The organism is Kribbella sp. NPDC104740 (genome assembly GCF_055583505.1).
In genome coordinates, this window is record NZ_JBVJNV010000007.1 from 406,144 (window position 1) to 449,347 (window position 43,204).

At 69.3% G+C, this 43,204-nt stretch carries 40 protein-coding genes, 1 rRNA gene and 1 pseudogene; 29 read left to right on the plus strand and 13 right to left on the minus strand.

Features of this window, described 5'->3' with window-relative positions; all coding sequences use genetic code 11:
* Positions 1-454: 454 nt before the first annotated feature.
* Positions 455-856 carry a hypothetical protein gene (locus ACZ6Z4_RS32400; protein ID WP_465573278.1) on the minus strand — a complete coding sequence of 134 codons (402 nt, stop codon included), beginning with the start codon at positions 854-856 and terminating at the stop codon, positions 455-457.
* Positions 857-1,122: 266 nt separating this feature from the next.
* Between ACZ6Z4_RS32400 and ACZ6Z4_RS32405 the strand changes: the two genes are divergently transcribed.
* Both ACZ6Z4_RS32405 and ACZ6Z4_RS32410 read left to right on the plus strand, forming a co-directional pair.
* Positions 1,123-1,668 (plus strand): SigE family RNA polymerase sigma factor, encoded by a 546-nt coding sequence (locus ACZ6Z4_RS32405; RefSeq protein WP_465573281.1) that lies wholly within the window; start codon positions 1,123-1,125, stop codon positions 1,666-1,668.
* Positions 1,665-2,282: a hypothetical protein gene (locus ACZ6Z4_RS32410; RefSeq protein WP_465573284.1), complete on the plus strand. Its 618-nt coding sequence runs from the start codon at positions 1,665-1,667 to the stop codon at positions 2,280-2,282. Before ACZ6Z4_RS32405 ends, ACZ6Z4_RS32410 begins: the two co-directional genes overlap by 4 nt.
* Positions 2,283-2,337: 55 nt before the next feature.
* Here ACZ6Z4_RS32410 and ACZ6Z4_RS32415 read toward each other — a convergent pair whose 3' ends face one another.
* Together ACZ6Z4_RS32415 and ACZ6Z4_RS32420 are read right to left on the minus strand one after the other, a co-directional pair.
* Positions 2,338-3,615, minus strand: a complete 1,278-nt coding sequence (locus ACZ6Z4_RS32415) for a hypothetical protein (RefSeq protein WP_465573287.1) — start codon at positions 3,613-3,615, stop codon at positions 2,338-2,340.
* Between the two features lie 133 nt (positions 3,616-3,748).
* Positions 3,749-8,116, minus strand: coding sequence for a S8 family serine peptidase (locus tag ACZ6Z4_RS32420; RefSeq protein ID WP_465573289.1), 4,368 nt, complete (start codon positions 8,114-8,116; stop codon positions 3,749-3,751).
* A 331-nt stretch (positions 8,117-8,447) separates the two neighbouring features.
* Here ACZ6Z4_RS32420 and ACZ6Z4_RS32425 point away from each other — a divergent pair, with 331 nt between their 5' ends.
* The 3 genes from ACZ6Z4_RS32425 to ACZ6Z4_RS32435 all read left to right on the plus strand — a co-directional run bounded on the left by ACZ6Z4_RS32425 (position 8,448) and on the right by ACZ6Z4_RS32435 (position 10,823).
* Positions 8,448-9,032: a winged helix-turn-helix domain-containing protein gene (locus tag ACZ6Z4_RS32425; protein ID WP_465573292.1), complete on the plus strand. Its 585-nt coding sequence runs from the start codon at positions 8,448-8,450 to the stop codon at positions 9,030-9,032.
* Between the two features lie 106 nt (positions 9,033-9,138).
* Positions 9,139-9,594, plus strand: a complete 456-nt coding sequence (locus ACZ6Z4_RS32430; protein WP_465573295.1) for a hypothetical protein — start codon at positions 9,139-9,141, stop codon at positions 9,592-9,594.
* A 53-nt stretch (positions 9,595-9,647) separates the two neighbouring features.
* Positions 9,648-10,823, plus strand: a complete 1,176-nt coding sequence (locus ACZ6Z4_RS32435) for a threonine synthase (protein WP_465573300.1) — start codon at positions 9,648-9,650, stop codon at positions 10,821-10,823.
* Here ACZ6Z4_RS32435 and ACZ6Z4_RS32440 read toward each other — a convergent pair whose 3' ends face one another.
* Positions 10,824-11,243, minus strand: a complete 420-nt coding sequence (locus tag ACZ6Z4_RS32440; protein ID WP_465573303.1) for a DUF1761 domain-containing protein — start codon at positions 11,241-11,243, stop codon at positions 10,824-10,826. It lies immediately after the preceding gene.
* 37 nt (positions 11,244-11,280) lie between these two features.
* Between ACZ6Z4_RS32440 and ACZ6Z4_RS32445 the strand changes: the two genes are divergently transcribed.
* On the plus strand, positions 11,281-11,946 hold the full coding sequence (locus ACZ6Z4_RS32445; RefSeq protein WP_465573306.1) for a winged helix-turn-helix transcriptional regulator: 666 nt from the start codon (positions 11,281-11,283) through the stop codon (positions 11,944-11,946).
* 5 nt (positions 11,947-11,951) lie between these two features.
* On the opposite strand, the gene ACZ6Z4_RS32450 is transcribed toward ACZ6Z4_RS32445, so the two are convergent.
* Positions 11,952-13,940 carry an alpha-1,4-glucan--maltose-1-phosphate maltosyltransferase gene (locus tag ACZ6Z4_RS32450; RefSeq protein WP_465573309.1) on the minus strand — a complete coding sequence of 663 codons (1,989 nt, stop codon included), beginning with the start codon at positions 13,938-13,940 and terminating at the stop codon, positions 11,952-11,954.
* A gap of 244 nt (positions 13,941-14,184) precedes the next feature.
* Here ACZ6Z4_RS32450 and glgP point away from each other — a divergent pair, with 244 nt between their 5' ends.
* From glgP to ACZ6Z4_RS32465, 3 genes are all read left to right on the plus strand, one after another.
* Complete coding sequence (gene glgP, locus ACZ6Z4_RS32455) at positions 14,185-16,782, plus strand: alpha-glucan family phosphorylase (protein ID WP_465573315.1); 2,598 nt, start codon at positions 14,185-14,187, stop codon at positions 16,780-16,782.
* Between the two features lie 225 nt (positions 16,783-17,007).
* A complete protein-coding gene (locus ACZ6Z4_RS32460) occupies positions 17,008-17,526 on the plus strand; it encodes an RNA polymerase sigma factor (protein WP_465573318.1) in 519 nt (172 codons plus the stop codon).
* Positions 17,519-17,764 (plus strand): hypothetical protein, encoded by a 246-nt coding sequence (locus ACZ6Z4_RS32465; RefSeq protein ID WP_465573321.1) that lies wholly within the window; start codon positions 17,519-17,521, stop codon positions 17,762-17,764. The genes ACZ6Z4_RS32460 and ACZ6Z4_RS32465 overlap by 8 nt, the downstream gene beginning before the upstream one ends.
* Here ACZ6Z4_RS32465 and ACZ6Z4_RS32470 read toward each other — a convergent pair.
* Positions 17,754-18,632, minus strand: a complete 879-nt coding sequence (locus ACZ6Z4_RS32470; protein ID WP_465573324.1) for a transglutaminase-like domain-containing protein — start codon at positions 18,630-18,632, stop codon at positions 17,754-17,756. The two genes, ACZ6Z4_RS32465 and ACZ6Z4_RS32470, sit on opposite strands and share 11 nt — an antisense overlap.
* Positions 18,629-19,099 (minus strand): GyrI-like domain-containing protein, encoded by a 471-nt coding sequence (locus ACZ6Z4_RS32475; protein ID WP_465573419.1) that lies wholly within the window; start codon positions 19,097-19,099, stop codon positions 18,629-18,631. The genes ACZ6Z4_RS32470 and ACZ6Z4_RS32475 overlap by 4 nt, the downstream gene beginning before the upstream one ends.
* A gap of 21 nt (positions 19,100-19,120) precedes the next feature.
* Here ACZ6Z4_RS32475 and ACZ6Z4_RS32480 point away from each other — a divergent pair, with 21 nt between their 5' ends.
* Complete coding sequence (locus ACZ6Z4_RS32480) at positions 19,121-19,300, plus strand: hypothetical protein (protein WP_465573422.1); 180 nt, start codon at positions 19,121-19,123, stop codon at positions 19,298-19,300.
* Here the strand turns inward: ACZ6Z4_RS32480 and ACZ6Z4_RS32485 are convergent.
* Positions 19,261-19,407: pseudogene (locus ACZ6Z4_RS32485) on the minus strand (MerR family DNA-binding transcriptional regulator); the annotation flags it as partial. The gene ACZ6Z4_RS32480 and the pseudogene ACZ6Z4_RS32485 overlap by 40 nt on opposite strands.
* Before the next feature lie 76 nt (positions 19,408-19,483).
* Here ACZ6Z4_RS32485 and ACZ6Z4_RS32490 point away from each other — a divergent pair.
* Positions 19,484-20,443: a DUF3800 domain-containing protein gene (locus ACZ6Z4_RS32490; protein ID WP_465573326.1), complete on the plus strand. Its 960-nt coding sequence runs from the start codon at positions 19,484-19,486 to the stop codon at positions 20,441-20,443.
* On the opposite strand, the gene ACZ6Z4_RS32495 is transcribed toward ACZ6Z4_RS32490, so the two are convergent.
* Both ACZ6Z4_RS32495 and glgX read right to left on the minus strand, forming a co-directional pair.
* Positions 20,429-21,202 (minus strand): SGNH/GDSL hydrolase family protein, encoded by a 774-nt coding sequence (locus tag ACZ6Z4_RS32495; RefSeq protein WP_465573329.1) that lies wholly within the window; start codon positions 21,200-21,202, stop codon positions 20,429-20,431. The two genes, ACZ6Z4_RS32490 and ACZ6Z4_RS32495, sit on opposite strands and share 15 nt — an antisense overlap.
* 63 nt (positions 21,203-21,265) lie before the next feature.
* Positions 21,266-23,362: a glycogen debranching protein GlgX gene (glgX, locus tag ACZ6Z4_RS32500; RefSeq protein WP_465573334.1), complete on the minus strand. Its 2,097-nt coding sequence runs from the start codon at positions 23,360-23,362 to the stop codon at positions 21,266-21,268.
* 154 nt (positions 23,363-23,516) lie between these two features.
* Here glgX and ACZ6Z4_RS32505 point away from each other — a divergent pair, with 154 nt between their 5' ends.
* Genes ACZ6Z4_RS32505 through ACZ6Z4_RS32525 form a run of 5 tightly spaced genes read left to right on the plus strand, consistent with a single transcriptional unit; the run spans position 23,517 to position 28,585 of the window.
* A complete protein-coding gene (locus ACZ6Z4_RS32505) occupies positions 23,517-24,806 on the plus strand; it encodes an ABC transporter substrate-binding protein (protein ID WP_465573337.1) in 1,290 nt (429 codons plus the stop codon).
* A complete protein-coding gene (locus ACZ6Z4_RS32510) occupies positions 24,803-25,684 on the plus strand; it encodes a carbohydrate ABC transporter permease (protein ID WP_465573340.1) in 882 nt (293 codons plus the stop codon). The genes ACZ6Z4_RS32505 and ACZ6Z4_RS32510 overlap by 4 nt, the downstream gene beginning before the upstream one ends.
* Positions 25,677-26,516 (plus strand): carbohydrate ABC transporter permease, encoded by an 840-nt coding sequence (locus ACZ6Z4_RS32515; protein WP_465573343.1) that lies wholly within the window; start codon positions 25,677-25,679, stop codon positions 26,514-26,516. Before ACZ6Z4_RS32510 ends, ACZ6Z4_RS32515 begins: the two co-directional genes overlap by 8 nt.
* A 9-nt stretch (positions 26,517-26,525) precedes the next feature.
* Positions 26,526-27,545, plus strand: a complete 1,020-nt coding sequence (locus tag ACZ6Z4_RS32520; RefSeq protein WP_465573346.1) for a Gfo/Idh/MocA family protein — start codon at positions 26,526-26,528, stop codon at positions 27,543-27,545.
* Positions 27,542-28,585, plus strand: a complete 1,044-nt coding sequence (locus ACZ6Z4_RS32525) for a Gfo/Idh/MocA family protein (RefSeq protein WP_465573351.1) — start codon at positions 27,542-27,544, stop codon at positions 28,583-28,585. The genes ACZ6Z4_RS32520 and ACZ6Z4_RS32525 overlap by 4 nt, the downstream gene beginning before the upstream one ends.
* A 97-nt stretch (positions 28,586-28,682) precedes the next feature.
* On the opposite strand, the gene ACZ6Z4_RS32530 is transcribed toward ACZ6Z4_RS32525, so the two are convergent.
* Complete coding sequence (locus ACZ6Z4_RS32530; RefSeq protein ID WP_465573355.1) at positions 28,683-29,318, minus strand: GntR family transcriptional regulator; 636 nt, start codon at positions 29,316-29,318, stop codon at positions 28,683-28,685.
* Positions 29,319-29,530: 212 nt separating this feature from the next.
* Between ACZ6Z4_RS32530 and ACZ6Z4_RS32535 the strand changes: the two genes are divergently transcribed.
* From ACZ6Z4_RS32535 to ACZ6Z4_RS32580, 10 genes are all read left to right on the plus strand, one after another.
* Positions 29,531-30,559: an ABC transporter substrate-binding protein gene (locus tag ACZ6Z4_RS32535; protein WP_465573360.1), complete on the plus strand. Its 1,029-nt coding sequence runs from the start codon at positions 29,531-29,533 to the stop codon at positions 30,557-30,559.
* Positions 30,556-31,509 (plus strand): ABC transporter substrate-binding protein, encoded by a 954-nt coding sequence (locus tag ACZ6Z4_RS32540; protein WP_465573365.1) that lies wholly within the window; start codon positions 30,556-30,558, stop codon positions 31,507-31,509. Before ACZ6Z4_RS32535 ends, ACZ6Z4_RS32540 begins: the two co-directional genes overlap by 4 nt.
* Entirely contained in the window at positions 31,499-32,341 is an 843-nt protein-coding gene (locus tag ACZ6Z4_RS32545) for an amidohydrolase family protein (RefSeq protein ID WP_465573367.1), read from the plus strand. Before ACZ6Z4_RS32540 ends, ACZ6Z4_RS32545 begins: the two co-directional genes overlap by 11 nt.
* Positions 32,338-33,183 carry a hypothetical protein gene (locus ACZ6Z4_RS32550; protein ID WP_465573369.1) on the plus strand — a complete coding sequence of 282 codons (846 nt, stop codon included), beginning with the start codon at positions 32,338-32,340 and terminating at the stop codon, positions 33,181-33,183. Before ACZ6Z4_RS32545 ends, ACZ6Z4_RS32550 begins: the two co-directional genes overlap by 4 nt.
* Complete coding sequence (locus ACZ6Z4_RS32555; RefSeq protein WP_465573371.1) at positions 33,180-33,983, plus strand: ABC transporter ATP-binding protein; 804 nt, start codon at positions 33,180-33,182, stop codon at positions 33,981-33,983. The genes ACZ6Z4_RS32550 and ACZ6Z4_RS32555 overlap by 4 nt, the downstream gene beginning before the upstream one ends.
* A complete protein-coding gene (locus tag ACZ6Z4_RS32560) occupies positions 33,970-34,803 on the plus strand; it encodes an ABC transporter permease (RefSeq protein ID WP_465573373.1) in 834 nt (277 codons plus the stop codon). The genes ACZ6Z4_RS32555 and ACZ6Z4_RS32560 overlap by 14 nt, the downstream gene beginning before the upstream one ends.
* Before the next feature lie 87 nt (positions 34,804-34,890).
* Positions 34,891-35,670 carry an enoyl-CoA hydratase-related protein gene (locus ACZ6Z4_RS32565; RefSeq protein ID WP_465573376.1) on the plus strand — a complete coding sequence of 260 codons (780 nt, stop codon included), beginning with the start codon at positions 34,891-34,893 and terminating at the stop codon, positions 35,668-35,670.
* Position 35,671: 1 nt separating this feature from the next.
* Positions 35,672-36,619, plus strand: a complete 948-nt coding sequence (locus ACZ6Z4_RS32570) for a class I SAM-dependent methyltransferase (RefSeq protein ID WP_465573380.1) — start codon at positions 35,672-35,674, stop codon at positions 36,617-36,619.
* Positions 36,620-36,630: 11 nt separating this feature from the next.
* Positions 36,631-37,500 (plus strand): acyltransferase, encoded by an 870-nt coding sequence (locus ACZ6Z4_RS32575; RefSeq protein WP_465573384.1) that lies wholly within the window; start codon positions 36,631-36,633, stop codon positions 37,498-37,500.
* Entirely contained in the window at positions 37,493-38,500 is a 1,008-nt protein-coding gene (locus ACZ6Z4_RS32580; protein ID WP_465573388.1) for a hypothetical protein, read from the plus strand. Before ACZ6Z4_RS32575 ends, ACZ6Z4_RS32580 begins: the two co-directional genes overlap by 8 nt.
* A gap of 123 nt (positions 38,501-38,623) precedes the next feature.
* Here the strand turns inward: ACZ6Z4_RS32580 and ACZ6Z4_RS32585 are convergent, their stop codons facing one another.
* Positions 38,624-39,886, minus strand: a complete 1,263-nt coding sequence (locus ACZ6Z4_RS32585; protein WP_465573391.1) for a delta-60 repeat domain-containing protein — start codon at positions 39,884-39,886, stop codon at positions 38,624-38,626.
* Between the two features lie 137 nt (positions 39,887-40,023).
* The gene (locus ACZ6Z4_RS32590; RefSeq protein ID WP_465573394.1) at positions 40,024-40,761 is read right to left on the minus strand and encodes a class I SAM-dependent methyltransferase; all 738 of its coding nucleotides are present in this window, start codon (positions 40,759-40,761) and stop codon (positions 40,024-40,026) included.
* A 106-nt stretch (positions 40,762-40,867) separates the two neighbouring features.
* Here ACZ6Z4_RS32590 and ACZ6Z4_RS32595 point away from each other — a divergent pair, with 106 nt between their 5' ends.
* From ACZ6Z4_RS32595 to ACZ6Z4_RS32605, 3 genes are all read left to right on the plus strand, one after another.
* On the plus strand, positions 40,868-41,650 hold the full coding sequence (locus tag ACZ6Z4_RS32595) for an electron transfer flavoprotein subunit beta/FixA family protein (RefSeq protein WP_465573397.1): 783 nt from the start codon (positions 40,868-40,870) through the stop codon (positions 41,648-41,650).
* 14 nt (positions 41,651-41,664) lie between these two features.
* Positions 41,665-42,612, plus strand: a complete 948-nt coding sequence (locus ACZ6Z4_RS32600) for an electron transfer flavoprotein subunit alpha/FixB family protein (protein ID WP_363664497.1) — start codon at positions 41,665-41,667, stop codon at positions 42,610-42,612.
* A 506-nt stretch (positions 42,613-43,118) separates the two neighbouring features.
* A 16S ribosomal RNA gene (locus ACZ6Z4_RS32605) occupies positions 43,119-43,204 on the plus strand; the annotation flags it as partial.

Genomic DNA, 43,204 nt, shown 5'->3' on the forward strand with positions numbered 1-43,204 from the left:
ACAAAGACATAGTGGGGCGGCAGGTGGCTGGCGCCGTGCCGACAGCGCGGTGCGCTGGGGCTGGGGGAAGGTGCTCTATAGACCTGGTGCGCTGGACTTCGCCGTGACTTCGGGCGTGCGTTGGGTGTTCTTCGAGGACGCTCGGACGAGGTCTACATGGCCGCCCGCGACCAGGCCGGTGAGGAGGTGTAGACCTTGAAGGGCCCGATGCCGCTCTCTGGGCCGACTGGCAACTTCGCGGCCTGTGCGAGCTCGTGAGCCCGGATATCGAGAACCGGTCCGCCACCTGCGACGACGGTACGGAGATCCTGTGGCTATCGATCTCTGAGTCACTTGGGCCGAATTCACGGCCTCAGCCGAACTCTTCGTGCCGTTGTACTTTTAATGTTGTTCGAAATGCACGTGGTCCCCGACCCAAGCTTCTGGGACGGCGACCAGGTTTGCCAGGCCGTGGTCAGTCGACCGACATCTCCCCGCTGCAGCTGCCGACCTCGCGCGGGGTCGGCCAGACGATCCAGGCGTAGACGCAGATCTTGAAGCGGGTCACCGCGCGGGGGAGGTCTCCCTCGTCGATGCTGTTGCCGCCCCAGGCGGTCAGGAGCCAGTCGCCCTGTTCACCGTTGACGTGGACCTGGGCTTCGGTCTTGGTGTAGCCGGCGCCGCTGTTGATCCGGTAGTGCGCCCGGCCGCCGCTCAGGCAGTTGTCGAGGACGAACGACGAGTTGAGGTAGTTCGTCTGGGTCACGGCGCAGTCGTTCGTGGCGGCCGGGCTCGCCTGGGCCGCTTGGGTCATGCCGGCCGTCACCATCGCGGCCGCGGCCCCGACCATCGCCAGCCGACGTACACCATTACGCATTTTCAGCACGGTGGAACTCTTTCTCTTCGGAATGTGAGGCGGACTCGAAGAGCCCCCGAGAACAATTCCGAAACTAGCAACGAATTCATCGGCCGATGGCCTCGGTGACAAATTCCTGTCACCCTCCGGTAATCGATGAAAACCCACTCGGCCACACCTGGAAGGTTCACATCACCTCGGGATCAGATCACCGGCGGTTCCGGCCGGCGCGAGAAACTTCTGTGGCCGAGCCAACCTCGGAGGGGTCGGCCTGAGTCCTGTCAGGTGTGACCGAGAACTTCGCCGTGCCCGCGACGCCGTACGAGGAGCCTGCCCGGCTGGCGACCGACGCGGACTTCGAGGGTTTCGTGACGGCGTTCTACCCGCAGCTGGTGCGGACCGCTTTCCTGCTGACCCAGGACCGGCAGTTGGCCGAGGATCACGTCCAGACGGCGCTCCTCAGGTGCTGGCGGACGTGGGGAGGGATTCGATCGGCGGACCCCTACCCTTACGTCCGCCGCACGCTGCTCAACGTCTACTTCGCCTGGTGGCGACGCGCGAAGAACAGGCCCGAACACCTCACGGACAGCGTCCTGGAGTCCGTCGTCCACCACGGGAACCCGCTGGTCGACAACGCCGACCTGCTGGAGGCACTCCGTCGGCTCCCGAAGAAGATGCGCGCGATCGTCGTACTGCGGTACTTCGAGGACCTCAGCGAGGTCGACACCGCATCCGCACTCGGCTGCTCGGTCGGCACGGTGAAGAGTCAGTCGAACCGTGCCCTCGCCAAGCTCCGGCTCGACCCCGATCTGGCTCCGGCGGTCCGGCCGTGAACGAACAGGATCTCCGGGATCGGCTCCAAGACATCTCCGCCGGGGTCTCACCGGCCGCGGACCCGATGACCACGCTCCGGCGACGCCGGCGCAACCGGCGTACCTCGACCGCCCTCGTCGTCGGGATGTTCGCCGCGATCGCTGTGGTGAGCGGTCGCGACGGGCTGCTCAACGCCCTCCTGGGCAGCCCGGAGGTGGATCCGGTCGCGGCCACCGCGCCGCTGAGGTCGGACGAACTGCTCCCGGCGGCGTTCGACGGAGGCGAGCTGATCGATCAGGAGGTCAGCGGTCCGGGAGCGGGTCGTGAGCTCACCTTCGCGTACGAGGCCAGACAGCACGACGTGGTGAGGATCGTCGTCCGGTGCAACGCAGCCCGCTCGTACGCGGTGCTGAGGCTCCTCGCCGAGGGCTTCCACAGCCAACGCTCCACGATCGCGTGCTCGCGCACCGGCGACGTCCTCGACCTGCACCCCGCCTGGCTGTGGAACTTCCCGTGGGAGACGCGGACCGACTTCCCCATCACCATCGCCGTCGATCTCGTCTCACCCGGCGACTCGGCCACCTCCCTGCCGGAGGCAGCGATCGGCCTGTACAGGTGGGGCTGGAGAAATTGACCCTCCGCCTGTCCGATTGCTCGCGACCAGGCAAGACCAAGCCACGCATCCAAGGTCACGGAGTGCGCCACCGTACGACGACCTGTCCGTTGCACTGGCCGTCCGCTGTGCCGGTGAACCAACTGGCGTACGCGCCCGCGAGGACGACCTCGCTGCAGCCGCGTGCCGCGCCGACTCGCCAGATCTTCGTGCTGGCCAGGTCCATGACGTACTCCCCGGAGTCGCCGGCCGAGCTGGATCCGCCCCAGGCGAGCAGGGTGGGTGAGAGGACCGGAATCGCCAGGTAGGTGTGCAGCTTGATCCGGGTCGCCTGGTTGGTGCCGTGTTCCATCAGGTAGAGCGAGCAGCCGTGGTCCTTGGTGTCCCGGCAGCCTTCGTCGGGGTCGTCGCCCGGTGGTGCCTGGCGGTCGGTGTCGCTGATCATCCAGGCCAGGTGCGTGGGGCTCGCGGCGAGCCGCAGGATCTGTTGGTCCTTGACCAGCGGGGCGTCGACCACGACGCGGTCCGTGCCGTCGGGAGTGCGCGCGTGGATCTCGAGCTTGCGCTGCGGGGTCTCGGGCGACACGTCGTCCAGGTGGCTGTAGTAGAGGGTCGAGCCGACCACCGCGGGTGTGCTCGCGTTCCGCGCGACCGTGCGGACCGGTCCTTTCGCCTGGGCGTCGCGGGCCATGATGGCGCCGGTGTAGCCGAGGTGGGCCTTGGGATCCGGTACGGCGGCCTCCCAGTAGATGGTGCCGTCAGCGGCCATGATCGGGGTGGTGTCGCCCGGCGGCGGCCGAAGGTTCTGTACGCCGGGGAACAGCACCGCCGAGTCGGCGATCAGCCGGGTGCTCCGAGCGGCCGCGTCGTAGTACCGGATCTGCCAGTCCTGGTGGAAGAGGTCGGTGCTGGTGGTGTCGACCCATGTTGCGTTCGGGCCGTGCGCCTGCCCGTTGATCGGCTGCCGCACCGGTTTCGGCCGCCCGGTGGCGTCGTCGAGAAGTCGCTGCCGACCGTCGGGCGACCACAAGCTCATCTTCGCCGGCTGGAGGATCGGCTCGCCGTCCTTGCTGACCTGCTCGGACTGGGAGATCAGCAGGCCACCGGTGTCGGTGAGGTCGTGCACCACCGCGCCCTTGGGCAGCTTGCTGTTCCGGGTCGTGTCCAGCACCAGGTCACCGGCCCAGGTCTTCGGATCCACTGGTGTCGCGGTCGCCCACGGATCGATGGTGTGAGTGACCACGAAGCTGTGCCCTGGCGCGGGTTTCTCCTCGACCGGCGCCGGATCTGTCGCTGCCGGCGAGCAGCCGGCCAGCACCGAGGCAGCCAGCGCCGTACCGAGAATCCTCCGCATGACCACTCCGTTTCGGTGGGGACACTGCTCGTTCGACCGCTCCGGTCCTTGTTTTGTTCGCTTTTCTTCCCTGAGAACGAGACCGGCCCCCGCCCAGAGTCTCTGGGCGGGGGCCGGTACTGCTAGGTCGTTGCTACTTGATGGCCTTCAGCGCGAAGTCCTCGACGACCGGGGTGCCTGCGGTCAGGCGCGTCGTGCGGGTTTGGGGCTTGTAGCCGTCCTTGGCGGCGATCAGGGTGAGGGGGTTGTTGCGGCGGTCCAGCCAGTAGGCGTAGTTGCCGCTGGTGTCCGTGGTGAACGTGTAGGACTGGGCCCACGAGTCGACCTGGACGATGGCACCGGACAGGGGAGCGGTGTTGCCGTTGGTCGCGACGCCGGTGACGGTGCCGGACAGCTTGCTCCACGTGGTGGGCGGGGTGACGTTCATCTTCACGCCGACCGCGTCCACGCTGTACGGCGTGTTCTCGGCGATGGTGACCGACCCGGAGTACGTACCGGGCTGGTCGACGCTCGCGGTGAGCGTCACCTTGACCGTGGTGCTGGCGCCCGGGGCCAGGGTGGCCTCGGTCTTGTCGATGCTCAGCCAGCTGACGTCGGCCGACGACTCGGCGCAGTCCTCGAGACCCGGCAGGGCCTCGCTGTCGACGGTCGCGGTGAAGCCGCCGGACGAGCCGCCGACCTTGTAGAAGCCGCACGCCGCCCCACCGCGGTACCGCGGCTGGTTGGCGTTCGGGAGCGCGCCCCAGGTGCCGGCGGCGGCGTCGAACGCGAAGCCCGCGTTGGTGACCGCACCGGCCTGGACACCGCCGACGACCAGCAGCTTGCCACCGGCGACGGCGAACGAAGCGGCCCAGTGGTCGGCCGGGGAGTCGGCGATCGCGGACCAGGCGTTGGTGGCCGGGTCGTAGACGTAGCCGCTCTTCTGCGCGTTGACGCCGTCGTTACCGCCGGAGCAGTACACCTTGCCGTCGATCGCGCCGCAGGAGGCGAACGCCACCGACTTCGGGTAGTCGGCGATCGGGGCCCAGGTGTTGGCGCCCGCGTCGTAGACGACCGCGGTGCTGGACATCGGGGTGCAACCGGCCGTGGTGCAGCCACCGATCGCGTACAGCTTGCCGTCCAGGACGGCCTGGCCGGCGGCCGCACGCGGCGCCGGGTTGTTCGCGACGGCGGTCCAGGCGTTCGCGGCCGGGTCGTAGGACCAGGTCGCGGCGTCCGGGCCGGCCTCTCCCCAGCCGGAGCTGGCGATGATCTTGCCGCCGACGGCGCCGACGGTGATCGCGTTGCGGGCGCCCGGCAGCGGGGCGATCGCGGTCCAGGCCAGCGAGGCCGGGTCGTACACGTAGCTGTTCGCGCTGGACGCGGAGCCGTTGCCGCCGGCGATCGAGTAGATCTTGCCGTCGACGTTGACCACGCGGTTGTCCATCACGGTCGCCGGGTAGTCGGCGATGTCGGTCCACGGAGCCGCGAGCGGCTTCGGGACGGCCGGGGCGACCGGCATCTTGCCGGCCATCTTGCTGCCGAACGACGTCGGGACGTTCAGCCGCTGCAGCGGGGCACCCTGGCCGGTGAGGACCTGGGCCTTGGTGGTGGTGCTGCCGTTGGCGTTGGCGATCTCGAAGCCGCCGTCGCGCTCACCGAACTTCACGTCGACCGGTGCGCCACCGGTGTTCTTGACCGTGAAGGACTTGGTGACCTTGCCGGTGGGCAGCCGCAGGTTGCCCTCGATCGAGCCGGGGGTGACGGTCAGCTTGCCGGCCGCCAGCGTGTAGTCGGCCGGGGTGACCCAGTCGGCTTCCACGTCGACGTTCTGGGTCGCGGTGACGTAGCCGCCGGCCTTGGCCGAGTAGCTGTGCGAGCCCGAGTCGGCGGAGTACAGCCAGTAGAAGCCGTCGTTGAGGCCGGTGTCCTCCGGCGTGGCGACGGTGGTGGCGGTCTCCGAGGCCTTGTCGTCACGGGTGACGACGGCGCCGTTGACGAAGGAACCGGTGTTGGCGTCCTTCACGTTGCCGACGACGAGGCCGCCGCCGGTCGGCTCACAGGTGATCTGGCTGCCGATCAGCACGCTGTCGACCTGCCACCACCAGTCGTACGAGGCGTCGTAGTAGTGGAAGCGAACCTGTACGGCGGACTGTCCGGCCGCCTGCGGGATCGCGATCTCCTGGACACCACGGACGTCCGCGGTGGCCTGGGTGAGCACGTTCGCCCAGGTGCTGCCGCCGTCGAGGGACAGGTCGACGTCGGCCTTCTCGCCGCCCAGCCAGTTGAAGTCCTGGTTGAAGCGGATCACCGGCGCCGCGACGTCGGTCAGGTCGACGGTCGGGCTGACCAGCGAGGTGTCCTGCGACTGGCCGGAGCCGAACTTGTCGCTGTCGGCGATCGCGAAGCCGCCGCCACCACCGGTCAGGTTGCCGCGGTTGCCCGGGTCGTTGAAGGCCCAGACCTGGCCGTTGCCCTTGCCGTCGACGACGGTCCAGCCGCTCGGCGCCGCGGTGGCGTCGAACGTCTCGTACAGGCCGTCGGAGCCGTTGCGGTAGCCCGGCGCGGTGGCGCAGGCGTCCGAGCGGACCGGGACGGCGATGTTCTTGGTCACGTTGCCGGTGCCGACCGTGACGGCCTGGCTGACGGTCTCGTAACCGGGGTACTGCGACTCGACCTTCAGGTTGTACGACGTACCGGACGGCACCTTGAAGCTGTACCGGCCGTTGGTCGGGGTGGTGTAGTCGAACACGCCACCCGGGCCCTCGACGCTGACCTTGGCGTACAGCGGCCAGCCGTGGCCGCCGCCGTCGGTGACGGTGCCGCCGATGTTGACGGTCGGCGCCGACTCCAGCGCGAAGTCCTTGGTGGTGGTGGCGTTGGCGGTGACCGTGGCGGTCGCCGTCTGGCTCTTGTAGCCGAACGAGGTGACGGTCAGCGTGTAGTCACCGGCCGGTACGACGGACGAGTAGCGGCCGTCGGCGCCGGTGGTCAGCGACCGGTCCGGCTGGCCCGCGGCGGTGACCTTCACCGACGCGCCGGCCAGGGCGGCGCCGGCCGAGGTGACCTTGCCGGTCAGCGTGCCGGTGTCACCGATCGGGGCGGCGTTGAGCAGCGCGAGCGCGTCGAGCCGGCCCTCGCCGTACACGTTGTTGTCGTCGGTGGTGCCGCCGCACTGGGTGTCGGCCTTGTCGACCGAGGAGTTGTCCAGCAGCGCGCGGGTGGCGGGGATGTCACCCTTCAGCGCCGGCGCGGCCGACCAGAGCAGCGCGACGGTGCCCGCCATGTGCGGCGAGGCCATCGAGGTGCCGTTGAAGCTGGCGTAGGCGTTGCCCGGGACGCTGGAGCGCACGTTGACGCCCGGCGCCGACAGGTTCGGCTTGATCTCACCGTTCTGACCGACACCACGGCCGGAGAACGACGCGATGTTGTTGTTGATGTCGTAGGCGCCGGCCGAGTAGTTGCTCACGATGCTGCCCGGTGAGCCGCTGCTCTGGCAGGCGGAGCCGCTGTTGCCGTTCGACCAGGCACCGAAGATGCCGGACGCGGCCCAGGCCAGCGTGATGTCCTCCATGAACGGGTCGTTGGAGGGCAGCTGCGAACCCCACGAGTTGTTGATGATGTTCGGCCGCTTGCTCGCGTCCGGGTTCTGCCCGGCGAGGTTGGTCGGCTCGAGCATCCACTCACCGGAGCTGATCAGCGCCGCGTCGGACGGGCAGCACCCGTTCGCCGCGATCCACTTCACGCCCGGGGCGACCCCGATCTGGTTGCCGGCGCCGTCGTCGCCGGCCATGGTGCCCATCGTGTGGGTGCCGTGGCCGTTGCCGTCGGCCGGCTGCGCGGGCGAGGTGCCGGCCGCGTCGAACCAGTTGTAGTTGTGGTCGAACTGCCCGTTGCCCAGGTTGCCCCGGTAGGAGTTGACCAGCGCCGGGTGGTCGAACTGGACCCCGGTGTCGATGTTGGCGATGACGATGCCCTGGCCCTTGTCGCCGTACTGCGACCAGACGTCGTCGGCGTTGATGTTGGCCAGACCCCACTCGATCGAGTTGATCTGCCGCTCGTCCTTGCCCTGGGTGACCTTCGGCACCTCGATCGCGGTCGGGTTGTACAGCCCCTCGACCTCGGTGTGCTGGGCCAGGTTCTGGGCCAGCGCCAGCGAGCCGCCGTTGATCCGGATCGCGTTGGTGCCCCAGAAGGTCTGGTACTGGACGTGCTGCGCGTCGAGCTCGGCCTTGACCTTGGCCTGGCTCTCGGCGGCGGTCTTGCGCAGCGCGGCGGCGACCGCCGTACCGCGGGCGTTCCAGTCCGAGATCCCGCTGGCCTTGGTCAGGTCGGCCTTGGCGGTGAACCGGACCCAGTAGTCGCTGGCCTCCTTGGCGTCCTTGCCCTGGAGCTTGCTGAGCAGCTCCGGCTTGATCTTGGACGCCGGGTCGGCGGCGGGTTTGGTCGGCGGTGCGGCCTGGGCGGCGCCCGCGGCGGCCAGCCCGGTCGTGACGACGGCCACGGCCGCCAGGGCGCTCACCAGTGATCTGGCGACACCCCTTCGTCGTTGATGTGACATCTCTGCAGCCCCTCACTTGAACGACCCCGAGTTGACTCCCCCGAGTCATTGGTGCAGAGGTGGCCGACGACGCCGCCCCGGTCGTGGTGAACCGGTTCTGCGACGCCCCGTGCCCCCCAGGTCGCAAGCTGTGACGCTGCGAGCCTGACGTGGACCTTATGTGTCAGATGTGAGGGGGAACAAGCACACTTCGTGAGCAAGACGTCACCAGCGGTTGAGCCGTTCTGGGCAAGTTCAGGCAGATTTTGTCAGTCCGTTGACGATAAGAGGCAGAGGTTGACATCGTGACCGGATGGTCACCGCCCGTGTCCCCGCCCCCGGCGACGACGGAACCATCGATCACCCGGACTTCCCGTTGCTGATCGCCGTCGCCGCTTCCGTCGAAGAGCGCGTCCGGCTCGCCGAGCTGGTCGACGACGTCGCTCCGCTGCTGCTCGTCTCCAGCCTGGACGAGCTGCGCAAACTGCTCACCCCCGCCCAGGACCCGCCCCCGGCCCCCGCCGAGCAGCCCGACCCACCCCGTACGCCGGACGCCCGGCGGACCGACCGCCGCCCCGGCGACCCGCTGACGATCGACTCGCACCGCTCGGTCGCGCAGTGGCGCGGCCGCGAGGTGCCGCTGACGGATCTCGAGCACGACCTGCTGACCCGGTTGATGACCGCGCCGGTGAAGGTGTGGACGTACGAGGAACTGCACCAGGCGGTGTGGCGCAACCGGGATCTGCGCGGTACGGCGGACGTGCACTCGCTGGTGAAGCGGCTGCGCCGCAAGCTCGACGAGCTGGGGACGACGGTGACCATCGACGCGGTGCGGGGGACCGGATTCCGCCTGGCGGATCATCAGCGGCCGGCGATTCGCGGGCTGCGGGCGGGGTGACCGGTTCGGTCTTTCACGAATTACGGCTCGCCGGCGGTTCACTTTCCGCGACCGGTGGCGGAACCTTGCCGGTTCCGGTTGCTTTGCGAGCTTTTCACTGCGGCTGATGCCTACTGTTTTCGAGGAAATTCACCCACTCGAGAACGGAACGCAGATGAACACCATTCGTACGATTGCCCGGCGCGCTGCTCTGACCGCGGCCGCGGCGACTGTCGGCGTCACCGGGATGGCGCAGCTGGCCCAGGCCGCGCCGGCGTCCACGGCCGGCTCCTGCGCTGTGCTGGTCAGGTTCCAGGGATCGGAGGTCCTGGTCGACAACTGCGACGACAGCCAGGGGCAGCAGGCCCGGGTGACGGTTCGCAACAACGCGATCTTCGGCCGGACCGAGATTTCTTTCACGCTTCGCAACGGCGACGGGTTCGTGACCTCGGCGCGCCAGAAGGAGAACAACGGCTTCATCGAATTCCACACACCGGTGGATCTGTCCGAAGTCATTGTCCGGGTCTACAACTTCAGTGACGACAACAATCCGGCGCACGTTTCGGCGCCCGTGCCGTTCTGAGGTCCGGGCTGTCGACGGTGTACGGCGGGCAGTAGCCGGGTAGCGTCCGGGTCGTGCGCTTCTCTGCTCTGACCCAGCTGGAATGTCCGAAGTGCGGCCTCCGCCACGACCCGGATCAGGTGATCGGGCTCTGCTCGTGCGGATCGCCCTTGCTGGCCCGGTACGACCTGGACGAGGTTCGTGCCGGGCTGACCAAGGCCGATGTCGCCGCGCGGCCTGCCGATCTGTGGCGGTACCACGAGCTGTTGCCGGTCCGCGATCCCGCGAACATCGTGTCGCTGGGGGAGGGGATGACGCCGCTGCTGCGGCTCCCGGCGTACGGGCGTGAGCTCGGCGTCGAGGATCTGTGGATGAAGGACGAGGGGCTGATCCCGACCGGGACGTTCAAGGCGCGCGGCGCCGCGGTCGGGGTGTCGCGGGCGCGCGAGGTCGGGGTGCGCAAGATCGCGATGCCGACGAACGGCAACGCGGGTTCGGCCTGGGCGGCGTACGGCGTACGGGCCGGGATGGAAGCGCTGATCGCGATGCCGATCGCCGCCCCCGAGATCTGCCGCCGCGAGGTCAGCGTGGTCGGCGCGGAGCTGCAGCTGATCGACGGCCTGATCAGCGACGCCGGCGTCTGGATCCGCGAGCAGCTCGCGGTGCGCTCGGGCTACCAGGACGTCTCGACGCTGAAGGAGCCCTACCGCATCGAGGGCAAGAAGACGATGGGCCTGGAGATCGCCGAACAGTTCGGCTGGCAGCTCCCGGACGTGATCCTCTACCCGACCGGCGGCGGCGTCGGCCTGATCGGCATCTGGAAAGCCCTGAACGAACTGCTCGAACTCGGCTGGGTCGAAGGCCCGCTGCCGCGCCTGGTCTCTGTCCAGGCCACAGGCTGCGCCCCCATCGTCCAGGCCTGGCAAGAGGGCAAACCCGAGAGCGAGCCGTGGCCCGACGCCAAGACGGTCGCCTTCGGCATCACCGTCCCCAAGGCCCTCGGCGACTTCCTGGTGCTCCAGGCGATCGCCGAGACGGACGGCTGCGCGATCGCCGTCACCGACGAGGAGATCCTCGCGGCCGTACGGCGGTGCGCCGAACTCGAAGGTTCCTTCGTCTGCCCCGAGGGCGCCGCCAACTTCGCGGCGATCGCTCAGCTGCGGGAGTCGGGCTGGATCAAGCCCGGCGAACGCGTTGTCGCGCTGAACACCGGTACTGGGCTGAAGTACCCGGAGACCGTCGAGCTGTAGCTACTGCAGCAACCCGATCGGGACCGCCATCCCCACGAACAGCACCAGCTGGTAGGCGCTGTTGATCGCAGTGAGCCGCCCAGGCTTCTGCTCGAACCCGTTGTGCTGCGCGAGTGTCGACAAGGAGAACCCGAGCCAGGCCACGACGCCTACCGCGAGGGCGATCCAGAACGAGTCGCGGCCGAAGAACCCGGCCGCGATCGAACTGGCGACCGCGAGCGGCAGGGCCGTGGCGACGATCGACACCACCAGTACGACGAACGGCCGCTTGCCGGCGCGCACGGAGTCCTGCTTCGTGACGCCGGTCAGCTTCCGCCAGACCCCGCCGACCAGTCCCCAGTCGCTGTACCAGACCCAGGCGATCGCCAGACCGACCACGATCGCGACCGCGACGCCCGGCCAACTGATGCTCAGCTCCACGAAGACTTCTCCCGATCGCTTGATAAACTAAAGCGTGATGGAAAAAGTAAACCACGGCTCGCGGTCGTACGGACAGTTCTGCGCCCTCGCCCGGTCGCTCGACGTCGTCGGCGACCGCTGGACGCTGCTGATCGTCCGCGAGTTGCTGCCCGGTCCGATGCGCTACACCGAGCTGAAGACGTCGCTCGGTGGGATCGCGACGAACCTCCTGTCCGCGCGGCTGAAATCCATGGAGGCGAACGACCTGATCGAGCGGCGCGTGGGCGACGGGGGCGTCGTCTACGCGCTCACGCCCTGGGGCGCGGGTCTACGAGAGCCGATGGAAGCCCTGGGTCGCTGGGGCACACCCCTGCTGGCAACCGGCCAGGGCGACGACGCTTTCCAGCCCCGCTGGCTCACCCTCGCGCTACCAGCGCTCCTGCGAGGCACGACCGCGTCTCCGCCGGTAGAGCTCGGCATCGAGACGGACGGCTTCCTGATGGTCCTGCGAGTCGACGAGGCCGGCCCGAGCGCGTTCGTTCCCGACCGGGTCCCGGAGTCGGTGCTGACAGCAGCTCCCGACGTGATCGTCGCGCTGGCCGCCGGCTCGATGAGCCTCGAAGAGGCCGTCGCCGCGGGGGACTTCCACGGGGACGAGGACACACTCCGAGTTGCGTTCGCAGGTGCCGGTGCGAACGCAACCCGGCCGGTCAGCGGCGGCTGAAGGCTTTACGCCTGCCCGCGCCGCACAGCGAGCACGTGGGCGGGGTCGCCGTTGGGGTCGAGGCGGACGTAGTTGCTCTGGCCCCAGCGCCAGGTCGCGCCGGTGATCTCGTCGTACACGGTGAAGGTGTCCTCGGCGCGCATCCCGAGCGCCGCCATGTCCAGGTGGACCATCGTCTCCCGCACCGAGTGCGGGTCGGTGTTGACGACGACGATCACCGTGTCCGTGTGCCCGTCCGGCCCGGTCGTGCGCTTCGAGAAGCACATGATCGCGTCGTCCTCGGCGTTGTGCAGGCTCAGGTTCCGCAGCTGCTGCAGCGCCGGATGACGACGCCGTACGGCGTTCAACAGCGTCAGGTACGGCGCCAGCGTCTGCCCCGATGCCTCGGCAGCGGCCCAGTCGCGCGGGCGCAGCTGGAACTTCTCCGTGTCCAGGTACTCCTCGGACCCCGGCCGCAGCGCCACGTGCTCGAACAGCTCGTACCCGGCGTACACGCCCCAAGCCGGCGACGACGTCGCCGCGATCGCGGCCCGGATCTTGAACGCCCCTGGCCCGCCGTACTGCAGGTACGCCGTCAGGATGTCCGGCGTGTTGACGAAGAAGTTGGGCCGCAGGAAATGCCCGGTCTCCTTCGTCAGCTCGGTCAGGTACTCCTCGAGCTCCCACTTCTCGTTGCGCCAGGTGAAGTACGTGTACGACTGGTGGAAACCGACCTTAGCCAGCTCCTGCATCATCGGCCGCCGCGTGAACGCCTCCGACAGGAACACCACGTCCGGATCCGTCTGCCGCACCTCGCCGAGCAGCCACTGCCAGAAGTTGACCGGCTTGGTGTGCGGGTTGTCGACCCGGAAGACCGTCACGCCGTGCTCGATCCACAGCTTCACGACCCGCAGCACCTCGGCGTAGATGCCTTCGGGGTCGTTGTCGAAGTTGATCGGGTAGATGTCCTGGTACTTCTTCGGCGGGTTCTCCGCGTACGCGATCGAGCCGTCGGCGCGCACCGAGAACCACTTCGGGTGCTCCTTGACCCACGGGTGGTCCGGCGACGCCTGCAGCGCGAGGTCGATGGCGACCTCGAGCCCGAGCTCACGGGCCCGCGACACGAAGAAGTCGAAGTCCTCGAACGTCCCGAGCTCCGGGTGGATCGCGTCGTGCCCGCCCTCGGACGACCCGATCGCCCACGGCGATCCCGGGTCGCCGGGCTTCGGGTCGAGCGTGTTGTTCGGCCCCTTCCGGTACGCCGTTCCGATGGGGTGGATCGGCGGCACGTACAGCACGTCGAAGCCCATCGCAGCGACCGCGTCGAGCCGCTCAGCGGCGGTCCGGAAGGTCCCGGACTTCCACTCGCCGGCCTCCTCGTCGTACACCGCGCCCTCGGAGCGCGGGAAGAACTCGTACCAGCTGCCGTAGAGCGCGAGCTGCCGGTCGACCCACACCGGGTACGTCTCCGACGACGTGATCAGCTCACGCACCGGGTACCGCCCCAACGCGGACCGCACCTGCGGCGAGATCCCGGCCGCGAGCCGAGCCTCAGCGGGCAGAGCACCGTTCGCGAGCGCCTGCGCAGCATCACTCAGCGTGCTCCGGTCGAGCCGCACAGCAGGCGGTACGCCGGCCGCCGCGCGATCGAAGAACGCGGCGCCCTCGGCGAACATCAGGTCGACGTCCAGCCCGGCCGGCACCTTGATCTCGGCGTTGTGCCGCCAGGTCCCGTACGGGTCGCTCCAGCCCTCGACGGCGAACGTCCAGGCGCCCTGCTCCTGCAGCGTGACGTCGACGGTCCACCGGTCCGAGCCCTGGCCGACCGGGGTCATCAGCATCCGTCTGGTCTGTCCCGACGGCGACGTCAGAACCACGTTGGCGTTCACCGCGTCATGGCCCTCACGGAAGACCGTGGCCGCGATGGTGAACGTCTCGCCGACCGACGCCTTGGCCGGATACGCTCCGGCGTCGACGGTCGGGGTGACGTCGGTGATCGGGATGCGCCCAGTCATGGTGGTCGATGAACCTTCGCTTTCCGCGTCGCTGGAACCGGACAGAAGAGTGTGTGGGTCTGACGTTATCGGTTCCCGAAGCCGTCGCGCGTCATGCGGCCCGCGTGGTTCGTCCACACTGCGGACTGCTCTGCACGAATTCCGTGCGGGCCCCCGCCTGAAGGCCCTGCAAGATCTTGCTCGCGTTGCAAAATCGATGCATACCGAAGGTGCTCCGGCCTCGTCAGGGCGCTACGGTGTCCCGGTGCGAGCGATACGACGATTCTCCGTCCGCCCTGTCCTGCCCGAGCCGCTGACCGGCCTCGGCACCCTGGTGAACAACCTGCGCTGGGCCTGGCACCCCGAGACGCAGGACGTGTTCGAGGCTGTCGACCCGCAGCTGTGGCGCAGTACCGGCGGTGACCCGGTCCGGCTGCTCAGCGAGGTCCCGGCGGCCCGCCTCGACGAGCTGGCCGCGGACCACGGCTTCCTGCGCCGGCTCGAGCTGGCGGTCAGCGACCTGAACGGCTACGTCACCGACGACCGCTGGTTCCAGGCCGACGCCGGTTCCCCGGTCAGCTCGGTGGCCTACTTCTCCCCGGAGTTCGGCATCACGCACGTGCTGCCGCAGTACTCCGGCGGTCTCGGCATCCTGGCCGGCGACCACCTGAAGGCGGCCAGCGACCTCGGCGTACCGCTGATCGGGGTCGGCCTGCTCTACCGCCACGGGTACTTCGGCCAGTCGCTGAACCGTGAGGGCTGGCAGCAGGAGCGCTACCCGCTGGTCGACCCGGACGGGCTGCCGATCAGCCTGCTCCGCGACGGCGACGCGCCGGCCACCATCGAGGTGGCGCTGCCGGGCGGCCGCAAGCTGTGCGCGCAGATCTGGGTGGCCCAGGTCGGCCGCGTGCCGCTGCTGATGCTCGACTCCGACATGGAGGACAACGAGCCGGCCGAGCGCGAGGTCACCGACCGCCTGTACGGCGGTACGACGGAGCACCGGCTGCTCCAGGAGCTGCTGCTGGGTGTCGGCGGTGTCCGCGCGGTCCGCGCGTTCTGCCGGATCACCGGCCACGCGGCCCCGGAGGCGTTCCACACCAACGAGGGCCACGCCGGTTTCCTCGGCGTCGAGCGGATCCGCGAGCTGGCCACCGACCAGGGGCTGGACTTCGACACCGCGCTCGAGGTCGCCCGCGGCGGCACCGTGTTCACCACCCACACCCCGGTCCCGGCCGGGATCGACCGGTTCCCGGTCGAGCTGATCCAGCAGCACTTCTCGCCGGACGTGTTCGGCGACGGCGTCCCGGTCGAGCGGATCCTGGCGCTCGGCGCCGAGGACTTCGAGAACGGCGACCCGGCCGTGTTCAACATGGCGATCATGGGGCTGCGGCTGGCCCAGCGCGCCAACGGCGTCTCCAAGCTGCACGGCGTGGTCAGCCGGGGCATGTTCGCCGGGCTGTGGCCGAGCTTCGACCCGGCCGACGTCCCGATCACCTCGATCACCAACGGCGTGCACGCGCCGACCTGGGTGGCCCGCGAGATCCACGACCTGACCTTCGCGCGCACCGACACCGCCGAGTCCGACGGCATCTTCGAGGGTCTGGACAAGACCACCGACGCGGCGCTGTGGGAGACCAAGCGGATGCTGCGGCAGCGCTTCATCGACGACACCCGGTCCCGGGTCCGCGCGTCCTGGGTGAACCGGGGCGCCAGCGAGGCCGAGCTGGGCTGGGTCGACTCGATCCTCGACCCGGACGTGCTGACGGTCGGGTTCGCCCGCCGCGTCCCGTCGTACAAGCGGCTGACGCTGATGCTGCGCGACCCGCAGCGGCTGAAGGCGCTGCTGCTGCACCCGACCCGCCCGATCCAGATCGTGATCGCGGGCAAGGCGCACCCGGCCGACGAGGGCGGCAAGAAGCTGATCCAGGAGATGGTCCGGTTCGCCGACGACCCGGAGGTCCGGCACCGCATCGTCTTCGTGCCCGACTACGACATCGCGCTGGCGCAGCCGATGTACCCGGGCTGCGACGTCTGGCTGAACAACCCGCTGCGTCCGTACGAGGCCTGCGGTACGTCGGGGATGAAGGCGGCGCTGAACGGTGCGCTCAACCTGTCCATCCGCGACGGCTGGTGGGACGAGTGGTACGACGACGAGTTCGGCTGGGCGATCCCGTCGGCCGAGGGCATCGAGGACACCGACCGCCGCGACGACCTCGAGGCGCACGCGCTGTACGACCTGATCGAGAAGCAGGTCGCGCCGCGGTTCTACGACGGTGAGGTCCCGGGCCGTTGGATCGAGATGCTGCGGCACACGATCAAGGAGCTCGGCCCGAAGGTGCTGGCCACCCGGATGGTCCGCGACTACGTCGAGCGGCTGTACGTGCCGGCGGCGCAGTCGTCGCGGCAGCTCAACTCGACGTACGACGGCGCCCGGCAGCTGGCGGCGTGGAAGAAGCAGGTCCGGGCGGCCTGGCCGCAGATCCGCGTCGACCACGTCGAGCTGCAGGGCCTCGGCGACACGCCGCAGCTCGGCACGACGGTCGGGATCCGCGCGTTCGTGACGCTCGGCGAGCTGAACCCGAACGACATCGACGTCGAGGCGCTGCACGGCCGGGTCGACTCGGCCGACGAGATCACCGAGCCGGTCCGGGTCTCCCTGCGGCTCGCGGAGACCTACGAGGGCAACCGGCACCGCTTCGAGGGTGAGCTGAAGCTCGACCGCACCGGCCCGTTCGGCTACACCGTGCGGGTCCTGCCCAAGCACCCGATGCTGGCCAGCCCGGCCGAGCTCGGCCTCGCCGCCGGCCCGTCCGATCCCGAGGACCCGGACACCCCGGACCTCCCGGCCGGCTCGGAGTTCTGAGCCTGCCGCACCGCACCACCGAGCCCCCGTCTGGAGCAGCAGACGGGGGCTCGGTGATTTCCTGAATCCTTTTCGTGCCTCGATGCCTCTGATGTGCGTGGGCCGGCAACAGCTGCCGGACCCGGACAGGAGGTTTACTCATGACCGTCGCCGCGATCGTCGCCGGTGCCGCCGTACTGGTCTGTGTCTGCACCGTCACCCTGCTCCGGAAGCGAGGTCGCACCCGTGGCTGAGGCCTGGCCCGCCGAGGACCTCGTGGTCGCCGCGCAGCGCGGCGACGTCGAATCGATCGCGGCCGTGGTCTCGGGGTCGCACCCGCACGTCCGCCGGTTCGCCCGGTCGCTGTGCTCGACTCCCGAGGACGCCGAGGACGCGGCGCAGGAGGCCGTCCTCATCCTGTACCGCAAGATCGGGACGCTGCGGGCGACGGGTGCGCTGGCGTCGTGGATGTTCCGGATCGTCCGTAACGAGTGCTTACGTCTCGTACGCCGGCGCCCGGAACTGCTGCCCGACGCCCGGCTCCAGCCGTCGGCGGAGGACGACGTACTGCGACGGCTGGAGTCCGAGCGGGTTGCGCTCGCCGTCGCGGCGCTCCCGGACGACCAGCGGCAGGTTCTCGTGTTGCGCGACCTGCTCGGCTGGCCCGGGCGCACGGTGGCCGACTCGCTCGGGCTCAGCACGGCGGCGATGAAGTCACGGCTGCATCGGGCGCGGTCCGCACTGGTGGAGGAGCTCCGTGACTGACTTCGCGAGCACGTCGTTGCCCAGGCACCTCATCCGTGGTGCCGTCGGCTTCGGGGCCCTGACCGCCGCGGTCGCGCTGCTTCCGGTGGTCGGTCCCGTGTCGTTGCTACTGGCACCGATCGGCTTGGTCGCCTTCCGCGGATGCCCGACCTGCTGGGCGATCGGGCTGGTGCAGACCGTCTCCCGAGGCCGTCTTCGCCGGGTCTGCGCCGACGGCCGCTGCACGATCAGCCGTTGACGAGCCGCTCCCGCGTCGTCAGATCCACCCGGTACGGCGCCCCGCCGGTCGGCGAGTTGACCTCGATCGTCGAGCCCGGGTGCAGGTCCGGATCGGAGTGGTACCAGTCGGCGAGCTTCGCCGTCGCCGACTCGTCGCCGTTGTCAAAGGCAACGAGGAGCGCGGCGAGCTCGTCGGTCGGGCCGAGGTCCATCTCCAGGTCGTCGGCCATCGCGCCCCAGCCGTCCCAGAGCAGCAGCTCGTCGCCGTGCAGGTGCGCGGCCTGCAGGAAGACGTAGTCGCGGATGAACCAGCCGCCGCGGATGTCGAGGCCGGGGTCGACGCCGTACCGGTCGGGGTCGATCTCCCCGGCCCGGTACGCCTGCCAGACCTCGGCAGCCGAGCGGAACGGGCCGGCGGGGATGTCGTGCACGTCGAAGCCCCAGTGCTCGCCGGGCTCGATCTGCGCCTCGACGCGGACCCAGCGCTCGCCGTTGAAGTACTCGGCGATCACGTGGTCGTAGTTCCAGCCGGGATTGAAGTACGACGCGAAGCCGATCCGCGTGCGGGCCGGGACGCCTTGGTGCCGCAGCGCCGCGACGAGCAGCAGCGCGAAGTCGCGGCAGCAGCCCGCGACCCGGTCCTCCAGCTTGCGCGGCTCGGCCAGCGGACACCCGTTGCGTTTCTGGTCGGTCGCCAGGATCGCCTCGACCCAGCGGTTGTTCACCTCCTCGAGCCGCTCGCCGGTGAACTCGACCTCGCCGCCGCGGTAGTGGATCACCACGCTGCGGATCACCGCGGTCAGGCCGGGAATGTCGGTGGGGAGCGCGTCCAGCAGGGCGGCGTACTGGCCGGGGTCGCTGTACGGCGTCTGGTCGGCGTAGTTCATGCGGTTCCTCTGATCGGTTGGGCGATGTCGACCGCCGGGTCGGTGTCGGTGAGGTGCCGGTAGCCGGCGTGGTAGATCTCGCGGCTCGGCCCGGCGGTCGGGAGGCCGGCGTCGCGGACCCAGTCCTCGACCAGGTCGTAGGCGTGCATCACCCGCGGGTACATGCACTCGGCGCGGCTGAGCACGCAGTACGCCTCGGTGTGGGCCGGCTCGATCCGGATGCCGATCGACCCGGCCGGGTCGACCAGCCCGGTGAACGGCACACAGATCTCGACCGTCGCCTCGCTCTCCGGGGTGACCGCGCCGTGGAAGATCACCCACGAGTCACCCGGCATCGAGGCCCCGGCCGTGGCCAGGTACGCACGGATCTCCAGCGTCGAGGCGACGATGTTCCCGACCAGCGTCTGCTGATCGACATCCACTCGGACCGACGCGATCTTGGTCTCCGGTACGTCGCGCAGCAGCACCGGCCGCGCAGGTAGAGGACGGTGGCCTGCCGCGACTCGGTGGTCGCCTGCTCGGCGGCCCACCAGCGGTCCAGCCGGACCAGCGCCTGCTCGTCGCTACCTGCCAGCACCTCGGCGATGGTGGCCAGCGGCATCTCCACCTGCCGGAGCATGCTGATCCGCCGGGCGCGCTCCAGCTGCTCCTCGTCGTACCGGCGGTAGCCGCTGGCATCGACCTGAGCCGGCGGCAGCAGCCCCGACACGTCGTACAGGCGCAGAGCCTTCTGAGAGAGCCCGGACCGGCGGCCGAACTCGCTGATGGTCAGCATGGGGGTACTCAACACCCTGCCCCAGGGGCAGAGTAAATACCTGGCCAGATGCGCGAGCCCGGTCGATCATGGGGTGATGTCCGTCGAGCCGGTCTGGTCAGGACTCGTCGAGGTCGCTTGCGACGAGTCCGGTTTCTCGGGGACCAATCTGCTCGACCCGGACACCCGGGTGTTCACCCACGCGAGCGTTCGGATCGGGCCGGGGGAGGCCCGTCGGGCGGTGGAGGAGCTGCGGGAGCGGTCGCGGTTCGTCGCGGGGGAGTACAAGTCGGCGCGGCTGTTCAAGCAGCGGCCGGCGCTGACCTGGCTGCTCGGTCCGGAGGGGCCGCTGCTCGGGCGGTCCGCCGTACAGCTGACGGACAAGTACTACCTGCTCTCCGGCCGCCTCACCGCACTCTTCACCAACGGCCTCGACTACCGGACCGGTACCAGCCTGGACCCGCACGACCCGGCGACTGCTCTGGCGCTGCACCGGCGCGGCCCAGTGCACGGCGACATCTGGTGGACGCTGCTCCAGAGCTTCATCGATCTGCTCCGCTCCAAGAACCGCACCATGTACGACGAGCGCACCGACGACTTCCTGGCGGTGGCTGCCGAGTTCACCCCGCTGGAGCCGGGCGTGCCCATCAGTCGCGCGCCGCTGGAGGCCCTGCGGGACCGGCTCTTCGACGACCGCACGCTGCTGCCGCCGCTCGAGGTGCTGATCCCCGCACTCGTCGAGACCACCCAGTACTGGTACGCCGACGGCAACGCGATCTCGATGGTCCACGACGAGCAGAGCGCGCTGACGCCGTACCGGATCGACCAGGTCGACCTGCTGATGGACCACGCGCCGCTCGACTTCCGGCAGACCGACTCACGGACGGACCCGCGGGTGCAGCTCGCCGACCTCCTGGCTGGCTCCGCCCGCCAGATCGCCACGGCGGAACTCAACGGTCAGGGCGATCCCGCGCTGACCGCGTTGCTCAAGCCCTACCTGACTCCGCACCCCATCTGGGCAGACGCAGCGAGCTGGGCGCGGCTACGGCCGCTGTAGGTGCACAGCAGGCAGTGCTGCCCGCAGCGCGTCGGCATGCTGCCGGTAGCCGAAGTTGTTCGGATGGAAGTTGTCAGCCGCCAGCAGCCCACGCCACGGCGGCCGCGCGTACCGGGAGACCTCAGCAACCGGTAGACCGCGCTCCAACGCAGCAGAGCCGATCAGCTGGTTGACGCTGGTCACGTACGGGCTGATAGCTCCGCCGACCCGCCAGAAACGGTCCGGCACGGTCAGGTCCATCACCACCGACGAGGAAGGCAGCCGACCGATCACCTGACGCAGGTGGTCGCGGAAGCGCTTCGGCGGCGTACCGAGGACGTCGTTGGTGCCGATGCCACAGGTGACGAGCGCCGGCTGCAGCCCATCCATCAGCGGTAGCTGGTCGTTCAGCACATGCTTCGTCTGCGCACCGGAGCGCGAGAGGTTCAGCACCCGCCACGGCGTACCGGTGGAGCGCAGCGCGCGCAGCACCTGCCCGACGTACCCGTGCTGCGGAGAGGACGCGCCGAGACCCTGGGCGGTCGAGTCGCCGAGCACCACCCAGAGCGGTCCGTCGGCAGCGAGGGCCTGCTCGTTCTGGCGGTTCCAGTACTCCGCGTAGGTGCGCGCCTGGACGTCGACGTACGCCACACCGTCGCACCAGCGGCGGAACGCCAGCCGCGAGCTGGAGCGCTCGGCCTCGCCCCACCGGGTCACTGCGCGGTGCAGCGCGCCGATGGGCGTGGTTCGTTCGCGGGCCTCACGGCGCAACAAGAACATTGGTCCCCCCTCGCGTGAACAGCAGGTGACCAACGAAGATACGGCGCGAAGGTTAACAACCCATCAGAGTGCGCGAAGCAGGACCACGCAGCGCGGCGCGAGCGGCACCCGCGCCCCCGCCTCGACCTCGGTGACACCCGACCCCGACGTGTCCACGACGACCTCGTACCCCGGCGCCCAGGAGGCATCCGGGACCACGACCTCGCGCGCGTCGGCGGTCGCGTTGAGCACCAGCAGGAACGAGTTGTCGGTCAGAACGTTGCCCTCGGCATCGGTGCCCCGGAGAGCGTCACCGGCCAGGAACATCCCGATCGTGCGCAGGTTCCCGTCGTGCCAGTCGTTCTCGGTCATCTCGCCGCCGTGCGGAGCGATCCAGGACAGGTCCTTGCGGCCGCCAGCGACCACGGGCTGCCCGGAGAAGTAGTGCCACTGGCGCAGCGCCGGGTGCGCGGCCCGCAGCGCGAGCAGCTGCTTGGTCAGCCCGAGGTGCTCCGACCAGGCCGACGGCAGCGTCCAGTCGAACCAGGAGATCTCGCTGTCCTGGCAGTAGGCGTTGTTGTTCCCGTACTGCGTCCGCCCGCACTCGTCCCCGGCAGTGATCATCGGTACGCCGGTCGACAGCACCAGCGTCGTCATCAGATTCGCCATCTGCCGCTTCCGCAGGGCGATCACGCCGGCGTCGTCGGTCTCGCCCTCGACCCCGCAGTTCCAGGACCGGTTGTCGTCGGTGCCGTCGCGGTTGTCCTCGCGGTTGGCCTCGTTGTGCTTGTGGTCGTAGGAGACCAGGTCGCGCAGCGTGAAGCCGTCGTGGGCGGTGACGAAGTTGATCGAGGCGTACGGGTAGCGCCCGTCGTCGCCGTACAGGTCGCTGGAGCCGGACAGCCGGTAGGCCAGGTCCTGTACGCCGTACGACGAGGTGCGCCAGACGTCGCGGACCGAGTCGCGGAACTTCCCGTTCCACTCCGACCACGGCGTCCCGAAGTTGCCGACCTGGTAGCCGAACGGGCCGACGTCCCAGGGCTCGGAGATCAGCTTGACCCGGCCGAGCACCGGGTCGGCGGCCACCTCGGCCAGGAACGGGTGGTCGACGGTGTCGACCTCGTGCCGCTCGTTGCGGATCAGCGTCACGGCCAGGTCGAAGCGGAACCCGTCGACGCCCATCTCCTCGACCCAGTAGCGCAGCGAGTCCATCACCAGCCGGCGGACCTGCGGGTGCGAGGTGTCGACCGAGTTGCCGGTGCCGGTCACGTCGTACGTGACGCCGCCGTGGGTGAGCCGGTAGTAGGCCCGGTTGTCGATCCCGCGGAAGCTCAGCGTCGGGCCGTCGAAACCGCCCTCGGCGGTGTGGTTGTAGACGACGTCCAGGATCACCTCGATGCCGGCGGCGTGGAACGCGGCGACCATCGCCTTGAACTCGGCGACCTGCTCGCCGGCCGAGCCGGCCGACGAGAACGGGCCGTGCGGGGCGAAGTAGTTCAGCGTGTTGTAGCCCCAGTAGTTCGGCAGGCCGCGGGCCGCGATCGCCGGCTCGGTGAGGAACTGGTGGATCGGCAGCAGCTCGACCGAGGTGACGCCGAGCTCGGTCAGATAGTTGATCACGGACGGGTGCGCCAGACCGGCGTACGTGCCGCGCTCGTGCTCCGGTACGTCGGGGTGCAGCTTGGTGAAGCCCTTGGTGTGCAGCTCGTAGATGACCGTCTCGCTCCACGGGACCGGGCGGCTGATCGGCGGCGGCGGAGCGCCGTCCGCGACCACCACGCCGACCGGGACGTGCCCGGCCGAGTCGCCGTCGGAGGAGTCGTAGATCAGCGGGCTGGCGAAGTCGAGGTCGCCGTCGACGGCCCGCGCGTAGGGGTCGAGCAGCAGCTTCGACGGGTGGAAGCGCAGCCCGTGCGACGGGTCGAACGGGCCGTGGACGCGGTAGCCGTACCGCTGACCGTGCCCGATCCCGGGCACGAACCCCGTCCAGTACTCACCCGTGTGGGCCAGGTCGAGGTTGCGCTGGGCACCGTCCGGGCCGAGCAGCGCGAGCTCGACGCGCTCGGCGGCCGGGGCCCAGAGCGTGAACGTGGTGCCGTCGGTGTGCACCTGCGCGCCGAGCCGGACGTCCGGGTCGAGGGCAGGGCCGAGCTCGTTCGGGGCGGCGGTGGCTTCGGTCACCGGCACATTCTGCCCATGACGTGTCAAAGAGGTGTACAACGGGCAAGAGTTGTCTCTAGCGATGTTGGTAGTGTTCATGAAAGGCTGTTGTGAACACCCATGCGCAGTGTTGGTAAGATTTTACCACTCGAGCCTGGAGCCGAGGAGAAAAACCATGCGAATCTCAGCCCTGGTGGCCGGCGTCGTTCTGGCCGCCACCACACTCACCGCCTGCGGGGGCGGCTCCGGCACCGACGCCGGTGACGCCAAGGTCCCCGACGACCCCGCCCAGGTGAAGGGCGATCTCACCTACGCGATCTGGGACGTCAACCAGCAGCCCGCGATGCAGGAGCTGGTCAAGGCGTTCAACGCGAAGTACCCGAACGTGAAGGTGTCGATCTCGCTGGCCACCTTCGACCAGTACTTCACCAAGCTGAAGACCCAGGGCTCCTCGGACAACCTGCCCGACGTGTTCTGGATGAACGGCCCGAACATCCAGCTGTTCGCGTCCAACAAGCAGCTGGCCCCGCTGGACGGCCTGATCGAGGGCAAGCAGGTCGACCCGGCCAACTACCCGAAGGCCCTGGACGACCTCTACTCCTGGGACGGCAAGCAGTACGGCGTCCCGAAGGACTTCGACACGATCGCCTTCTGGTACAACAAGAAGCTGTTCGCCGAGGCCAAGGTCGCCGAGCCGACCGCCGACTGGACCTGGGACGACTACAAGGCCGCCGCGGCGAAGCTGAAGGCCGCGCTCGGCCCGAAGGGCATCTGGGCCAGCGGTGACGAACTGGGCAACCAGGGCAACTACTACCCGGCGATCATGAGCAACGGCGGCTACGTGATCAAGGACGGCAAGTCCGGGTACGGCGACCCGAAGTCGATCGAGGGCCTGCAGTTCTGGTCCGACATGGTGAAGTCCGGCTACACCCCGACCGCGGCGCAGAACGCCGAGACCCCGGGCCGCGAGCGCTTCTTCAGCGGCAAGGCCGCGATGATGTGGAACGGCAACTGGCTGGTCTCGATGGCGCTCAAGTCGCCGGTCAAGAACGACCTGGCCATCCTGCCGTTGCCGAAGGCCCCGAACGGCGAGCGCAAGACGCCGATCCACGGGCTGGCCAACGTGATGAGCGCCAAGTCGAAGAACCCGCAGGCCGCGGCGGCGTTCCTGGCCTTTCTCGGCGGCAAGGACGCCGCGCTGATCCAGGCCAAGGCCGGCGCCGCCAACCCGGCGTTCAACGGCACCCAGACCGACTTCGTGAACTCCGCGCCGTACGCGCTGAAGACGTTCATCGACGCGGCCGCGGAGTACTCCGAGCCGTACCCGGTGAGCAAGGACACCTCGGTCTGGAACAAGCTCGAGACCGACGAGATCGCGCCGGCCTTCGGCGGTGACAAGCCGATGTCCGAGGTCGGGCCCGCGGTCGCGGCGAAGATGGACGAGGCGCTGGGCAAGGAGAAGTGAAGGCGCGGCGGGCCGACGGCGGGTGGCCCTGGCTGTTCGTCCTGCCGACCTTTCTCGGTGTCGGGGTCTTCTACCTGTGGCCGTTGCTGAAGACCCTGTACGACAGCTTCACCGAGACCGGGCCGTTCGGCGGCAGCGAGTGGGTCGGGGCCGCGAACTACAGCACCCTCGTCGCCGACGGAGAGGTCTACCGGGCGATCGTGAACACGGTCGTCTACACCGCGATCGTGCTGCTCGGGATCCCGCTGGCCGTGCTGTTCGCGAGCCTGCTGAACCGTCCCGGGCTGCGCGGCGCGATGGTCTACCGGACCCTGTTCTTCCTGCCGTACGTCGCACTGCCGACCGCGATCTCGCTGGTCTGGCGGATCATCTACAACGGCGAGTACGGCGTCCTGAACCAGGCCCTGAAGCTGGTCGGCATCGACGGTCCGTCCTGGATCACCGAGCAGTGGTTCGCGCTGGTCGCGGTCGCGCTGCTCGGGTTGTGGATGTCGATCGGTTTCAACATGATCGTGCTGTCGGCCGGGCTGAAGGGCATCCCGGGCGAGCTGTACGAGGCGGCGTCGCTGGACGGCGCCTCGCGGTTCCAGCAGTTCCGCTCGGTCACGGTGCCGCTGCTGACGCCGTCGATCTTCTTCCTGTCGGTCGTCACGACGATCGCCGGCTTCCAGCTGTTCGACCAGCTGTTCGCGCTGCTCGGGCCGACCAACCCGGTGATGCCGAAGACCCAGTCGCTGGTCTTCCTGTTCTACGACGCGGCCTTCGTCGGCAACGACCGCGGGTACGCCGCGGCCGTCGCGGTCCTGATCCTGGCCGTGGTCGGGCTGCTGACGCTGTTCCAGTTCCGTCTCCAGCGCCGGTGGGTGAGCTATGACTAAGCGCGACAACACACAACGCCTCGGCAGCAACCGGCTCGCCCACGTCGTCCTGGCGCTGGGCAGCCTGGTGATGATGTTCCCGTTCCTGTGGCAGCTGAAGATGGCGTTTTCCAGCCAGGCCGAGATCCAGTCGGTGCCGCCGGACGTGTTCCCGGCCAAGCTGGAGTGGAGCAACTTCTCCGAGGTGTTCCAGCGGCTGCCGTTCCTGGACCAGTTCTGGGTCTCGGTGGCGGTCACCGCCGGCCGGACGATCGGTCAGCTGGTGCTCTGCTCGATGGCCGGGTACGCGTTCGCCCGGATGTCGTTCCGGTTCAAGGGGCTGATGCTGGCGCTGATCCTGTCCATCCTGATGGTGCCGAGCCAGGTGTACCTGATCCCGCAGTACCAGATCATCCAGTCGCTGGGCTGGCTGGACTCGATTCAGGGGATCATCGCGCCGGGCATCTTCAGTGCCTTCGGCACCTTCCTGATGATGCAGTTCTTCCGGACCATCCCGGCCGAGCTGGAGGAGGCGGCCCGGCTGGACGGCTGCAACCCGTGGCAGACGTTCTGGAAGGTCGTCCTGCCGGTCGCGCGGCCCGGGCTGATCTCGCTGGCGATCATCACCGTGCTCGCATCGTGGGCAGATCTGCTGTGGCCGTTGGTCATTGCGACAAGTCCTGACAAAATGCCGCTGTCGGTCGGCCTGGCCACGCTGGCCGGCTACCAGGGCACCATCTCGCCCGGCGTCCTGATGGCCGCCGCGCTGATGGCGATGGCCCCCGTCCTGATCCTCTTCGTCGTACTGCAGCGTCGCGTCGTCGAAGGTATTGCCTTCTCCGGTCTCAAGTAAGGAAAGCTGATGGTTGATCTCACCGGCCTGACGGTCGGACTGGTGGGCGCGGGCAACATCGCCCACGTCCACGTCGAGGCCTGGAAGGCGCTCGGCGCGCGCGTCCTGGTCCACTCCGTCGACGGCGCCGACGAGCTGGCGGCCCAGTACGGGCTGGAGGTCGCGGGCACGCTCGACGAGCTGCTGGCCGCGGTCGAGTTCGTCGACGTCGTCACCCCGTCGGCGACCCACCACGAGGTCACGCTGGCCGCGATCAAGGCCGGCCGTGACGTCATCTGCGAGAAGCCGCTGACGCTGACCGCCGCGGCGTCGCACGAGCTGTCCACGGCCGCGGCCGCTGCCGGTGTGAAGCTCTACCCGGCGCACGTGGTCCGCTTCTTCCCGGCGTACCAGGCCGCGTACGACGCGGTGCGGGCGGGCCGGATCGGCCAGGTCGCCGTGGCGCGCTTCTCCCGGCAGGCGAGCTCGCCGGCCGGCAAGGGCTGGTACCGCGACGTCGCCCGCTCCGGCGGCGTGATCATGGACCTGATGGTCCACGACCTCGACCAGGCCCGGTGGCTGTGCGGCGAGGTCGAGAGCGTGTACGCCGTACAGAGCCCGCCGTCGGTCGACGGGATCTCCCCGGTCAACGTCGCGGCGCACGTGACGCTGACCCACTCCGGTGGCGCGATCAGCCACCTGCGGGCGACCTGGGGAGCCCCGGGGACGCCGTTCAAGACCACCTTCGCGATCGCCGGCGCGACCGGCCAGTTGCACTTCTCGTCGGCCGACGACACCGGGTACGCCGAGGAGCTGCAGGACGGCGGCTCGGCCGGCGACCTGCTGATCCCCGCGAACACGCTCGGCGAGAGCCCGTACCTGACCCAGCTGCGCGAGTTCGCCGTCGCCCTGCGCGGCGGGGCGGAACCGCGCGTCGACGCCGCCGACGGCGCGGCGGCGGTCTACCTGGCCGAAGCCGCCCGGGCCTCGATGGAGACCGGGCGCACGATCGACATGAAGAGCTTCGACCCGGCGGGAGTGGCCCGATGAGCCTCAAGGTTGCGATCGCTTCGTTCGCGCACACGCACGCGTCGTCGTACTGCTCGCTGCTGGCCGGCCTGCCGGACGTCGAGGTGCTGTCGTCCGACCCGGACGGCGCCTCCGCGCCGGACGCCGGCCTGCGCGGTGCGGCGTTCGCGGCCGACCACGGCATCGCGTACGTCGACTCCTACGACGAACTGTTCGCCTGGGGCCCGGACGCGGTCGTGGTGACCAGCGAGAACGCGCTGCACCGGCCGCTGGTCGAGCGGGCCGCGGCGGCCGGCGCGCACGTGCTCTGCGAGAAGCCGCTGGCCACCGAGGTCGCCGACGGCGAGGCGATGCTGGCCGCCTGTGCGGCGGCCGGGACGATCCTGATGGTCGCCTACCCGGTGCGCTTCGCGCCGTCGTACGGGCGGCTGCGGGCGTCGGTCGAGGCGGGACGGCTCGGCGACGTGTTCGCGGTGCTGGGGACCAACAACGGGAAGATCCCGTACGACCAGCGCCAGTGGTTCACCGACGCGAAGCTGGCCGGTGGGGGAGCGCTGGTCGACCACACCGTCCACTGCGCCGACCTGATCGACGGTCTGACCGGTGGCGTCGAGGCGGCGCGGGTGCACGCGGCCGCCAACCACGTGCTGCACCAGGACAAGGACGTGGCCGTCGAGACCGGCGGTCTGGTCACCATCACCTACGCCAACGGGCTGCTGGCCACCATCGACTGCTCCTGGAGCATGCCGGACAACGGCCCGACCTGGGGTGGCGTGACGCTGCAGGTGACCGGCACCAACGGTTCGGTGGAGATCGCGCCGTTCGAGGAGCACGTCGGTGGCACCGACCTGTCGGGTGAGGTCTACCTGGGCATCGGCGGCAACCTGGACGCCGCGATGGTCGGGGAGTTCCTCTCGGCGGTCCGCGCCTCCGGCCCGGCGGTCGCCGGGCAGCAGCCGGCCGTCGTACCGCAGCCGGACGGAGCGGTCGGCCTGCGCACCCTCCGGATCGTCGACGCGGCCCGCCGCTCGGTAGCGGCAGGCCAGCCCGTCGACCTCTGACCACCTCGGGGCGGAGGTGGACGCGGGGTGGGAGCTGTGCTCCCACCCCGCTCAACGCCCAGCGCTGCCCCTCTGCTTTCCCTTCTCTTCCCCCCGCTCAGGTCCTCTGCGCCGCTGAGGTCAAGTGGGCGATCACGTCACTCAAGTGCTCGGTCATCGCCGCCGCAGCCGCCGTACTGTCCCGCTCGGCGATCGCCGCGATGATCCGCAAGTGAGCCTCCAGCGACGTCTCCGGCCGCCGCGGCAGCAACGTCATCCGGAAGTGATGCCGGATGTTCAGCACCCGCAGCCGCTCGATGATCGTCGTCGCCGTCCGCTGACCGCTCAGCTCCCGGATCAGCCGGTGCAGCGCGTCGTCGAGCTCGGCGTACGTCATCGTGTCCCCGGCCTCGACCGCCTGCCGCATCCGTTCACCCAGCCCGGTCAGCTCGGCGACACCCTCGTCGGTGATCCGCGCGGCGGCCTTGCCCGCGCACAGTGACTCCAGCGCCATCCGCGCCTCGGTCACCTCGATCGCCTCCTCCAGCGACAGCGTCCGCACCCGCGACCCGCGCTGCGGGATCCGCTCGACCAGTCCCTCCGCCGACAAGTCGAGCAGCGCCGCCCGGACACCGCTGCGTACCACGCCGTACTGCTCGGCCAGGTCGGCCTCGACCAGCCGCTGCCCGGGCGCCAGCCGGCCGCTCGCGATGTCCTGCCGGACCGCGTCCCGGACGTGCTCCTGCCCGGCCATGCCGTTCAGGGGGCTCTTCTCCAGCGTGTTCTTCTGCGTTCTCGGAATGACCGTCCTCCTCCGTCCACGGCGCCGTGCGCCGGCTCCAGTCTGGCAGCAGGAGAAAGTGTAGACGAAAATGTTGACATTATTGTCAACAGATTCCTAGGATCCCGGACATCAGCCCTCGCCCCCGGGCCCCCTGGTAGGACCGACGCATCGGAGAACGACCAATGTCCAAGGGAATCCCCGACCTTCTCGCCGCCCCGTCCCGCCGTACCGTGCTGAAGCTCGGATCGCTCGCCGCGCTGGCCGGGCTGACCGGCTGCGGCAGCGACGCCGCCGCCGGCGGCGGCAGGTCGGTGACGATCGTCAACACCAGCTCGAACAGCACGCTGGTCCTGCAGGAGCTGCTGCAGAGCCAGAACTACTTCGGCACCGTCGAGCTGACCGCCAAGACCCAGAACGTTTCCGACGGCTCCAAGCTGATCGCCAGCCTCCTCAACGGCAGCAACGACCTGACCCTGCTGTCCGGCTTCGGCCAGGTGCTGCCGGCGATCGAGAAGGGCGCCAAGCTCAAGGTCGTCTCCGGCTCCGGCCTGCTGCTGGCGCACGCCGTGTACTCCAAGCACGTCGACATCACCAAGGCCGAGGACCTGGTCGGCAAGACGATCGGCACCGGCCCGGTCGGGGCCCTGCTGCACCAGATCATGGTCGCCTACCTGGCCAAGTACGGGATCAACGCCGACCAGGTGAAGTTCGTCAACATCGGCTCCAGCGCGGACGTCTTCAAGGCGATCGTGGCCGGCAAGGTCGACGCCGGGCCGTCGCTGGTCGACGTCTACGACCAGCAGGACAAGTACGGCGTGCACGCGGTCGCCGAGCTGTGGAACGAGCTGCCGGAGTACACCTACCAGGGCGCCTACACCTCGGACGCGGCGATCGGGAAGCGCCGCGACAACCTGGTCCGGGGGCTGGCGGCGTACGCGAAGCTGTTCCGCTACATCTCCTCGCCGGAGTCCAAGGACGCCTACCTGAAGGCCTACCGCAAGGCGGTGCCGAGCGGCGACGACACCGAGGCCGGGTCGCTGTGGACCTTCGCCCAGCACCCGGGCGCGTACGCCGTCGACCTGGCGCTGGACGAGACCCGGCTGAACTACATGCAGGAGCTCAACGTCGCGCAGGGCGTCCAGTCCAAGGTGCTGCCGTTCGACCAGGTGGCCGACATGTCGCTGGCGGCCGACGCGGTGAAGATGCTGTGAGGCTCCGGGTCGCACTGGGCCGCTACGGCCACACCGAAGACCTGCTCGACGGCCGCGTCCTGGTGGACGGCTGCACGCTGGACCCGGTCGAGTTCACGTCGATGATCCCGGCGTACCGGCGGATGGTCCGGTCGGTCGAGTTCGACGTCTGCGAGCTGGCGCCGACGACGTACCTGATCGCTCGCGCGCTCGGAGCACCGTACGTCGCCCTGCCGGTGTTCCTGAGCCGGCGCTTCCACCACGAGGGCTTCGTGGTCCGCGACGGCGCCGGGATCGGCCGCCCGACCGACCTGCACGGCCGGCCGGTCGGCGTCCGTGCGTACTCGGTCACCAGCGCGGTCTGGACCCGCGGCGTGCTGCAGGACGAGTACGGCGTGGACCCGGCGCTGGTGAACTGGGTGGTCGACGACGACGAGCACGTCGAGTCGCTGGTGCTGCCGCCGAACGTCACCCGGCCAGGGCCGAAGCTGGCCGACCTGTTCAACCAGGGCGAGCTCGACGCGGTCTTCACCCGAGGCGCTGGTGTCGGGCAGCCCGCGGTGACGCTCAGCAGGAGCTTCCACGAGCTGCTGCTCGACGGAGAGACGCTGGCGGCCGACTGGTACCGGCGTACGGGCATCTACCCGCTGCACGGCGTGGTGGTAGTCCGGGAGTCGCTGCTGGAGGACAACCCCTGGCTGGCGAGCGCACTGCTGCAGGCCTTCCAGGACGCTCGCTCCAACTACCTGCACCGGCTCGGCAGCCCTTCAGCCAGTACGCCGGAAGACCTGCGCTACCAGCGCCTCGCCGAGATCGTCGGCAACCCGCTGCCGTACGGCCGGGTCGCCAACCAGGCCTCGATCGAGGCACTGATCAGCTACTCGCGCCGCCAGGGCCTGATCCCGGCGGACGTCTCCGCCGACCTGTTCTTCCCCGAACCAGTCACCTCTGGAGATCGCCGTGTCCATTGATTCGCACTGTCACGTGATCGCGGTCGACCGCGACCGCTACCCGCGCAACCCGCTCGGCGGGGTGGAGTCGGGCTGGTCGCAGGAGCGGCCGGTCGGCGCCAAGGAGCTGGTCGCGGCCATGGACGAGGCCGGCATCAGCCGGGCCGTCGTGGTGCAGGCTTCGACGGCGTACGGGCATGACAACAGCTACGTGGCCGACTCGGTCGACCAGTACCCGGACCGGTTCGCCGGGGTGTTCTCGGTGGACATGCTGGCTCCAGATGCACCAGCGCAGCTTGCCCACTGGGTCTCCCGGGGGCTGCAGGGCGCTCGGCTGTTCACCACCGGCAGCACGATGCCCGGCCAGGCCTCCTGGCTGGCGGACCCGCGGTCGTACCCGGCCTGGTCCTGGGCGGAGGCGCACGGGCTACCGCTGTGCGTGCAGATGCGGCCCGAGGGCATCCCGGCGCTCCGGGAGCTGCTGGAGCGCTTCCCGCGCGCCACTGTCGTGCTGGACCACGCGGCGCGGCCTGACCTGAGCAGCGGGCCGCCGTACGACGCTGCGCTGGGGCTGTTCGAGCTGGCGGCGTACGAGGGAGTGGTGCTGAAGCTGTCCGAGCGCACGCTGGTCTCGGCGACGAAGGCACCGGCGGACCCGGAGACGTTCCTCGGCCGGCTGGTCCTGGACTTCGGCGCGGACCGGCTGATGTGGGGCTCGAACTACCCGGCGGCCGAGGACGACCTGCCGACGCTGCACGCGCGCAGTCAGCAGATCCTCGACTTCCTGCCGGCCGACGTCCGCCACCAGATCTTCACCGGTACGGCGGACCGCCTGTACCCGGTCGTCGGATGAGAGCCGTGCTGGCGGACTACCCGCACGTCCAGGCGCTGAAGGACGGCCGGGTCGACGGACCGCCGCTGGAGTTCACCGAGGTCGACCCGGTGCACCGGGCGTTCGCGGCGATGGTCCGCGAGCAGGCGTACGACGTGTGCGAGATGGCGATCGTCACCTACCTGCAGGCGCGGGCGGAGGACAAGCCGCTGCTCCTGCTGCCGGTCGTGCTGCGATCGCGGTTCCAGCACGACCACATCGTCTGCCGGGCGGACGACCCGCTGGAGCCGGCGGGGTTGGCGGGCAAGCGCATCGGCGTACGGACTTATGCGCAGACGACCGGCGTCTGGTTGCGCGGCATCCTGTCCGACGAGTACGGCGTACCGCTGGACCAGGTGCGGTGGGTCAGCATCGAGGACGGCCACCTCGCCGAGTACGCCGATCCGCCGCAGGTCGAGCGGGCGCCGGAGGGCTCGAAGCTGATCGCGATGCTGCTGGCCGGCGAGCTGGACGCCGTGATCATGGGCAACGACCTGCCCGACGACCCGCGGCTGCGGCCGCTGATCCCGGACGCCAAGGCTGCGGCCAGGGCCTGGTACGAGCGGCGTCGCGCCGTACCGATCAACCACATGGTGGTGATCCGCTCCGCGCTGGCCGGGCAGTACGACGCGCTGACCCGGATGTTCGTCGAGGCCAAGCTGCTCGCCGGGCCGCCCGCCGACATCGACCTGACCCCGGTCGGGATCGAGGCCAACACCCCGGCACTCGAGCTGATCACCCGTTACGCCCACGAGCAGGGGCTGATCCCGCGCCCGCTCACCGTTGCCGAGCTGTTCGCCGCGCCGAGAGGAAACGTTTCATGATCGAAGCACCGGAGAAGTTACGGGTCGAGGGGCTGGCCAAGACGTTCCAGTCCGGCCGCAGGGCGAGCGCCCAAACCGTGCTGCGCGGGCTGTCGTTCGGCGTCGCCGAGGGCGAGTTCGTCACGCTGATCGGCGAGAGCGGCTGCGGCAAGACCACCGTGCTGCGGATCGTCCAGGGCCTGCTCGGCCAGGACGAGGGCCAGGTCGTTGTCGACGGCAACGTCGTCTCGGGACCCGGCCGGGACCGCGGGCTGGTCTTCCAGCAGGCCAACCTGCTGCCGTGGAGGACCGCTCGCCGCAACGTGGAGTTCGGTCTGGAGCTGCAGGGGCTGTCCCGGACGCAGCGGGCGGACCGAGCCACTGAGCTGCTCGACCTGGTTGGGCTGAGCGGTTTCGCCGACCACTACCCGCACCAGATGTCCGGTGGCATGCAGCAACGGATCGGGCTCGCTCGTGCGCTGGCCATCGACCCCGCCGTACTGCTGATGGACGAGCCGTTCAGCGCGCTGGACGCGCAGACCCGCGAGGTCCTGCAGAAGGAACTGCTGCGGATCCACGGCGAGACCCGCAAGACGGTGCTCTTCGTCACCCACGACCTGGACGAGGCGCTCTACCTGAGCGACCGGGTGATGATCCTGGCGGCCAACCCGGGCCGGGTGAAGCAGATCATCGACATCCCCTTCGAGCGGCCGCGGGCGGAGCTGACCGAGCTCCGCGGCCTCCCGGAGTTCCAGGAGCTGCGCAGCCAGGTCTGGCAGCTGATCCGTTCGACCGGTGGGAGCACCGATGTCCAGGACTGAAGTCCAGCCCGTTGCGATCGCCCGGGTCACGCAGGAGGAGCCGGTGGTCGACCAGCACGCGCGCAACCGGCGCAGGTACCGGTTGATCCGGTCGGTGTCGATCGTCGTCGTACTGGCCGCTTGGGAGCTGGTCGGGCGGCAGATCGACCCGCTGTTCATGTCGTACCCGAGTGCGGTGCTGCAGGCGGCGTACAAGCTGACTGCGAGCGGTGAGCTGCCGTCGGCGCTCGCCAGCAGCCTGCTGACGCTGGCGCTGGGCTTCGCCATCGCGGCGGTGCTCGGCGTGGTGGCCGGTCTGCTGATCGGCCGGTACAAGACCGTCGAGGTGGCGACCGACTGGCTGGTGAACGCGCTCTACGCGACGCCGCTGGTGGCCGTCGTCCCGCTGGTGATCCTGTGGTTCGGGCTGGGCTTCGGCGCGAAGCTGTTCGTGGTGGTGCTGCTGGCGATCTTCCCGATCCTGATCAACACCGCCAGCGGCGTCCGGAACGTGCCACCCGCGCTGATCGACGTCGGCGCCGGGTTCGCCGCCACCGAGTGGCAGGTGTTCACCAAGGTGATCCTGCCCGCGTCGCTGCCGTACACGATGACCGGGCTGCGGCTCGGCGTCGGCCGGGCGATCATCGGCATGGTGGTGGCCGAGTTCTTCACCGCCATCACCGGGCTCGGCGCGCTGGTGATCAAGTACGGCAACCAGTTCGACACCGCCTCGATGCTGGTCCCGGTCCTCGTGCTGATGCTGCTCGGCGTCGGGCTGACCGCGGGGCTCAAGCAGGCCGAGGCCCGGATCGCGCCGTGGAAGGAGGACGAGCACAACTGACCCCTCCGCGACCTGATACCACTGGTCGTCCGGTACGGTGCCGTGGATGTGACCCGCGGGTAGTACCACGACTGGAGGAGCGAGGCGATGGGCGAGTTCGTCAACCTGACGGTGGCCGACGGGGTCGGCACGATCCGGCTGGACCGGCCGAAGATGAACGCGCTGAACGTCCAGGTCCAGGAGGAGATCCGGGCCGCCGCCGAGGAAGCGGCCGCCGACGACGCGGTCCGCGCGGTGGTGATCTACGGCGGCGAGAAGGTCTTCGCCGCCGGCGCGGACATCAAGGAGATGGCGGACATGTCGTACGCCGACATGGTCCGCCGCTCCGGCCCGCTGCAGTCGTCACTGTCCGCGGTCGCCGCGATCCCGAAGCCGACGGTGGCCGCGATCACCGGGTACGCGCTCGGCGGCGGCTGCGAGCTCGCCCTGTGCGCCGACTACCGGATCGCCGCCGACGACGCCAAGCTCGGCCAGCCGGAGATCCTGCTCGGGATCATCCCCGGCGCCGGCGGCACCCAGCGGCTGTCCCGCCTGGTCGGCCCGTCGAAGGCCAAGGACCTGATCTACACCGGCCGCTTCGTCTCCGCCGAGGAGTCGTTGCGAATCGGGCTGGTGGACAAGGTCGTTCCGGCCGCTGAGGTCTATTCTTCGGCCGTCGCCTGGGCCTCGCAGTTCTCGGCTGCCGCCGCGCTCGCGCTGCGCGCCGCGAAGGAGTCGATCGACGCCGGGCTCGGCGTCGACCTGCACACCGGGCTGGAGATCGAGCGCCGGCAGTTCGCCGGCCTGTTCGCCACCGAGGACCGCGCGATCGGGATGAAGTCCTTCGTCGAGAACGGCCCTGGTAAGGCCGAGTTCAAGGGAATCTGAGATGACCACCTCTGCTGAGAAGCCTGCCGCCACCGCCGAAGAAGTGGAGGCGGCCTGGAACGACAACAAGCTGGCCCAGGTGCTGTACCACGACTGGGAAGCCTCGACGTACGACGAGAAGTGGTCCATCTCGTACGACGAACGCTGCGTCAGCTACGCCCGCGACCGGTTCACCGCGATCGCCGGTGCCGACGGCTGGCCGTACGGCAAGTCGCTCGAGATCGGCGCCGGGACCGGCTTCTTCACGCTCAACCTGAAGCTGGCCGGTGTCCTGGCCGAGGCGCACGTCACCGACCTGTCCCCGGGCATGGTCGAGGCGGCCAAGAAGAACGCGGCCACGCTCGGCTTCGAGGTCGAGGGCAAGGTCGCCGACGCCGAGAAGCTCCCGTACGACGACGACACCTTCGACCTGGTGATCGGGCACGCGGTGATCCACCACATTCCCGACGTCGAGCTGGCGTTCCGCGAGATGCTGCGGGTGCTCAAGCCGGGCGGCCGCTTCGTGATCTGCGGCGAGCCGACCCGGTACGGCGACTTCGTGGCCCGGCGGCTGTCCCGGTTCACCTGGTGGGCGACCACGAACCTGACCAAGCTTCCGGCGCTGTCGGACTGGCGGCGCCCGCAGGCCGAGCTCGACGAGTCCTCGCGCGCGGCCGCGCTGGAGGCCGTCGTGGACCTGCACACGTTCGACCCCGACACGCTGGCCCGGACGGCGACGCGGGCCGGTGCGGCCGAGGTGAAGACGGTGACCGAGGAGCTGACCGCCGCGTGGGTCGGCTGGCCGATCCGGACCTTCGAGGCCGCCGTACCGGAGCAGAAGCTCGGGTTCGGGTGGCGGATGTTCGCGTACAAGTCGTGGCTGCAGCTGTCGAAGGTGGACAAGGTGCTCGCGCAGGTTGTGCCCGACGAGTTGTACTACAACGTGTCCATCACCGGGGTCGCGGAGTAGATACTGGCCTGATGCGGTTGCTGTCGTACTCGAACCTGCGCTGGGTGGTCCGCCACCGGGCGTGGACGCCGTACTACCTGAAGCGCTACTGGCGGTTCGCCTGGTTCAAGCTGCGGCACCCGCAGGTGGTCACCGAGGGATTCGTCTTCCTCGGCAAGAAGCTGGAGATCGTCGCCCGGCCGGGCCACGGCCGGATCGTGCTCGGCAAGTGGGTGCACCTGGGCGACGAGACCCGGCTGCGGGCACACGAGGGCACGCTGCGGATCGGCGACAAGGTGGTGTTCGCCCGCGACGTCACGGTGAACTGCTACCTGGACGTCGAGATCGGCGCCTCCACACTGATCGCGGACTGGACCTACATCTGCGACTTCGACCACAAGACCGACGACCTCGACCTGCCGATCAAGGACCAGGGCCTGGTCAAGTCGCCGGTCCGGATCGGCCCGGACTGCTGGCTGGCCACCAAGGTCACCGTCACCCGCGGCACCGACATCGGCCGCGGCGCGGTGGTCGGCGCCAACAGTGTTGCCCGCGGCAACATTCCGGAGTACGCGGTGGCGGTCGGCGTACCGGCTGTGGTCGTGCGCGACCGGGTCAGCCGGTACGCCGCGGACGCGGAGCGGCGGGCCTATCTGGACGGGCTGGCGCGGGAGAACGAGCAGATGGCGGCGCGGCTGCGGGCTGGTGCGAGTGGTACGGAAGGTACCGGTGGTGCGGAAATCCCGCCCGTGCCCGGCGTGGCGGGTGGTGTGGACGGCACCGGGGTGGGTAACCGTACTGCTACGGCTGGTGAGCCGGTGGACGCCGAGGGGTTCTCAAGTTACTCACCAGTCGGGCAGTATGTCCCGGAAGTCGTCGGAGAGGAGTCCCCGCGTGGTTGACCAGACAGGCGCCGCACGCCTGTCCGCGGACGCGGTGACCCCTGCTGCCGACGTACGGACGGCGCTCGACCAGGCGGCGGCCGACGGCTCGATCACGCAGGCCCGCTACCGCGCGGTCGACCCGGTGCCGATCGTGACCGACGGGCCCGGCGTCGCTACGTTGGACAGTACGGACCAGCGCCCGCTGGGCGTACGGCGGCGGTTGTCGCCCCGCCCGGTCCCGGGCAACCGGCGGAAGCGGCCGCCGGCACAGGTGGCGGACGAGGAACCGACCCCGGCTGAGGAGATGGACGACGTGGGTACTCACGACGACAAGGCGGCCAAGGCCACCGACGCCGAGCAGGTGACACCGGGCGCTGATCCCGGGAGCTCCGACGCCGGCAGCTCCGGAGTGACCGGTACCGGCGCGTCGGCCGGCTCCGGTCCGGCGGACGCCGCGACCGGCCGGGGCACGACGGCGACCAAGACCAAACCGCAGACCGCGGCCGAGATCGTCGCCGCCCAGAAGGCCCGCGAGGCCGAGGCGGCGGCGAAGGCGGCCGCGCCGAAGGCCGACGACACCGCGGCGACGTCGGTGATCACCCGGCATACCGGTGCCTCGGGCAACAAGCCGGGGGAGAACCCGCTGGCTGCTGCGCGGAAGGCGCGCGAGTCCTCCTCGTCGTCGTCCTCGGCTTCGGGCAAGGGCCGCGCGGCGATGTCGACCGTCGGCTCCGGCGTGAAGCGCCTGCGCAACCTGATCGCCTCGCTGGTCTGGCTGCTCGCCGTACTGGCGGCGGCGGTGCTTGCCCTGGGCGCGCTGTTCACCGCGCTCGACCAGGCCAACCAGAGCAACGAGATCGTCCGCTGGGTGCTCGAGCGCGGCCACGACCTGGTCGGCCCGTTCAAGGACCTGTTCCGGCTGGAGACCGCGAAGAACACCCTGCTGGTGAACTGGGGGATCGCCGCGCTGGTCTATCTGATCGTCGGCAAGATCATCGAGCGCTTCGTCCGCCCCTGACCCCACCACAACCTTCAAGTACCGGCCCCCGATCGGCGGCCGGTACTCGAGCGTCGCACCGGCAGCTTCAAGTACCGACCCTCGATCGATGGCCGGTACTCGAAAGCTGCTTGGCCGGTAGTCCTACGGCAGCGGCAGGAACGCCAGCCGCTCGTGCGTCTCCCCACCGATGTGCGTCGTGTCCGACCCGACCCAGAGCCCGGCCGCGGTGAGCAGCAGGTCGTACCCGCCGACCCCACGATCCTTGGTCGGGTTCCACGAGTACGCCAGCCCGTGGTTCGGGTTCAGCGAAGCGATCCCCGGCCGCGACACCGCCCCCGGACCGGCGAAGTCCGATCCACCCGGGTTGTTCATCCAGCGCTGGTGCCCCTGCACGTACACGGCGGCCCGGGTGACCTGCACCGAGAGCAACGTGTCGCCGCCGGTGTAGTTGGCCCACACCGGGTACGTCGTACGGGAGTCGTTGGCGTTCCAGCGGGACGCGGAGTCGCAGAGCCGCGTCTTGTCGTTGGGGAACCCGCCGCCGGTGGTGACGATCACGAAGAACGCGCCGTCGGGGGAGAAGTCGACGTCCCGGGTCCAGGTCGGGTGCGCGCTGTTGCAGGGCTTGTCGAACAGCGGGGAGTACCAGCCGCTGACGGTCGCCTTGGTGCCCAGGTTGATCAGCGCCGCGCGCTGCCGGGCCTGGCCGCCGACCGAGGTGAACGTGCCGACGATCGCCAGCCGGGTGCCGGCCGGGTTCGGCGCGAACCGGAAGACCTTCGTCTGGCCGGCCAGCTCACTCTGCGGCTTCCCGGTGATCGCGAGGTTGATGTAGCCGGTGTCTCCGCCGGTGGCCGGGTTCACCGCGACCAGCTTCTTGGCGAAGGTGCCGCCCATGATCAGCCGGCCCTTGACGATCGCCAGGTCGGTGACCGAGCCGCTCAGCTTCGCGTTGAACGCCGGGTCGACCGCGCCGGTGTACGGGTTGAGCTTCACGACGCCGGTGCGGGCGACGCCGTTGACGGAGTTGAAGTAGCCGCCGACCCACAGCGACTTGCCGTCGGTGGCCAGCGCCCAGACCTCGGAGTTGAAGGTGGCCTTGAACGCCGTCAGGCCGCCGGAGACCGGGTTGAACCCGAACAGCCGGTTGCGCGCGATGGTGGCGCTGTTGTTGTACGGCTTGACGCTGCTGAACTGCCCGCCGGCGAACATGATCCCGCCGAGCTGCAGCATCTTGTAGACCGCGCCGTCCTGCACCCGCGGGGTGAGGTCGGACGGGTTCGGTGACACGACGACGGTGTGCACCACCGGCGAACCGGCGGCCGGGCCGCCCGTGAAGACGGCCGCCAGCGCCGTCGCGCCGGCGGCGACCACGGCAGCGCCCACCAGCAAGAGTTTCTTCATGTGCTCTGGTCCCCCCACGGGATCTCGGCGGGCGCCACCAGGCGACCGCGGGTAGCAGACTGTGACACAAGGAAAGATGCGTCAGGAAGAGCCGTGGTTGTGGAAGACCGGCCGGTGTCCCAGATCGTGACCTTTGGTCACTCCGCGTGGTTGTCCGGTCTCCGCGCGACGACCACCAGGTCCAGGCACTCGTCGAGTCCGTCACGGCGCAGCTCGAAATCCGTGTGACGTGTCCCGGTGACCAGCTCCACCAACCCGGCGTCCCACTGCGGGTAATCGGTCTCGAGTTGCTTCTGAACGCAGTCGCCGTACTGCGACTCCCACGCTGTGAGGCATTCTCCGTGGTGCAGCCCGAGCACGTCGGTGATCTCCAGCTCCGGCTGGACGAGTGCCACCAGCTCGTCCGCCGTCAGCTCCCGTGTGTGGTACCAGTTGCCCGGCGGAAAGGTCAGCCGGTTGGGCGTCGTGAGCACCAGAGTCCCTGCCGGCGCGAGGATGCGGGCGCACTCGGCAACGAACCGCGGCTGCTCCCACAGGTGCTCGATCGTCTGCAGGCTGGTGACGAGCCCGAAGCTCTCGTCGGCGAACCCGGTCTGCACGAGATTGCCCTGGACCAGATTGAGCTGTGGATAAGCCTTCGCGGCGTGCCGAATGCTCGTACCTTCATAGTCGAGACCGAACACCTGCCGCGCGCCGCCGGCCCGCAGCAGCTCAGCGCCGTACCCCTCGCCGCACCCGGCGTCGAGGACCCGGCCGTTCGGCCTCGCCCAGTCCACGATCCAGCGGTAGGCCGCCTCGTGGCGCGCGAACCAGTAGTTCTCGTGCCAGATCCCCGGAGCGGTCCGCTCGCCGGTAAGAGGTAACGTCTCGGTCACCCGGTCAGCGTAACTGTGATGGGACTCGCACACCGCATATGTTTCTCGTGAGTAACATCCGTGGCAGGCTGGGAGAGACCGTTAACCAGAAGGGGTCCCACACGCTATGAAGATCGTCGTCTGCGCGAAGTTCGTGCCGGATGCCACCGCGGACCGCCGCTTCCGCTCCGAGGACAACACGGTGGACCGCGCCGGTGTCGACGGGCTGCTGTCCGAGCTGGACGAGTACGCCGTCGAGACCGCACTCACCGTCAAGGAGAACGGCGACGCCGAGGTGACCGTGCTCACGGTCGGGCCGGAACAGGCCGCCGACGCCGTGAAGAAGGGTCTGCAGATGGGCGCCGACGCCGGCGTCCACGTCCTCGACGACGCGATCCACGGCTCCGACGCCGTGGCGACCTCGCTGATCCTGGCCAAGGCGCTGGGCAAGCTCGAGGCCGACCTGGTCGTGTTCGGGATGGGTTCCACCGACGGTGGCATGGGTGTCGTCCCGGCGATGGTGGCCGAGCGGCTCGGGCTGCCGGCCGTCACGCTCGGTTCCGAGGTGACCGTCGACGGGTCCACGGTGAAGATCCGCCGTGACGGCGACACCGCCAGCGACACCGTCGAGGGCGCGCTGCCGCTGGTGCTGAGCGTCAGCGACCAGGCCAACGAGCCGCGGTACCCGTCGTTCAAGGGCATCATGGCGGCCAAGAAGAAGCCGGTCGAGACCTGGTCGCTGGCCGACCTGGAGCTGTCCGGCGACCAGGTGGGCCAGGCGTCGGCCTGGACCGAGGTCACCGAGGTGACCGCCCGTCCGGCGCGCACCGCCGGCACGATCGTCGCCGACGAGGACGGCAGCGGCGCTGCCCAGCTCGTCGAGTTCCTGTCCACCAACAAGTTCCTCTGAGGAGCGACCCGAATATGTCGAACGTTCTCGTTCTCGTCGACCACACCGGCGGCACGGTCCGCAAGACCACCGCGGAGCTCCTCACCATCGCCCGCCGTCTCGGCGAGCCGGTCGCGGTCTACATCGGCGAGGGGGTCCAGGACGCCCTCCCGGCCCTCGGCCAGTACGGCGCCACCAAGGTGATCGCCCTGACCGACCCGGAGCTCTCGCAGTACCTGGTCGCCCCGAAGGCGGAGGCGCTGCAGCAGGTCGCCGCCAAGGTGGAGCCGGCCGCGATCCTGATCTCGTCCAGCGCCGAGGGCAAGGAAATCGCCGCCCGGCTGGCGGTCAAGCTCGAGTCCGGCCTGATCACCGACGCCGTCGACGTGCAGGAGGGCCCGGTGACCACCCAGTCGGTGTTCGCCGGCAACTACACGGTCCAGGCCAAGGTCACCCACGGCACCCCGATCATCACGGTGAAGCCGAACGCGGCCACCCCCGAGGCGGCCGAGACGTCGCCGGAGGTAGAGGAGTTCGACGTGACGATCTCCGACGCCGCCAAGACGGCCCGGATCACCGACTCCAAGCCACGGGAGGCCACCGGCCGCCCGGAGCTCACCGAGGCCGCGATCATCGTCTCCGGCGGCCGGGGGACCGGCGGTGACTTCGGTCCCGTCGAAGCCTTCGCGGACTCTCTGGGCGCAGCTGTAGGCGCTTCCAGGGCCGCCGTGGACTCCGGGTGGTACCCGCACGCCTACCAGGTGGGCCAGACCGGCAAGACGGTGTCTCCGCAGCTGTACGTGGCGGCAGGCATCTCCGGCGCGATCCAGCACCGGGCCGGCATGCAGACCTCGAAGACCATCGTCGCGATCAACAAGGACGAGGAAGCGCCGATCTTCGAGCTGGTCGACTTCGGGGTGGTCGGAGACCTGCACAAGGTGCTCCCGACCGCGACCGAAGAGGTCACCAAGCGCAAGTCCTGACCTGCGTCGGGGCCCGTCAGCACCCCTCCTGGCGGGCCCCAACCCCCCGATTTGCATCTTCACCGTGAATGTCAGTAATGTTCTTCTTGTTGGAGCGAGTGCGGGACGCGAAAGCGGCCGGTCGCTCCGGACTCCCTGAAGGTTCCTGGTAGCCGAGACGCGCCTCGCGCGGGTTTGGGCCGCTGAGTCACGCAGGGAACTGGATCGAAAAGGGCCGATTTGACCGGGCCTGGTCGAAACAGTAAAGTTTGGCGGGTTGCCCCGGAGCTTCGGATGAAAGTCCGACAGCGCGGTGAGCGTCCGATTCTTGAGAACTCAACAGCGTGCCGAAAGTCAATGCCGAAATTTAGCATTAACCCCCATTCACAGGCCATGGTTCATGGTTTTGTGATTGGATTCCTTTGTAATTTTTCTGGATTCAAGTCAGTTTGATTTGTTTCTGATTGCATTGGATCGTTTTCTGTTTGTCTGTTTTCTGTGGTTCGCCACGGTTAAACATATAGATTTCAACGGAGAGTTTGATCCTGGCTCAGGACGAACGCTGGCGGCGTGCTTAACACATGCAAGTCGAGCGGTAAGGCCCTTCGGGGTA

Bases quoted from the DNA above. Each gene is read 5' to 3' on its own strand.
- ACZ6Z4_RS32570 (WP_465573380.1), top strand. From the start codon at position 35,672: ATGACCACCTCTGCTGAGAAGCCTGCCGCCACCGCCGAAGAAGTGGAG.
- ACZ6Z4_RS32445 (WP_465573306.1), top strand. From the start codon at position 11,281: ATGGAAAAAGTAAACCACGGCTCGCGGTCGTACGGACAGTTCTGCGCC.
- ACZ6Z4_RS32495 (WP_465573329.1), bottom strand. From the start codon at position 21,202: ATGTTCTTGTTGCGCCGTGAGGCCCGCGAACGAACCACGCCCATCGGC.
- ACZ6Z4_RS32600 (WP_363664497.1), top strand. From the start codon at position 41,665: ATGTCGAACGTTCTCGTTCTCGTCGACCACACCGGCGGCACGGTCCGC.
- ACZ6Z4_RS32565 (WP_465573376.1), top strand. From the start codon at position 34,891: ATGGGCGAGTTCGTCAACCTGACGGTGGCCGACGGGGTCGGCACGATC.
- ACZ6Z4_RS32490 (WP_465573326.1), top strand. From the start codon at position 19,484: ATGTCCGTCGAGCCGGTCTGGTCAGGACTCGTCGAGGTCGCTTGCGAC.
- ACZ6Z4_RS32430 (WP_465573295.1), top strand. From the start codon at position 9,139: ATGCCTACTGTTTTCGAGGAAATTCACCCACTCGAGAACGGAACGCAG.
- ACZ6Z4_RS32550 (WP_465573369.1), top strand. From the start codon at position 32,338: ATGAGAGCCGTGCTGGCGGACTACCCGCACGTCCAGGCGCTGAAGGAC.
- ACZ6Z4_RS32470 (WP_465573324.1), bottom strand. From the start codon at position 18,632: ATGAACTACGCCGACCAGACGCCGTACAGCGACCCCGGCCAGTACGCC.
- ACZ6Z4_RS32400 (WP_465573278.1), bottom strand. From the start codon at position 856: ATGCGTAATGGTGTACGTCGGCTGGCGATGGTCGGGGCCGCGGCCGCG.
- ACZ6Z4_RS32515 (WP_465573343.1), top strand. From the start codon at position 25,677: ATGACTAAGCGCGACAACACACAACGCCTCGGCAGCAACCGGCTCGCC.
- ACZ6Z4_RS32595 (WP_465573397.1), top strand. From the start codon at position 40,868: ATGAAGATCGTCGTCTGCGCGAAGTTCGTGCCGGATGCCACCGCGGAC.
- ACZ6Z4_RS32520 (WP_465573346.1), top strand. From the start codon at position 26,526: ATGGTTGATCTCACCGGCCTGACGGTCGGACTGGTGGGCGCGGGCAAC.
- ACZ6Z4_RS32560 (WP_465573373.1), top strand. From the start codon at position 33,970: ATGTCCAGGACTGAAGTCCAGCCCGTTGCGATCGCCCGGGTCACGCAG.
- ACZ6Z4_RS32555 (WP_465573371.1), top strand. From the start codon at position 33,180: ATGATCGAAGCACCGGAGAAGTTACGGGTCGAGGGGCTGGCCAAGACG.
- ACZ6Z4_RS32425 (WP_465573292.1), top strand. From the start codon at position 8,448: ATGGTCACCGCCCGTGTCCCCGCCCCCGGCGACGACGGAACCATCGAT.
- ACZ6Z4_RS32530 (WP_465573355.1), bottom strand. From the start codon at position 29,318: ATGGCCGGGCAGGAGCACGTCCGGGACGCGGTCCGGCAGGACATCGCG.
- ACZ6Z4_RS32575 (WP_465573384.1), top strand. From the start codon at position 36,631: ATGCGGTTGCTGTCGTACTCGAACCTGCGCTGGGTGGTCCGCCACCGG.
- ACZ6Z4_RS32505 (WP_465573337.1), top strand. From the start codon at position 23,517: ATGCGAATCTCAGCCCTGGTGGCCGGCGTCGTTCTGGCCGCCACCACA.
- ACZ6Z4_RS32415 (WP_465573287.1), bottom strand. From the start codon at position 3,615: ATGCGGAGGATTCTCGGTACGGCGCTGGCTGCCTCGGTGCTGGCCGGC.
- ACZ6Z4_RS32525 (WP_465573351.1), top strand. From the start codon at position 27,542: ATGAGCCTCAAGGTTGCGATCGCTTCGTTCGCGCACACGCACGCGTCG.
- ACZ6Z4_RS32535 (WP_465573360.1), top strand. From the start codon at position 29,531: ATGTCCAAGGGAATCCCCGACCTTCTCGCCGCCCCGTCCCGCCGTACC.
- ACZ6Z4_RS32585 (WP_465573391.1), bottom strand. From the start codon at position 39,886: ATGAAGAAACTCTTGCTGGTGGGCGCTGCCGTGGTCGCCGCCGGCGCG.
- ACZ6Z4_RS32450 (WP_465573309.1), bottom strand. From the start codon at position 13,940: ATGACTGGGCGCATCCCGATCACCGACGTCACCCCGACCGTCGACGCC.